This is a genomic window from Streptomyces sp. NPDC127177, from assembly GCF_042672475.1.
In the GTDB taxonomy this organism is placed as follows: Bacteria; Actinomycetota; Actinomycetes; order Streptomycetales; family Streptomycetaceae; genus Streptomyces.
The window spans coordinates 244,215-301,045 of record NZ_JBHXUW010000001.1 but is presented as its reverse complement, the minus strand read 5'-3'; the positions used below and the strand labels follow the sequence as shown (position 1 = coordinate 301,045).

The window sequence follows — 56,831 nt, the reverse complement described above, 5'->3', positions numbered from 1 at the left end:
CGTCGCGGCCCACCCTCATGTGTTCTTCCCAGAAAAAAATCTCTCGGCATATGAATGTGTAGGGCCGAGGGTGCAGGGCACGCGAACTTCCGAGAGCGCGTCACCGGATATTTCGGAGACGCCATCCGACTCCACTGTTCCGACGGTGGAGAGCGAGTTATTCAATGAGGGAGCAACTTATGAGTGACAACATCTGGGGCTACAAGCCGACCGCGGGTCACACGGCTGGTACCGATCTCATCGGCTACAAGGTCGAGGCCACCGACGGAAGCATCGGCAAGGTCGACAAGCACTCGGACGACGTCAACTCCGCGTACCTCGTGGTCGATACCGGTGTCTGGATCTTCGGCAAGCACGTCCTGCTGCCGGCCGGCACCGTACGGACCGTCGACCAGGCCGAGCGCAAGATCTTCGTCGACCTCACCAAGGACCAGATCAAGGACTCCCCCGAGTTCGACAAGGACAAGCATGTCGGCGATGCCGGATACCACGAGCAGGTCGGCGGCTACTACGACAGCTACCACCGCCCCTGATCCGCAGCCGCACCTCACCCTGGTGTGCATGGGCCGAAGTGTTTTATCGTGTGGCCCGTCGCTATCTCGGGTACCGAGGCCTATGGGCGGTGCAGCACCGATCCGCCCGCGTACTGCGCCGATGCGCCCAACTCCTCCTCGATCCTGATGAGCTGGTTGTACTTCGCCGTACGGTCGGACCGGGAGAGCGAGCCGGTCTTGATCTGGCCGCAGCCCGTCGCCACCGCCAGGTCCGCGATCGTGGTGTCCTCCGTCTCGCCGGAGCGGTGCGACATGACGGCCGTCCAGCCCGCGCGGTGCGCCGTGGTGACCGCGGCGAGGGCCTCGGTCAGGGTGCCGATCTGGTTCACCTTGACCAGGACCGAGTTGCCGACACCCGTGCGGATGCCCTCGCGCAGCAGTTCCTCGTTCGTGCAGAAGACGTCGTCGCCGGTGAGCTGGCAGCGGTCACCGACGCGGGCGGTCAGCGCCCGCCAGCCATCCAGGTCGTCCTCGGCCATCGGGTCCTCGATGGAGACGATCGGATACGAGTCGACCAGCTTGGCCAGGTAGTCGACCTGTTCGGCCGGGGTACGACGTACGCCTTCGCCCTCGTACACGTACGCACCGTCGTGGAAGAACTCCGATGTGGCCGGATCCATGATCAGGCCGATGTCCGCACCAGGCCGGTACCCGGCGCGTTCGATGGCTGCCGTGACGAAGTCGAGCGCCTCCTCCGCCGTGCGCAGCGCGGGTGCGAAGCCACCCTCGTCGCCGACGCCCGTGGAGTGGCCGGCGGCCAGCAGGTCACGGCGCAGCGTATGGAAGATCTCGGAGCCCATGCGGACGGCCTCCGCGAAGGTCTCCGCACCCACCGGCGCGATCATGAACTCCTGGAAGTCCAGCGGATTGTCCGCGTGGGCGCCGCCGTTGACGATGTTCATCATCGGCAGCGGGAGGAGGCGGGCGTCGGCACCGCCGAGGTAGCGGTACAGCGGCTGCCGGTGAGCCGCCGCGGCGGCCTTGGCGGCGGCGAGCGAGACACCGAGTAGCGCGTTGGCTCCGAGCCGGGACTTGTTGGAGGTGCCGTCGAGCGCGACGAGTGCGGCATCGAGGCCCGCCTGGTCATCGGCGTCCCGGCCCACGACCACCGAGGCGATCTCGCCGTTGACGTGGGCGACCGCGCGATCGACGCCCTTGCCGTGCCAGCGCCCGGGGTCGCCGTCGCGCAACTCCACGGCTTCCCGTGCACCGGTGGAGGCTCCGGAGGGAACCGCGGCCCGGCCGAGGGATCCGTCCCCCAGGAGGACATCGGCCTCGACGGTGGGGTTGCCCCGACTGTCGAGGACCCGGCGGGCGGCGACCGACTGGATGGCGGTGAGCTCAACTGACTTGGAAGCCATGGGAGATCCTTCCCGTTGCTGCACGCCGCGGCTCTGCTGCGACAACGCTGGCGCGTGCCGCGACAGCCGCAACTGTACAGCAATGCTGTTCAGATTTGCTGTACAGGTCCGCTGTACAGAACAGCTGCACAGTTCGGGTGCACAGGTCCTCCGTACAGGCTGTACAGGAGGGGTGCACTGTCGACTTGTCGCCGCGCGTTAAAGTGCCCTATGCACACCCCGGAACCTGCCGCCGTCGCCATCGAACTGCGTACCGCGATGGGCAAGCTCACACGGCGTGTGAAGCACGAGGATCGAATTCCGCACGGCCAGGTCTCCGCGCTCGGCGCGCTGGACCGCGACGGCGCCATGACCACCAGCGATCTCGCGGTGGATCAGCGCGTGCGACCCCAGTCGATGGCCCGCGCCGTCGGGCTGCTGATGGAACAGGGCCTCGTCACCCGACGGGCGCACCCCACGGACGGACGCAAGTCCCTGGTCGAGCTCTCCCCCGCGGGACGCGCCGCGCTCGATGCCGAACGCGGCCGCAGGGCCGGCTGGCTCGCCCAGGCCATCGAGGCCGAACTCACCGCCGAGGAGCGGGAGCTACTGGCGCGCAGTGCCACCCTGATGGAGCGGCTCGCCGCCCGCTGAGGGCTGTCCCGTTGGTCCCCGGCGGGCGCATGACGCCGACTACGGCGCCCCAACGTGTTGTCGGAACGCCCGAATACATCCAGTACGCGGACGCCCCTCCGCCCTGCGATGCACCGCGTCCGACGCCGCGCGCTGATCCACCAGGGACCACGGGACAGCCTTCAGGCCGCCGACCGGCACGGTCCGCCGGGCCGAGGGCTCCGGCACATCACGGGGCGAGTCCCGGGTAACGAACCCCGCGCGTCGCCTCCCCGCTCCCGCTCCGTCGGTGCGAGGGTGAGGACAACCGACCAGACCTCCCGCGGGGCCGTCCCGGTCGTCGGCGGACGCGGAACGTCCGGCACCGGCAGGGCCCGGCATCCCGTCAGCACCCCGGGACGGCGGGCGGCGGCCCGGGGACGCCGTCCCGGTACGCAGCACCGGTACGAAGCACCCACCCCGCCTCCCCGTCGAGAAGGGCATCAACTGTGCACATCGACCTGTCCGGACGAACGGCCCTCGTCACCGCGTCGACCCAGGGCATCGGCCACGCCATCGCGACGGGACTGGCCCGCGCCGGTGCGCGTGTCGCGGTCAACGGACGGGGCAGTGAACGCGTCGAGCGAACAGTCCGGCAACTCCGTTCCGAGACCGGCAACGACGACATCCTGGCCGCCCCCGGCGACCTCGCCGACGAGGCCGGCACCCGGGCCGTCCTCGACGTCCTCCCGCGGGTGGACATCCTGGTCAACAACCTCGGTATCTTCGGCCCGACACCGCCGCTGGAGATCGACGACGAGCAGTGGCGCCGCTACTTCGAGGTCAACGTCCTCGCCGCCGTACGCCTGATCCGCGCCTACCTGCCCGGCATGCAGGATCGGGGCTGGGGCCGCGTCCTCTCGCTCGCGAGCGACTCGGCGATCGTCGTCCCGGCCGAGATGATCCACTACGGCATGACCAAGACCTCACTGCTCGCGGTCAGTCGTGGTTTCGCGAAGGCGGCCGCCGGTACCGGCGTCACCGTCAACTCCGTGATCGCCGGTCCCACCCACACCGAAGGCGTGGAGGAGTTCGTCCGCGAGCTCGTCGGTGACGACCTTCCCTGGGACGAGGCCCAGCACCGGTTCATGGTCCGGCATCGCCCCCAGTCCCTCATCCAGCGCCTCATCGAACCCGAGGAAATCGCCAACATGGTGGTCTACCTCAGCTCCACCTATGCCTCCGCCACCACCGGCGGGGCGCTCCGGGTCGACGGCGGCTACGTCGACTCCATCCTGCCCTGACCCCACCCTGCCCCGATCGCGGTGCCGGTCGTCACCGGGAGGTGGGATGGGGCTCGACATGGGCACGTGCACGGACCAGTAGGGCGGCCGGGTCCGGGTCCGCCTGCAGGGACTTCAGTATCAGCAGCCACCACTGGTCGAGCCGCTCCCTCCAGCCCCGCCCGCCCGGCAGGTCGTCGGTCAGCACGCAGAGCCCGAAGAACGCGCACACGAGTGTCACGGCCGCCGCCGACGGCTCGACTTCCGCCGCGAGTTCTCCCCTCGCGCGGGCCTCGGCGAGAAGTCTGGTGGCGGCCGACGCCCAGGCGTCGAAGGGTGTGGGAACTGCGGCCTCGATGCCGTGGCGTTCCGCCCACAGCCGCACGCCCGCGCGCGCCACGACGTCCTCACTGAGGGAACGCGCGACACCGAAACTCAGCGCGACCAGCTTCTCGAGCGGGGGAATTCCGGGCGCGGCGTAGGCGGCTGCCAGTTCGGGCCAGGTGGCGAACTGTTCGCGGGCCACTGCCAGCGCAAGTTTCTCCTTGCTCGAGTAATGGAAATAGATGGCCCCGCTGGTCTTTCCCGAGTGATCACTTATGTCATTGACACTCGTTCCCACATATCCCCGTTCGACAAATAGATGTGCCGCCGACTCCAACAGCACTCTGCGGGTCGCACGCGCCCTTTCCTGCACTTCAGCTCCACCTTCGCTCACATGTACCAGCGCCACGACGGGAGGTTCCGGGCCCTCCCCCACGGAGGACGCAGTCGCATCGCGCGAAGATCTTATTATTCGTCGCACATGCGCGGGCGGGAGCATATTCACACAATCTGTGGCTCCGCTGAGCAGAATCGTTTCTCTAGAGCGCGGCCGCTCCGTCCACCGCATCCCGCGGCACCCCAAGGGCACCGCTCACCAGGCACGTTGACCGCATTTCGGGCGCCGCGGGTGCGCGCAGCGCCGCACTGACGGGCAGCGGTCACCCTCGATCGCGGGTGCCTCCATGCACTCGAATTGGTGATTGCGGAAATCGGCGGCGTCAAATTAACGTAACGGTCACGATGTTTTCGGCTGCGGCCGAAAGCCACGATGCACGTCCGCCGCGGAGTGCCCAGACACGGCCGGGCGGCCACAGCATCCGTGCGGCATCGCCCGTCCCCTCTCATTTCCGCGAGTGGGATCACCCATATCCCGGCACACGTGTGCCCGCCTGCGTCCACGCAATGCACCGGTCGGCGCAGCCTCCGAGAACGGCAATGACATGACAGCTCGAAACATCCTTTTATGGTCGCCGTCCGCCATCGTCTTCGACTGCGACGGAACCCTGATGGACACGGAACGACACTGGCAGGAGGCCCGGAACATCACCTTCCGGATGTTCGGTCTCAATCCGCCGGCCGGATTCGCCGACCGCGCCAAGGGGGTGCACTACAGCGAGTGCGGCGCGCTCATGGCCAACGAGACCGGAAAGCCGGACCTGGCGGACGATCTGGCCGGCACGCTCCTCACCACGTTCACCGCACTGGTGGACCAGGATCCGGTGACCATGCCGGGCGCCGCCGCGCTGGTCAGGCTGGCCGCTCGCCACCTCCCGATCGCGGTGGCGAGCAACTGCCCCCGGGAGATGGTGGAGTCGTGCCTCGACCGGGCCGGCCTCCTGAGCTCCTTCGGCCACGTGGTGGTCGCAGGCGCGGACGTACGGCCGAAGCCGGAGCCCGACGTCTACAGAGTGGCCGCCCGCCTCTGCGGCGTGCCGCCCGAAGAGGCCCTGGCCGTGGAGGACTCGATCACCGGCATGGAATCGGCCCACAGGGCGGGCCTTCGCGTCATCGGCATCGGAACGCCCCCACAGGGCTCGGATGCCGATCCGGCCGACCTGTGGGTCACCAGCCTCGCCGACCGCGAGCTGGTGCGGTGGGCCCGTAGCCGGATCGGCGCGTAGATCAGGCCTGGGTGGGCGAGCGCTCCGGGGGACAGGCGGTCACCCGGTCGCCAGGTGGGACGACAGTGCCTGCACAGCACCGGCTGCGGAGGCGAAGAACAGGGCGATGCCCACCGCTCCGGGGTCCGGGACGCCTGTCGCCCGTTCACCCAGGTAGCTCGCCCGGCCCATGCGCGCGGTCAGCGACGCAGTGTCCCGTACCCCCCGCCACGCACCGTCCGCGGCGTAGGCCAGAGCCGTTGGGGGCGGCGCGCCCCCCGCCGCCCGCAACGCGGCAGCGGCCGGAGTCAGTGCGTCGACCAGCGTCTTGTCCCCGGGCGAGGCGTCACCCACACGGCGTATGGCGGCGAGTCCCTGCTCCGTGCCGTGCGCGAGGGCGGCCGAGTTCAGCTCGGCCCCGTCCGCACCCGCTGCGGCCCGGCTCATGGCCTGGAACAGCAGACCGAACAGTGGGCCGCTCGTCCCACCGATCTCGTCGAGGAAGGCAGTGGCCATGGCCCCCAGGGCATCCGCGGGCCCGGCCGCCCCGTCCATCCGGTCGAGAAGCGGCCCGGCGGCCCGAACGCCGGCCGCGAGATTGGTCCCGAAGTCGCCGTCACCCGCCTGCTGGTCGAGCGATGTCAGCTCGGCTTCGGTGGCGTACACCGTTCCAGTGAAGCGAAGCATCCAGTCACGGGTCTGCGTGCCGTCGAAAGTGGCGGTTGTCATGGCGCCGTCCTCCTGCTTCCGCTTCCGCTCCTGTCACGGGCCGCCGGGGAACCGGCGAACCGGTCGCTCACCATCGCAGTGCCGGGGTGTGGACCGGCGCGTCGTAGAAGTCCAGCGTGTCCTGGTCGGCGACCATGAGCGTCAGGGAAAAGCCCCGCATGTCGAGCGCCGTGACGTAGTCGCCGACGAGGTGCCGTGCGAGACGCACCTTCCGGGCGTCGAGGACCCGGCCCAGCTCACCGAAGATGCCGTACAGCTCGAGCGAGGTGACGGACCCCAGACCATTGACCAGGGCGACGACCGGCTCATCGGGCCCGGGGCGCAGCTCGTCGAGGAGGGCACCCGCCATGTCGTCCACCAGTTCGCCCACCGGCCCCTGCGGCCGGGTGCGGTCGGCACGCTCGCCGTGGATCCCGACGCCGTACTCCAGTTCGCCGGGGCGCAGCCGGAACGCCGGCTCGCCGGTGACCGGTGCGTGGTGGGCGGCGGAAGCGACGGCCAGGGTCCGGCACCGACCGGCCACGGCGGCGCCGATCGCCACCAGTTCGTCGAGCCCCCGCCCCGCGTCCGCCGCACCACCGAGGACCTTCTCCACCAGTACCGCGGCGCCCGTGCCGCGGCGCCCGGCAGCGATCTCCTCCGAGTCGGATGCGAGGTCGTCGTCGACGAGAACCCGCGCGCAGGTGATCCCCGCATCGGCGAGCCGCTCGGCCGCGATACCGAAGTTGATCCGGTCCCCCGTGTAGTTCTTCACGATGTGCAGCACGCCTTGCGGCCCGGCCACCGCGCGGGACGCCCGGAAGATCTGCCGGTTGTGCGGCGAGGCGAAGACCCTCCCGGGGCAGGCGGCGTCGAGCATGCCCGCGCCGACAAACCCCGCGTGCAGCGGCTCGTGTCCCGATCCACCGCCCGAGAGCAGTCCCACGCGCCGGGTCGGCGCCGGGTTCCGGGCGGTGAAGAATCCGTCGGCGCCGTCATACGCCACGAGGTCCGCATGTGCCCGCGCGAAGCCGGACAGTGCGTCGGGGACGAGTTCACCGGCGGCGTTCTCGAAGTACCTGGGCATACGCGGCACCCTTCCGTCCCCGGTCGCGAGGCCGGACGGGTCGGCCTCCTGACGAGACCTCCATGGTGCGGCTGACTATGCGCATGCGGCAACTCGCGGAGCGTATCGATTTACGGCCGAACCGCGCCGACGCGCTCTTCCGGCCGGGCACGCCGGACTGCCGGGACTACCGGGGCTACTGGGGCTATTGGGGCGACCGGGCGGCAGAACTGCGGCGCGGCCTCTCATGGACGGCTTCACCGAGGTGGTCGGTCCGCTCCTCGACCGCACGGGACGGTCCTCGGTCACCCGCCCGGCCCCGCCCGCCGGGCGGGGCCCCGGCGATGCGAGTGCGTGGGCGCTGTCACCGCTTGTTCCCACATGCGGCCACGCGGCGGGCGTGGATACTGGCCCCCCACACCGGCACGGACGAGGAGCACGGCCAAGTGACCAGCGACAACCGCATAGGACCGCCCAGCATCGGCAGTGAACGTGAAATGCTGCGGGCGTTCCTCGACTACCACCGCGCGACCCTCGCCATGAAGTGCGAAGGGCTCACCGACGAGGAGCTGCGGCAGACGTCCATGCCTCCGTCCACGCTCTCGTTGCTCGGTCTGGTGCGGCATATGGCCGAGGTGGAGCGCACATGGTTCCGCCGGGTCTTCGAGGACAACGACGCTCCCATGGTCTGGTCCGACAAGATCGACTTCCAGGCGGCTTACGACGCCAGCGCCTCGACCAGGGCCGAGGCGTTCGGAGCGTGGGAGGCCGAGGTGGAGCGATCGCGCCGTATCGAGCAGGAGGCCGAGTCCCTGGACCGGACCGGGCGTCAGCCGAGGTGGGACGAGGACGTGTCACTGCGGATGGTGATGGTGCACGTCCTCCTGGAGTACGGCAGGCACAACGGACACGCGGACTTTCTGCGTGAGGGCGTCGACGGAACCGTGGGCGCCTGAATCCGCGCCTTCGGGACCATGAGCGCCTGAGCAGACATCGTCGGGGCCACGGGCGGCCGGGTCCGGCAGAGTGGCTGCGGTGGGATGCGCGCGGGCGCACGGCGGGGGCAGGGTTGGAGGCATGACGACAACACTCGGTGCCTTCGTACTCGGTACTCCCGATCCTCCGGCACTGGCCGACTTCTACCGGGCACTGCTCGGCTGGGAAGAGGTCGACCGGCAGCCGGAGTGGGTCCGCCTGCGGGCTCCGGAACAGGAACGCCCGGGCCTCAGCTTCCAGTTGGAGACCGATCACACTCCCCCGGCCTGGCCGCAGCGACCGGGCACTCAGCAGATGCAGGCGCACCTGGATCTGCAGGTGGACGACTTGGAGGCGGAGACCGGGCGGGCGTGCGCCCTGGGCGCGACGGTGGAGGACCACCAGCCCCAGGAGGGTGTGCGGGTCCTCCGCGACCCGCACGGCCATCCGTTCTGCCTCTTCCTTCCGGGCGCCTGAACGTCACCCGCTTGGCGCCGCGCGAGCGGCGGCCGAGGTGCGGTTCGCCTCCGTCATGGACAGCGCCTCGGCCGGGCTCGGCTCGCGGATGCGGCCGCCCGCCCGAGGCGCATGAATCCACGCCCGTCGGCTCCTGGCCGCCCTCCGCACGCCCGCCCAATGCCCCGCTCCACGTGCACACGCATCCGGGTCGCCGCCCTACACCAACTACCTTCCGTCGAGGGCGGGTTGAGATCGTGAAGGCCGGGCCCCCGGCACACGTACGACACACACGAGAGACGCCCCCCACGCAGGCCGGACGGTGACGGAGCAAGACCTTTCCGTACGTCAGGAAGAAGCGACGGGAAGGTACATGGCCGCACGGGAACCGAGCGGCCTCCTGATGACGCCGGGACCGATCGTCACTTATTGACACGCACCTGACCGATGACGCGGCGACCCGACCGGCCGCCACGAGGGCCCGAAACACGCCCACGTCACCCCGCTCACCCCTCCCGCCATGGCCCGCTATCGGCTACTCAGGGTACTTGTCATCCTTTTTCGGAGTGTTACGGCATATTTCTGCGGCAATCCATGCCATCTCTTAGGCGATCAATCGATCAGTACGACAATCATCCTGGTTTGAAGGAGCTCAGCATGCGTATTTCCGCTTCCGTCCGGTCCCGCAGCATCCGTGCGGGTGGCGCAGTGGCCGCCGCGGTCGCCATCGCCGGAGCGACGCTGGCCGGGGCATCCACCGCCTACGCCGCTCCCGGCGACAGCGGCGACATCGACGTCCGCTCGGTCGGCTGGAACTCGCACGGCGGCGACGGGGTCGAGGTCTGCAAGTTCGTCCTCTCCGCCAGCAACTTCGAGTCGTTCCCGGCCGTTCCCTGGACGATCACCGCGCAGCCGCCGACCGTCCCCCCGGGCGACACCCTCCAGAGCACACTGCCGCTCGTGAACGGCTCGGCGCGCAGCCAGGAGTACCTGCTCCCGGAGGGCACGTACCAGCTCGTGTGGATCGTCCCGGCGGGCCCGAAGCAGAAGAGCTTCCGGGTGGACTGCTCCAAGCCCACCAACGGTGGCCGCGCGGACAGCAACGGTGGCCGTGACTCGTCCGCGTCCGGTGCCGAGTCGAACTACGAGAAGCCGTCCGGTGGGGTGCCCGCCGGCGGCGGTGGCGTGCCGGACATGACGGACCTCAGCTCCGAGAGCGACTCGAACGTCGGGACGACGGCCGCGCTGGCCGTCGGGGCGGCCGGGGCCGCGGGGCTGATCCTGGTCCGCCGAGCCGCACGCCGCCGTGCCCGCAACGAGGCATAACGCCCGCAGTCGACGTCGACGGCGACGACGGGGGCCGACTCGGGCGTGCCGTCTCACGATGACACTGTGCGTGTTCTCCTCGCTGATGACCGGCATCGTCTGGGCGAGTTCCGGCTCGTCCGACGACCCGTCGGCCTCCGCCGCCCACGGCGCCGACTCCGCGGGCGGCGGCGACCTCCCGAAGCGAGGGGCTCCGCACGCACCCCTGTCGCCCTCAAGACCGGTGAAGATCACGGTGCCCGGCATCTTCATCGAGGCCTCTGTCGTGGGCCTCGGACTCGACGGCAAGGGACATCTCGGTGCCCCGCCGCTGAGCAAGCCGAAGGTGGTGGGCTGGTACCGGAACGGCCCGTCGCCCGGGGACGCGGGGACGTCCCTGATCGTCGGGCACCGAGACACCGAGACAGGGCCGGCGATCTTCCTCAACCTCAACGCGCTGCACCGGGGTGACACGGTGAAGGTCACCAGGGCCGACCGGCGCACCGCGGTGTTCACCATCGATGAGGTGAAGACCTACACGAAGGACAAGTTCCCGGACGACAAGGTGTACGGGACCACCAAACGTCCGGAGCTGAGACTCATGACGTGCGGTGGACGCTTCGACAAGAAGAGCGGATACGCGGCCAACGTTGTCGTGTTCGCCCACCTGACGTCCATGAAGAAACAGGCGGCCTGAAGCCCGTCAGCAGTGCGGGAGCGGCCGGTACCTCGGGGGCGAGGTACCGGCCGTCCGCGCGTTCCCGGACACGTACCCGACGACGTTCCGCACGTGCCCTTGCGCGCCCCTCCTCCCGACCACGCCACGACGCGTGAGCCCTCGCCGCCTCCGGCGCCGTCCGTACAAAAGTTCCGCCCGACCCCTTCTGCGTACCGACTGGTCGGTACTAGCCTCGCGCCCGGCGGGCACGCACCGCGGCGTGCCGCTGAACAGCACTGGGAGGCAAGGTGTCGATTTCGCCACCGGCGACGGAGCCGGGCACGGTCAGGAAGGCGCCGTCGGCACTGCGGGGCCTGGGCGCGCGACGACTGGACCACTACCCCGAACGCGGCGCACGGCACTGGTACCTGGTGATCGTCGTGCTCGTCACGATCGTCCTCTACTACCAGCTGTACATCCAGTACGCGGTCTCGACCGCCGTCATCAGCCAGTACCACATGACGTTCCTGTACTTCGTGTACATCTCGGTGGCCGCCAACGCGGTGGGAGCCTTCTCCTCGCTGGTGGCCGGTCTCGCGGACCGATGGGGCCGGGCCAACATCGTGGTCTACGGGCTCCTCGCGGTCGGCCTGCTCACCACGTTCGTGCTGCCCAACGCGCCGGGCAAGCTGAGCTATCTGATCGTCTACTGCGCCGTCGCACTCGTCGAGGGCATGATCCTGGTGGCCACCCCCGCTCTCATCCGGGACTTCTCGCCCCAGTTGGGCCGCGCCTCCGCCATGGGCTACTGGACCATGGGCCCGATCATCGGCAGCCTCGTCGTCACCGCCGTCACCTCGCGCACCTACGGTGGCGCCACCACCTGGCAGGACGAGATCCGCTTCGCCGGGATCAGCGGGCTTGTCCTGTTCGTCGTCGCCCTGTTCGGCCTGCGCGAACTCGCTCCGGCCCTGCGCGATCAGATCATGGTGAGTCTGCGGGACCGGGCACTGGTCGAGGCCCGTGCCAAGGGAATCGACACCGACTCCGCACTGCGCGGCCAGTGGAGCCAGATGCTGCGCCTCGACGTCGTCGGTTCGGCCGTCGCGATCAGCCTGTACCTGCTCCTCTACTACGCCGCCGTCGGCAACTTCGTGCTCTACTTCGCGACGACCTTCGGCTACTCGGCACAGCGCGCCAATGCCCTCCTGAACTGGTACTGGGGAGCGAACGCGGTCGCGCTCGTCGTGGCGGGTCTGGTCTCCGACCGGTTGCGTGTGCGCAAGCCGTTCATGCTCGCGGGCGGACTCGGGTCCATCGGCTTCACCTTGTGGTTCACCCTGCGCACCACGGAGGCCCACACCGGTTACTACACGTTCGCTCTGATCGTCGCGGGCATCGGCGTGACCAGCGGAATCGCCTACTCACCGTGGATGGCAGGCTTCACCGAGACGGTGGAACGGCACAACCCGGCCGCCACCGCGATGGGACTCGCCATCTGGGGCTGGACCGTCCGCATCACGGTGGCCCTGTCCGCCGCCTTCGTGCCGCTCGTGGTGAATACCGTGACCCCGCTCATCGAATACGGACCGGCCGTCGAACAGGCCTCGGTCCAGGCCGCCCCGGCGCTCGCGGTGACCGGGGCGCATCCCGAACTCTTCGCGGAACTCGACGCGTACGCACCGGGCAAGGTGCCCCCCTCGCTGCTCACCCGTGCGGAGAAGGAGGTCGGTGCGGAGCGGTTGCGTACAGTGCGGGAGGCGGCCCCGCAGCTGAAGATCCTGCGTGAGCACGGCAACGAGGTGAAGCAGGCCAGTGCCGACAACCCGGGCAAGTGGCAGACCTGGTGGTGGGTGTGTCTGGGCGGGCAGGTGCTGTTCCTGCCGTTCGTCTTCGTCATGTCCGGCCGGTGGCGGCCGCGTGATGCCCGGCGCGACCTCCGGGCCCACGAGGAGGCCGTCGCCCGGCAGGTCGCCGAGATGAAGTCCGCCGCCCAGGAAGGGAACACCGCGTGACCCCGACTCAGCCCCACGAACTCACCGCACTCGAACAGGCCGCCGCCGTACGGAAGGGCGAGTTGGGCCCACTGGACCTCGTGCGCCATCACCTCGCCCGGGTGGAACGGTACGACGAACGCTTCGGCGCCTTCCTGACACGGACGCCCGAGGCGGCACTCTCCGGTGCTGCCGCTCTCCAGGAGCAGCCTGCCGGGGACGCGTCGGCGCTGTTCGGGGTGCCTACCGCGGTCAAGGACCTCGTCGACACGGCCGGGATACCGACCACGTACGGGTCGAAGGCCTTCGCCGGTCATGTCCCCGACACCGACGCCCACAGTGTGACCCGGATGCGCGCGGCAGGCACCATCAGCCTCGGGAAGACGAACACCCCCGAATTCGGCTGCTGCTGCTACACGGACAACGATTTGGCGGGACCGGCCCGCAATCCCTGGGATCCGGCGCTCTCGGCCGGTGGGTCGAGCGGCGGGGCCGCGGTGGCCGTGGCGCTGGGACTGGTCCCCGTCGCGCATGCCAGTGACGGCGGCGGCTCGATCCGGATCCCCGCGAGCGTCTGCGGGCTGGTCGGCCTCAAGCCCTCGCGGGGCCGGGTCAGTTCGGGCCCGAACGGCGCCGAGGTCACCGGCCTCGCCGTGCAGGGCCCGCTGGCCCGGACGGTCCGTGACGCGGCGGCCCTGCTCGATGTACTGGCGGGGCCCGAACCGGGCGATCCGCACTGGGCGCCGCCGCTGCCGGACGGCGAGACGTTCCTGAGCCATGCCGACCGGTCTCCCGGACGGCTGCGCATCGGCCGGTACGCGACACCGGCCGCCGAGGGCGTCACCGTGGACCCGGCGTGCCTGGCCGCCTGGGAGCAGGCCTCCCACCTGCTGGAGAGCCTGGGACACATCGTGGAGGACATACCCACGCCGTTCGGACCCGAGATCTCGGGGCACTTCGTGACCGCATGGGGTGTGCAGGCCCTCGGGCGTCCGCCGGCGGCGGAACAGGAGGCCCTGCTCCGGCCGGTGACCCGCGCCTGGCGGGAGTACGGGCGCGGGGTGTCGGGCGAGCAGTTCGCCGCGGCGGTCACCGGGATGCAGGGTGCGGCGCGACGCGCGATCCGTGCGACACGGAGTTACGACATCGTGCTCACCCCGACTCTCGCGACGCTCCCGCAGCGCGTCGAGCACTTCGACGAGTCGGGCGACCCGATGGTGAACCTGCACCGGCAGAGTGCGTTCAGCGCGTTCACCAGTCCGTACAACATGACGGGGCAGCCGGCCGTCAGCCTTCCGCTGTTCTGGACCGACGGCGGCCGGATTCCCGTCGGCGTCCAGCTCGTCGGCCGCCCCGCCGACGAGGCCGTACTGATCGCGCTGAGCGCCCAGGTGGAGGAGGCGGCCCCCTGGCGGGACCGGTACGGACACCTGCTGACGCATCCGGACGTCGATGTCCGCCGACAGACCCGGGAGTGACTTTTTTCCGGCGCTTCCCCGCCCCTGTGGGGTGTTTCCCACCCCACGGGGGCGGACGTCGCGCAGAGTACTCGGTATGACGACACCCGCTGAGCTGCTCCGCTCCCTCGCCCGCACCCGCGCCTCGCTCGACGGCGAGGAGGTCACGTACTGGTGGTCGGGCGATGTGTACTCCTGGTCCCCCGACGAGCCCTACCAGCGCGTTTTCGGATTCGAGGGAATCAACGTCGCCCGCCTGGTCCAGGACACCGAGGCCGGTCCGGACGCCTACCAACTGCTCACCCGCGAGGCCGCCTTCTACCTGGACCCCGTCAGCCGCGAGATCCTGGAGACCTGGCAGGACCTGCCGGTGGTGCACGTCTGGAACGACCCGGCGAACCAGAAGTGGCGCCCCTTCCCGATCCCGACGACCGAGCTCGGCGGACAGGTCTGCTTCAGCCTGGAGATCCCGCTGGCCTATCCCTCGCCCCTGCCGGTGGCGCAGTACCCCCTTCATTCGGCGGGCGACACCTACAAGGCGCTGGAGCTCTTCCAGTTCTTCGCCGACCGCTCCGATCTGGCGGGCCCGGCGCCCAGCGTCCCTGCCACCATGTCGTGGACCCGGATGTCCCCGTGGCTCCCGTGGATGGCCCGTGGTCAGGCGCCAGGCGGTCTCACCTTCCACTGCCGGGGCCGCAAGCTCGGCTCGTACGCCGAGGTCCCGGAGCGCACCCGCGCCTATATCGCCGACCACCAGCCGGAGTTCGCCCACGCCCCGGAGACGTGGAGCGAGCCGAACGAGACGAGCTGGACGTACTTCCGCAGGCTCAACCCGCCGAAGTAGCCTCGGCCCTGCCGGGCGGTTCGCGACTCCCCCGGCGGCCGGGGACGGCGGGCACGGTCGTAGCAGGCGATACGCGATCCGCGGTGACGCACCCGTGGACGGGTGGGTACGGTGGTGGTCGGCAGCGGCAAGGAGGAGCGCTCATGCCTCCAGAGGATCCCGCCGACCCCACGGGACAGCACCGGCTCAGTGGTCCGAACGTCGTTGCGGATCGGGGTGGTTCCGCCGCGTCCGACAGCGGCGAGGACCGTGGCGTCCCGCCCACACAGGGCGATCCCGGCAGCCGCCGGGCCCGCAAGGAACGCAGGCCGACCATCGCCGACGTGGCCCGGCACGCACAGACGTCACGCGGAACCGTTTCGTTCGTGATCAACGGCAGGCCCGGCGTGGCACCGGCGACGCGACGGCGGGTCGAGGACGCGATGCGCGTCCTGGACTGGACCCCGAACCAACTCGCCCGGTCACTGTCCAGGGCCCGCGCCGACGCACTGGGGCTGGTCATCGCCCGCGATGCGGCGTCCTTGGGCTCCGACCCCTTCTTCGCCCCCTTCATCGCCGGTCTGGAGACCGGCATGGAGCCCTACGGCCAGTCCCTCCTGCTGCGTTTCGCCCCTGACCCGGTGGCCGAGGCCGCCGTGTACGGGGAACTGGCCGCCCAACGGAGGGTGGACGGTTTCGTCCTCACGGACCTGCGCGAGAACGACCCGCGAGCCGCCCGGATCGAAGCGCTCGGCATACCGGCGGTGACGCTCAACCCGCTGGACGTGCCCAGCCCCTTTCCTGCGGTGATCCGGCCGGACGAGCCCGGCGTGACCGCCGCGGTCGAGTTCCTGATCGGGCACGGTCACCGTCTCATCGCCCATGTCGGCGGACCTCCGTCCTATCTGCACGCCGCCCGGCGCCGGACGGCGTGGCAGGACACCATGGCGGCGCACGGACTGCCGCCCGGGCCCTTCATCGCCTCGGACTTCACAGCCGCGGGCGGTTCGTCCGCCACCGCCGCGCTGCTGGACCTGCCGCCCGGCCGGTGCCCCACCGCCATCGTGTACGCGAACGACCTGATGGCCGTCACGGGCATGGCGGTTGCTCACCAGCGCGGCCTGTGCATTCCGCACGACCTGTCGGTCGTCGGCTTCGACGACGGCGAGCTCTCGCAGTTCCTCAACCCGCCGTTGACGACTGTGAGCAACGAGGCGGCGGGCTGGGGAGTCGTCGCCGCTCAGGTCCTCAACGAGGTGATCGCCGGGCAGGAACCGCCGGACCGGTTCCTGCCCGCGGCCCGCCTCATGGTCCGGGACTCGGCAGGGCCCGTCCCGCCCGGCCCTGCGCCCGATCTCATCCCTTGAGCACGCCGAGCACGCCGAGCACGGCATACCGCTGGCTGAAGACGTGCCCGATCATGAGCGGTGCGGCGACACCGGCGCTCGGGCCTCCGGCCGGGCCCGGCGCCCGGGGCGGGACCGCTGGAGTTCCGGACGACCAGGGTGGCCGCAGGAACGGTGCGGTCGCCGGTGCTTCTGCCCTCGGCCAGGTCGAGGAGCAGCCGCGCGGCCTCCCTGCCGATGCGACTGGGAGCGGTCAGCGGCCCGTTGGACTTCCGGCACTCCAGGGAGCGGATGGATGCCTGGCGGTGCGTGCTGTGGCGCTCGGGGCTTTCGCCGAGCCCGCCGTTCGAGGGTGACTTCACCTACGACGGCGGACAGGTCGCTGCGGACCACCTGCTGGGACTCGACGAGCCGCCGACCGCCGTGCTCCGCGCCAACGACCTGACCGCGATAGCGCTGATGATCCGGGCTCAGGACCTCGGGGTGCGGGTACCTGATGACCTGTTGGTGGCGGGCTACCACGACGGCATCACCTTCGGCACGTACGTGCTCCACCGGATGGGCGACCAGGGCGGCCAACGGTGGACTTCGCCCCGGTGCGGGCGAGGCATGTGAGGCTCGGGCTGCCCTCGGCCGCCAGGCCCCTGCGGCTGGTGTAGCCGGCCGTCCACCGGGCGGACCTCGCCGTCGGCCGGCGGGCGGCGGCGAGCAGCACGCACAACGCCATCAACATCGTCTCCGACCTCACCGACGGCTCCCCGTCGGCCCGTTGGGAATCCACCACCGCCGACCCACGGTGGTTCACAGTCCGCCTCGGACGCACGACGGCTCTCGGCACGGCCATCGTGGTCCGGGAGACGGCAGCCGCCGCGGCCCACAGTCTCCAGGTCTCCACGGACGGCAGGGCTTGGAACACCGTCCACGCCAGCACCTCGGGTACGGCCGGGACCGCGGTCGTCCCCCTGCCGGACGGCGCCTCGGGCCGCTACCTGCGCGTCCACGCGACCGCACGGGCCACCCGGTACGCCTACTCGGCCTGCGCCGTCGAGCTGTACGCCCCGCCCGGCGTGACCCGCGCGAACGCTCCTGCCGGTCCCCGGGCGTGAGAAGGCTGCCCCGCGCCCCTGTTCGGCCGTTGCTCTTGACACCCTTAGCACCGACGGATTACCTGACAGCCGAAACGCTTCGTCATCCCCCGACCGGGAGAGACCATGCCCCCCACCGCCAGTCGCGTCGTCCACGCGGCCTTGCTCAGACGGGCGTTGGCACCTTCCTGCCTGATTCCCGGTCTGACGCCGGCTCTCGGTTCCGCGCCCGCGCACGCGGCCGTCCCGTCGGTCCGCGACACGTACCGCGACGCCCGCGACCCCGAGTACGCGACCGGCGACCGGGTCCCTGTCAGGGCGGCTGACGAGGGCGGGACCATTGCCCTCCTGCTGCCTGACAACGATGTCATGGGCTGGGCGTCCGTCGACGGCGGCCAAAGCGGCGACGAGGTGTGGCACGACCGTTCCTTCGACGGGGGTGTCTCCTGGACCGGCGGAAGCAAGCTCGGCGACACGAGGACCCCGTCAGGCCCCACCGGCCGGCGCACCCTCGCCCGGTACGGGCCGCGCCGGACCGGCGTGTACAAGGGCACCGGCAACGGCTGCCGGCACAGTGCGCTCGACCTGCTCGACGCGGCGCAGGCCCACTGAGCAGCGGGCAGCGAGCCCGGTTGCGGGTCTCGTGCGACCGGCACGACCGGCACGGCCGTCCCCGCCCGCCACGTCCTGAATCCGGCCGCCCGGCCGGGACTTGTTCCGTCCCCTGACCGATGAGAGAAGGAATCAGAGGAAGCATGAGTTCGCACACGAGGAGTAGACGCAAGGCCGCGGTGATCGCCGTATCGCTGCTGACCGTACTGACGGGTGTCCGGTCGGCCGGCGCCTCGGCGGTCGCCGACGACGCGCCGGCGCTCGGTGGCTACTGGTCCACGTCCTACGAGGCCGGAGCACCCCAGCCCGCCGGGTTTCCCGCCTACCGCCCCGCGACGGGGCTGCGAGGCGAGACGACCCGGGTCAGCACGACGGTGACGTCGGTGATCTCGAACCAGCCGAACGACGGGAGCACCACCGAACACGTCGCGAGCCTGGCGGACAACGACAGCTCCACCAAGTGGTACGCGAGCGGATCCGGACAGCCGACGGCCGACCACCCCCTCTACGCGATCTACACACTGGAATCGGCTGCCCCGGTGACCGGTTACTCCCTCACCTCCGGGAATGACGCGCCTCCGCGCGACCCGCGGGCCTGGACGGTGTTCGGCAGCAACCGCGCCTCCGCCGCCTCCGACGCCGACGACCCGTCATGGACGGCACTCGACAGCGAGAAGGACCAGGAGTTCGGCGCCCGCAACCAGACCGGCTTCTACCCGGTCGGCACACCCGGAAGCTACCGCTACTACCAGTTGCGGGTGACCGGCAACTGCGCCGAGCACTGCACGGGGTCGACGGCCGACCGCACGAAGTTCCAGCTCGCCGACTGGACGCTGCGCAGCGATGCCGGCACCCGGCCGTCCGCGCTGGGCCTGTCCGTGGAGGACGCCCAGTCCGTCGGGGCCGCGGCCGGCACGGGCGCGCTCCGGTACGCGGGGCGCCTGCTGAAGTCCGGTGCCGCCTCCTCGACCGTGGTCATGCGGTCCGGACTCGATGTCCCGCTGGGCCCGGACTCGGCGTTGAGCTACGCGATCCGCCCGACGGACGACGCCTCCGCACATGCCACCGTCGATGTGGTCTATACCGACGCCGACGGCCGTCACACCCGGCGGCTGCACGGCCGTCCCACGCTGCGTGACACGGCGGGGCGCGCCACCGGCACGGCTCCGGATTCCTCGTCACCGACGCCCGGTGTCTGGAACACCATGTCCGTGGAGCTCGGTTCCCTCGCCGGCAAGCGGGTCACGGACGTGCTGCTCAGCTATGACAACCCCGCGGCGAAGGCCGGCTCCACCGTCTCCGGGTGGGTCGACGCCGTCGAGCTCGGCAAGCGGACGCTCGACACCTCCACCAGCTGGAGCTACCTCGACACGCCGGACGTCGACCCCGCGGGCGGTGCGACCGACCGCACGGCGTGGACACAGCCGGGTTTCGACAGCGGCGAGGGCCCGTGGAAGACGGCGACCGGGGCATTCGGCGTCAAGGGAGAGGGCACCGACCTGGGGAAGGGCTTCCCGGTCGGCACCAAGCTGAACCTCAAGAAGGGCGGCTCCCCGGACACCGACATCGAGGCGTACTTCTTCCGTACGTCGTTCACGCTGGACCGGTCTGCCATCGACGCCATGACCGGCCTGGTCGGCAGCATCGTCTACGACGACACGGCGACGGTGTACCTCAACGGCAAGCGGGTGGCGGGCTGGAACGACAGTCACATCACGCGCAACCTCCAGTACGAGACCGAGGACGGCACCGACGGCGGCGGCGACCCGGCGGCCTCGACGTTCACGATCCCGGCGTCCTCCCTGCGGGCCGGCAGCAACACACTCGCGGTCGAGGTGCACCAGTGCAACGGCACCAGCTCCGACGCGTACTTCGGCCTGCCGTACCTGGAGCAGACCGACGCCTCGCTGCCCTTCACCGACAGCCGGCTGAACACCACGTACGCATCGGACGTGCTGCCCACCGCGCCGAACGGCGGTGACTACTTCACCGAGTTGCTGCACCCGTTCACGAAGGCCGCGAGCACGCCGGGCATCATGGGCGCCAACACCGTCCTGCCGGAGGGAACGACCTACGACCAGCTGACGGCGCTCAACGACAAGACGGTCGTGAGGATCAACAACGCCTACCCGGACCGCACCGACCCGCAGGTGCAAAAGGCACTCGTCGACGGTGCGAACAGCCCGTACCGGACGATGGCCGACGGTCTCGGCGAGGCGATCGGCCCGCTCTACACCCAAGCGCTCAGGAACGGTGAACTGCCCAAGACCAACGCGTTGTTGAGCGGTCGCGTGGAGCACACACCGACTTCATCGGCCGACTGGTACCAGACGGCCAAGAACAACTACCAGTACAAGCGGCCGTTCGTGCGCATGGGCTTCACGAACGACAGCGGTCTGATCGAGCAGTGGGACAGCCCGGGTGGCTATGCGGGGCTGGAGGGCGACGGGTCCTTCCCGAGCGGCCACACCAGCCACGCCTACGCACAGGGCATCGTGATGGCCACGCTGCTGCCGCAGCTTGCTCCACAGATCCTGGCCCGCACCTCGGAGTACGCCAACAACCGGATCGTGCTGGCCTTCCACTACCCGACCGACATCATGGGGGGCCGGATCGTCGGCGCGGACACCGCACAGATGCGCTGGTCGGACCCGCGTTTCCGCACCCTGCTGGAGCAGGCCGGAACCGAGTTGCGGAGCGTCCTCACCCAGAAGTGCCACGAGGCCGGACGGGCCGGCACCCTCGCGGAGTGCGCGGCGGGCGCAAGCCCGTACCTGAGTACGGACAAGGCGTTGAGCGTGTACCGGCAGCGCATGACCTACGGGTACCCGCAGGTCGGCACCACCGGCTTGGACCCGTCCGTTCCCCCGGGCGCGGAGAACCTGCTGATCACCGCCTTCCCCGGACTGTCCGCGGCCCAGCGCCGTACCGTGCTGGCCGCCACCGAGATCCCCTCGGGATATGTGATGGACCAGGAGGACGGCACCGGTAGCTGGCAGCGGCTGGACCTCGCGGCCGCGATGGCCGCGCGGGTCACCGTCGGACGGGGCGGGTCGCTCACCGTCAACGGCGTCGCCGTGGACGCCGACGGCCTGCCGCACCACCGCCCGGGTTCCGCGGGCGGTCAGTAGACGAGCACTGTCCGGGCACCGCCGCCGCGGTGCCCGGACCCGCGCAGGTGCGCCGGCGGCCGTACCTGTTGGTTACCAGGTGACGGGCAGGGCGTGGAGGCCGTAGATGAGGGCGTCGTACTTGAAGGGAATCGCGTCGAGGCCGTCGACGGTGCGCAGGGTGGGGATGCGGCGGAAGAGGGTTGGATAGAGGACTTGGAGTTCCATCCGGGCCAGGGGCTGGCCGACGCAATGGTGACTGCCGGCGCCGAAGGCCTGGTGCAGGCGGGCGTTGCGGGTGAGGTCGAGGCGGTCGGGCTCGGGGAATACCAGCGGGTCGCGGTTGGCGAGTTCACCGAGGAGGATGACGCCGTCTCCGGCGCGGATGGTGTGGCCGGCGATCTCGATGTCCTCCAGGGCGGTGCGGCGGCGGCCGAGGTGGACGATGGAGAGATAGCGCAGGAGTTCCTCGACGGCTTCGCGGATGACCGCGGGGTCGTCCGTGTCACGGATCAGGGCGAGCTGATCGGGGTGCTGCAACAGCAGGAGTGTGCCCAGGCTGATCATGTTCGCCGTGGTCTCGTGTCCGCCCAGGAGGAGGAGCACGCCCATGGCCGCGGCCTCGCGGCGGGTCAGTTCACCGCTGTCGATCTGGGCGCAGAGGCTGGAGAGGAGGTCGTCGCCCGGCTCGGTGAGTTTGCGGCCGACGAGCTCGTCGAGGTACCCGGCGAGGTTGGCGTGGGCCGTGCCCCGTTCCTGCGGGGAGGCGACGGCGGAGACGATGGTCTTGCTGTTGACCTGGAAGAACTCGTGGTCCTCGTAAGGGACTCCGAGCAGTTCCGAAATGACAAGGGAGGGGATCGGCAGGGCCAGCGACTGGACGAGGTCGGCCGGTTTGGGGCCTTCGAGCATGGCGTCGATGAAGTCGTCGGCCATCTCCTGCACGCGGGGGCGCATCGCCTCGATCCGCTTGATGGTGAAGGTGCCGCTGATCATGCGGCGCAGCCGGGCGTGCTCGGGGTCGTCCATGCCGACGAAGCTCAGGTCCGTGCCGCCGGCGTGGGCGTGGGCCGGGTCGACAGGGCTGGGGTAGCCCGGCCTGGAGAACTCCACGCTCAGCCGGGCGTCGGACAACAACGCCTTCTGCTCGGCGTGTCCGGTGACGGCCCAGGGGGTGCTTCCGCCCCATGAGGTGACCCGGGTGAGCGGTCCGTGCCCGGTCAGCGCCCGCATCTCGGGCGAGGGTGCGAACGGGCACTGCGACGAGCGCGGCGGAGGGAAGGCGGGGATGCCGGGGGCGCTTGTTTCGGGGATGGCGGGCGTGCTGGTCATGGTCTCCTCCGGTGGGGCGGCAGGTGCTGGCGGGCGGTCACCGCGGGACGGCGGCTCCGGGCCGGGGTGCGGGGGCGTACCGGTCGACGAGGTGCAGTCGGTGCTGGCGGGCCTGTTTGGGCATGTTCCAGCCGAGGACCGCGACAGGGCTGCCCTCGCCGTCGAGGTACTGCGCGACGAACCGGCCCTGCTCCATGTCGCCCTCGACGATGCGCAGGGTGGCGGCCGGGGTGGGCAGCCCGTACACCTGGATCCGGGCGCCGAACTGGTCGGTCCAGAAGAAGGGCACGGGGGTGTAGGGGCGGTCCCCGCCCAGGATGTTCGCCGCGACCAGCATGGCTTGCTCGGTGGCGTTCGTACGGTTCTCGAGGCGCAACGGCCGGTCGAGGCCCGCGTGGTGGAACCGGGCGACATCTCCGACGGCGTAGACCCCGGGGGCGGCCAGGCAGCGGGAGTCGCACACCACGCCGTCGTCCAGTGCCAGGCCGCTGCCTGCCAGCCAGTCGGTGGCAGGGGTGCTGCCGACCGCCGCGACGACCAGATCGGCGGGGATGGTTTCGCCGTCAGCCGGGCGGACCCCGGTGACGCGTCCGTCGGCCGTCTCCACCCCCTCCACCATGGTGCGCGGTCGCAGCCGCACCCCGCTGCCGGTGTGCAGCGCGGCGAGCAACTGCGCGATGTCGTGCCCCAACTGCGCCTGCATCGGCGCTGCTTGGGGTCCGGTAAGTGTCACGTCGGTGCCCATGAGGCGGGCGGTGGCGGCGATCTCGGCGCCGAGCACCCCGTCGCCGATGACCACGAGCCGTCCGGCTTCCAGCAGTTCGCCGCGCAGCTGTGCGGCGTCGTCGAGGGTCCGCAGGACGTGCACGCCCGCCGGGCCCGAAAGCGCGGGCATCCGGCGCGCGTGAAGCCCCGTGGCCAGCACCACGGTCTCCGCTCGCAGCTCCGCTCCGCTCGTGGTGCGCACGGTTCGCGTGGCGGCGTCGAGGGCGAGCGCGCCCTCGCCGAGAACCAGCTCCGCGTCGAGGGCCTCCAGTACGTCACGCGTACGCAAGTGGGTGCGCTCGGCCTGCCACGTCCCGGCCAGTACCTGCTTGGACAGGGGCGGACGGTCGTACGGTGTCTGCGACTCCTGGCCGAGCAGTGTGATCCGGCCGCGGTAGCCCTTGCGGCGCAGGCTCTCCACGACCGTGAGGCCCGCGGCGCCGGCCCCGACGACGAGTACGCCCGTCGGCGTGTTCACCCGTCCTCGCCGAGGTGGATGGCGGCGGCGGGGCAGACGCCGGCGGACTCGCGGACCTCCTCGTGCCGCCCGACCGGGGGTGCGGCGTCGAGGAGGATGACGATGCCGTCCTCGTCGCGCTGGTCGAACACCTCCGGTGCGATCAGCACGCACTGACCGGCACCGCAGCACTTCTCCTCGTCCACAGTGATCTTCATGGTCCCTCTCCTGGTGGTCCTTCAGTGACGGGTGGTGGGCGCGGCGAACAGCCCCACGAGGGCGTCCTCCAGCGCGTCGGCGGTGCGCTCCCAGGACGCGCCGGGCTCGGCCAGGCCTTCGGCGAGGGTGCGTTCGCGCTCCGCGCAGGTGTGGGTGATCAGGTGGCGGGCCATCTCGGCGCGTGCGGGGCGGATCTCGGGGGGCACGATGTCGTGGAGACACCGGCCCAGCCCCTGGAGGGTGAGGCACAGGCTGTCCCGGGTGAGGGACTCGTCCTCCACCAGTGTCCGCATCAGCGGGTCGGTCATCACCTGCACGGCGAACCGTGCGTGCCAGGACGGGACGCCCAGGGCGGCGTTGTGTTCGGTCACCGGGCGCAGCAGGCAGCGCACCCAGTCCCGCAGCTCGGTGCTCTGCCCGGCGGCCTTCACGTAGCGCATGCGGATGACGTCGACGTGCGTGCCGTGCCTGGCCATGATGGTGCGTACGAGCGTGGCCCGGCTGCCGAAGTGGTAGCTGACGGCGGTGTTGTTCCCCTGGCCCGCCGCTTCGCTGATCTGGCGGTTGGAGACGTTCGACAGACCGTGTTCCGCGTAGAGGCGTTCGGCGGCCGTCATGATGGCCTCGCGTGTGTCGGCGCCGCGGCCGGTGCGGGGCTGAGCTCTGTTCACCATGTCACCGGCACTTCGCGCAGCGGGCTGGTGAGCATGCCCTCGTGACGTTGCAGGTCGTCGGCGTCCACCGCGAGCCTGAGCTGCGGAAGGCGGCGCAGCAGTACGCCGAGCACGGCCTGCAGTTCGGTGCGGGCCAGCGGCTGGCCCAGGCACGAGTGGGGCCCCGCACCGAATGTGAGATGCGGGTTGGGACTGCGCCCGACGTCCATCACGTCGGCCTTCTCCCAGGCGCGTTCGTCCCGGTTGGCCGCCGCCATGCTGCACACGACCGTCGCACCGCGCGGCACGGTGCCGCCGGAGAGCTCGATGTCCTCGTGGGCGTAGCGCAGCATCCCGAAGCCGCTGCCGTTCGGGTCGAAGCGCAGCAGCTCCTCCACGGCCGAGCGGATCAGCGATCGGTCCTCGACCAGGCGCTCCCAGCGGCTGCGGTCGGACAGCAGATGGGCCGTCATCATGGCGATGAACCCGGCCGTGGTCTCGTGGCCCGCCAGCAACAGCGCCTGCCCGGTGGCCACCAGACCCGCCTCGGACATCGGATCGCCCTCGGCGTCCTGCGCGTCCATCAGCCGGCTGAGGAGATCGTCTCCGGGCGCGTCGCGCTTATCGGCGATGAGGGCCGACATGTAGGCGGCGAAGTCCCGGTGTGCGGCGTCGGTCTCCTCCCGCGTGTACTTCGTCATGTTGAGGAAGGTGTCGGACCACGCCTTGAAGCGTTCCCTGTCGCTCTCCGGCACACCGAGCATCGTGCAGATGACGTAGACCGGCAGGGGGAGGGCCAGATGGCTGACCACGTCCGCGGGACCGCCGTGCTCGATCATGGTGTCGACGAGCCGGTCGGCCATCTCCTCCATCTGCGGTTTCAGCGCGGCCATCCGTTTCGCGGTGAACCACCTGCCCACCATCCGGCGCCAGCGTGCATGGCCCTCGTCGTTCAGGGTCCGTGCCATCGGGCTGCTGAAGATGCCTTCGGCGTCACCGGCCGTGATGCGCGCGGCGTCGGGCCTGGCCAGGCCTTCGCGGCTGAGCCGTGGGTCTGCCAGCGCGGCGCGTACGTCCTGGTAACGCGTGAGCAGCACCGCCGTGTCACCGCTCGGAAAGGCCACGTCTGCCACCGGGCACTTCGACCGGAGTTCCGCCCACCTCGCGGGCGGCTCCAGGGCTGCCGGAGAGACGAACGGGTAGTCCGGCGGACCTGAATCCTGGATCTCGCTCATGCCAGCCTCCTTGGGTCCGGGTTCTCGATCACTAGACACCAGACCCCGATCTAAATCAATCGACTGACTTAATCGGAGTGGCCGGGTGGCTGGAATCGCATGGGCGGAGCCCGGTGGGTGGCGTCGCGCAGCACGACAGCTCGCGCGGCGCGTCCTGTTCCGGAGCCGCGAGCGGCCCTCGCTACAGCCGCATGTCGTGGCCGATTCGGCCGCTCTCCCCCGTCGGCGGCACGGGCAGGAGTTCCGCGTGCGGGGCGTGGTCCGCCGCCGACACGATGAGCGTGTGGGCGCCCGGCCGCAGCCCGTCGACGCGGTAGCGGCCCGACCGCACGGGTCCTGCTGCGACCCGCCTTCCGCCCCCGTCGATCACGGTGATCCAGCCTGCGCAGCCCGCGGGGTGCCGGTCGCAACTGACACTGCCGGTGACTGCGACCCCGGCGGAGGAACCGGCCGCGCCGGCCGATGGGGCAGGCGCCGCGGGCCCCGGTGAGGCGGCTTCTGTCCGGGATGCGGCGGTGACCACGGCCGTGCGGCCGGAGTCGCCGTCGGCGGCGGTCTCCCGGGGCGGCGGCCATGTGGTGGCCCACTCGGCCACGAGTGTCCGGGTGCGGCGTTCCATCGGGGAGATCGCTGCTTCCTTCACGCAGGCGCTGCGCACGGTGAGCCCGCACCGCTCCGCGTACCCGGCGAGCGATTCGTCGAGCGCGGCCAGCTCCCGCAGCGCCGAACGGATGCGCGCGGCTCGGGGTCCCGGCGGGGCCACGTCCAGCTCCGCCTTCAGTTCCCGTACCAGCGGGCCCACCCGCTGCCAGGATTCCTGGGGCTCGCCGGTGGCGAGCGAGCGGTCCAGGGCCTGCAGCGAACCGGTCAGGACCGCGGTGATGCGCGCGAACCGTTCGGCCTGCCGGGGCGCCAGGTCGATGTCGATGTCGGCCGCTGCCGCGAGGGCGCGGGCGTGGCCGGTGGCCGTGGTGAGCAGGGCGGTGCGGTTGTCCGCGTCCTTCCCCCGTACCCCGAGTGGCATCCTGACCAGTGGCCGGACCAGGCTCACCACCTGGAAGAGGGCCGAGTCCACCGCGCGGGCCGCTCCTCGCAGCCGGACCGGGGCATCGGGGTCCGCCCAGCGCAGGGCGAGCTGTGAGACGAGTTCGTCGACGGCGGACACGTAGCCGCGCTCGGCCTCGCGTGTGATCCTCCGGCCGGAGAGCGGAAAGATCAGCGCCGCGCACGCGGTTGCCACGAGTATGCCGAGACCGTTGTCCAGCAGCCGCTCACCGAGCAGGTGGTCCATGCCGCCGTAGGGCGTCGTCAGTCCGTACAACTGAACCAGCGCGACGACGAGCCCGACGACCCAGAGGGCGTACGCGCGCTGCATCCCCCAGGCGCCGAGCGTGAGACCCGCCACGATGATCGCGAGCATGACGTAGACGTGACCGTGGCCCACCAGGTGGAGCAGCGCGATTCCGATCACGGCGCCGACCACGGTTCCCGCCATGCGGTGGCCGAACTTGCGCAGCCGCTCATGGGTCGTGTTCGTACCGAAGAGGGTGATCATCACGCCGACCAGCCCCCAGTAGAAGCGGTGCGGATCGATGGCGTCGGTGATCGGGCAGACGATGGCGGCGGCGATCCCGGCATGCAGCGGTGCGCGTACGAAGGGGACGGCACGTCGCCAGCTCGACTCCGTGCGGGCCGCGAGCACGCGCTGGGTCGCCTCCCCGGATCCGGCGGGACGGTTGCGCTCCAGGGCCACGGTCGGCTGGAAGGGGACCTTCCCAGGGGACTGGGGCGAGTTCCAGCCCAGCGCGAGCCAGTGGGAGAGCGAGCCGGCCAGCGAGTCGAGGAGCTGGGCCACGCGGTGGGCCGGTTCGGCGGACTCCGCCCGCCGGCTCCCCGTGCCGGCGCCGGGAAGCACCTGACCGGCCCGCTCCCGGATGATCTCCGCCGCGGGGTGCAGCCCCCGGGCACTGCCGAGGGGTGTGTCCCGCGCGATGACCAGGCCCACCACCAGGGCCTCGCGCAGCCTCGGCGGCACGTCGAGTCCCACGAGGTCCTGCACGGCCCGGCCTATTCCGCGAAGAGCCAGCTCGGCGTCGAAGAGATGGCGGTGGAGGAGCTCAGCCATGACGGGGTCGGCCGCGACCTCCGGCTGGGCGAGCCGTCCGTCGATGGTGACGGTGGTGACGTTGAGACGGCGCAGTGAGCGCGCCATGCGGCGCACCGCCCGCTCCTGGTCGGCGTCGGGGTCCAGCGCCTCGATGGCCGCGTCCGCCACCCGGCGGGCTTCCACGACGAAGGCGCGCTGGGTACGCAGCAGATCCTCGCGCGGCATCGGGTAGCAGAGCAGCAGCCGGGTCACGAGCACCGCGACTGCGGAGACCAGGGCCACGAGGAGGGCCTTGCCCGCCATGCCCGCCGGGATGTTCGCCATCATGCCGACCATCAGGCCGTTGAAGAGCATCATGCCGGTGAGCAGGGCGAGTTGTCCGAACCGGGCGAGGAAGAAGGTCAGTGCCAGCGCGCCGACCATCAGGCCGATCTCCAGGCGGCGGTCGTCGTGCAGCTCGGCGGCCAGCCAGAGGACGGCGGCGTAGGGGAACGGCATCCATACGATGGCCCGGGTGAGCCGCTGCCAGGTGTTCTCGGCCACGGCGAAGGCACTCATCAGGCCCATCATCCCGCCGACCATCATGCCGGTCATGGCCGGGATGCCGAGGCCCCGCGCCATGCCGTAGCCCACCGCGAGGGCGGTCACCATGGCGACGAAGGTGCGCCATCCCGCCTGCAACTGACCGAGGCCGGGATCCGCCGCGAGCACCCAGTCCCAGCGCCGCCGGGGCCCGCCCACTCGACGCGGTGCGACGGCCCGCGGAACGTCCGCCGCGGATACGGGGGTGCACTGAACGCCCCCCGCGGGGGCGGCGGTGCGCGGAGCGCCTGCCCCGGGTGCCGGGGTGCCGGTGGGCGGTGCGGACGGTCCTCGGTCCGGTGCGGTGTCCGACGGCGCGGTGCCTGGGCTGATCAACTGGTCTCCGGTTCCATCGCGTTCAGCAAGGTGTTGAGGGCGTCGCGGGCGGCCCCCACCGCGCGCTCGGAGTCGTCCACGCCGGCGTCGAGGCCCCGCAGGAGCGCTGCGGCCATCCGTCGGCGTCCCTCTTCGAGCAGGTTCCGGCCGGCCGCCGTCAGGGTCGCCTCCACGACACGCCGGTCGGGTGCGCGGCGTTCACGCGAGGCCAGGCCGCGCTCTTCGAGGCTCTGGAGGACCACCGTCACGCGCGGCTGCGCCATTCCGGTGCAGGCGGCGAGCGCGGTCACCCGCCGGGGGCCGTCCTCCAGGGCGTCCAGTACGGCCGCCTGGCTGCGGGTGAGCCCGAAGGCGCCGCTGCGAAAAAGCGTCTGCGACAGTCGCCCGATTCCCCTGAGGAGGCCCCTGGCAGCGCTCTCGATGCGCTGCTCGTCGGTGGGACCCGACGAGGACAACGATTGATGCATATAGCAATTATATATATGTCAAGAGAGGCACCGGAACCATGCGCGGGCAAAATGCCCGGCCGCGCCGGAGCGGTCCGCCCGTGAGGGCGAGGACTCCGCCATGCTCAGGACCGCGACGCCCCCGGTCGCGTCAGCCGGTGCAGCGCCCGCACGAGCGCCTCGACGCCCGACTCCGCCTTGGACCGGGGACAACCGGCATTGAGCCGGACGCGCCCCGGGGAGCCGTACGCGGCTCCCGGCATGATGGCCACCTTCTCCACCTCGACGAGCTCGCGCTGCAGCGCTTCGTCGTCGACCCCGAGGGGCCGCAGATCGATCCAGGCGAGATACCCGGCCTGCGGGGGTTCCCAGCCGAGCTCCGGGAACTCCGCGCGCAGCCGGTCGGCGACCATCGCGAGGTTGCCCGCGAGATAGCTGAGCAAGGCGTCCAGCCAGGGCGCCCCTTCCCGGTACGCGGCGATGTGCCCGACCAGTGACAGCACGGCCGGAGAGGAGAGGCCGTCCGCGTCCTTGAGCCGGCTCAGATAGGCGTCACGCGATCCGGGGTCGCCAATGATCCCGTAACTACCGGTCAACGCAGGAATGTTGAATGATTTCGAGGCCGATGTGACCACGGCCCACCGTCCGTCGCCGCCGTGAGCGGCCCAGGGACGGTGGACGTGCGGGGTGTGGGCGAGGTCGGAGTGGATCTCGTCGCTGATCACGGCCACCTCGTGCCGTTCGCACAGCCGCGCCATCCGGTCCAGCTCGTCCGCGGACCAGACCCTGCCCGTCGGATTGTGCGGCGAGCACAGCAGCAGCACGGAGGTGTCGGGAAGCGCCAGGAGCCGCTCCAGCTCCGCCCAGTCGTCCAGCGGGCACTCCCGGAGCTGCCGCCCGTGGGCCGCGACGGCCCTGGGGAAGGCGTCGTACATGGGCGTGTGCGCGACCACTCCGTCGCCCGGCTCCGACCACAGGCGCAGCAGTTGGGAGATCTGGTAGAGGACGGAGGGCGCGTAGACGATCGACTCCGGATCGACGGTCGTCGCGTGCCGTGACGCGTACCAGTGGACGATGGCGGAGAGGAAGTCGCTCTGCCGCCATCGCGAGTAGCCGAGCACACCGTGGCCGAGTCGGTCGCGGAGCGCGGCAAGGATCTCCGGTGCGGTCTCGAAGTCCATGTCGGAGATGGTGAACGGCAACAGGTCCGGCACTCCGAAACGGTCCTCGACGTAGTCCCACTGCGTGCACCAGGTGCCGTGCCGGTCCACGGGGGTGTCGAAACCGTACGGCGCCGGCACGGGCTCGCCGGCCGGACCGCAGGGGGCGGGAGGGGGGAAGGTCATGGTCAGCCCACCGGGACCATGGTCGCGATGGCGTCCTTCACCGACTGGACCTGCGGCCCGATGATGACCTGCACGTTGTGGCCGTCGAGCTTGATGACCCCCACGGCGCCGAGCTTCTTCAACCGCGCCTCGTCGACCCGCGCCGCGTCCTGAACCGTCATGCGCAGGCGGGTGATGCAGTTGTCCAGGGACTGTATGTTGTCGGCGCCACCGATCGCGTCCAGGATGGCGACGGCGTCGTACTTCCCCGCGACCAGCACGCGTGCGGGCTCCGTCTCCCCGTCCGAGGCGGCGGGTCCGCCGTCGTCGTCCGGCTCCGTCTCCTCCTCGCGGCCGGGGGTCTTCAGGTCGAAGCGCGTGATCGCCCAGCGGAAGAGGAAGTAGTAGACGGCGAACCACACCGCCGCGATCACGGGTATCAGGTACCACTTGGTCGTCGAGCCCTGGAGGACTCCGAAGACCAGCCAGTCGATGACATTGCCGTCGGTGTTCCCGATGAAGACGCCGAGCACGGCGGCCGTGAGGAAGCCGAGTCCCACGAGGACCGCGTGGATGGCGTACAGCCACGGTGCGACGAACAGGAACAGGAACTCCAGCGGCTCGGTGATGCCGCCGACCACGCAGGCCACCACGCCGGACACGAGAAGGGCCTTGATCTCCGGGCGCATCTTCCTGTTCGCGCAGTGGTACATCGCGAGCGCGGCGCCCGGGAGTCCGCCCAGGTAGGACGCCATCTTGCCCTGGGAGAGGAAGTGGGTCGCGTCGGTGACGGCGGCGTCCGGCGCGGCGGAGCAGTCCAGGTGCGCGTAGAACATGTTCAGGGCGCCGGAGACGTTGTCCCCGCACACCGTTCCCGAACCGCCGACGTCCGTGAACCGGAACATGGCCACGAGGATGTGGTGCAGTCCGATCGGCCGCAGCAGCACCTCCCCCATGCCGAAGAAGAACGGCCCGAAGACACCTGTGTGCCCGATGCCGCGGCCCACCGCGGTGATCCAGCCGTTGAAGGTCGGCCAGACCAGCGGGATGAGCAGACCCAGCACGCTCAGTACGAGTGCCGAGACGATCGGGACGAAGCGCAGGCCACCGAAGAAGGCCAGCGCGTCAGGCATCCGCTGCGCGCGAAAGCGCTGGTGGAGGAGGCTGACAACGATGCCAACGACCACGGCTCCGAGCAGTCCGGTATCGATGGACTGCACGCCGAGGACATCGGCTATGCCGTAGTGCCTGATCGCTTTCTCGTCCTCGAAATCGACGCCCTTGGCCGTCAGGTAGAAGTTCACCGCCAGATTCATGGCGGCGAAGCCGACGAAGCCGGAGAAGGCCGCTACTCCCTTGTCCTCGCGGGCGAGACCGAGCGGGATCGCCATCGCGAAGAGGACGGGCAGGAAGGTGAAGGCGACCAGACCGGTGTTGGCCATCCAGGTGAAGACGAGATGGAAGCCCTCCGCCTTGAGGAAGGGGAGGTTGTCGGTGACGGCCTCGCTGGAGAGTGAGGAGCCGATGCCCAGGATGATGCCGCAGAAAGCGAGCAGGGCCACCGGGAGCATGAACGTCTTGCCGAGCCCCTGGAGGAATTCCCAGAGTGCGGCCTTGGTCTTCTGCATGTGTAGGGAACCTTCGAACCTGGGGGGACTGCCCCGGCGCTCACCGTGGCACTGTGGGGGCCCACGGACGATCGAGCGACGGAGGACATGACGAGGGGTTCCGGCCGTCCTCGCACGATGCACCTGGGGATCGCCCGGTGAACAGCGCCAGGCAGGGCCGTTCCGCGCAGGGATCACATCACAGCAGGTCGGCGGCTGTCCATGGAGGCCTTGGCGCACAGCTCCGGCGCCGGATGTGACGGACCCGGCATGCGGAGGGGAAGATACCGTCGCATCCCGTGGCCCCTGCCACTCGTACTCCCGCGCACCGGGTGTTTGGCGGCGCGTCGGCGGGTAAGGGCTCTGTGGTCGCCGGAGACAATCCGGTGGATAGTTCGGATATGGATAGAAAGAGGAGGGTTCGATGTCATCGAAGCGACGTCGTAAGAAGAAGGCCCGCCGCAAGAACGGCGCGAACCACGGCAGCCGTCCGCAGACCTGAGGGCGCGCCGATTCATCGGGGGGTGGCGGATGCCACCCCCCGAACGCGTTGGGGGCGAGCGCGTGCCGGACCGACCGGCGCACGGGCCCATGACGCTCGCCGTGTTCAGCCGCGCACGGGCCCATGACGCTCGCCGTGTTCAGCCGCGCACGACCGAGAGCCGGACCTCTTCCAGTCGCTCCGGGCGCAGCAGCACCGGGCCGAGCAGGCCGGACGGCTGGGGGTCGCCGTGCTCGTTGGCGCCGGTGTTGGTGACGCGCACCCGCACCACGTTCTCCCCCTGGTGCAGCGAGGCGGTGACATCGAGCCGGTACGGCGACCACAGCAGGGAGGGCAGCTCCACACCGTTCACGGTGACCTGGGCGACATCGCGTACCTCTCCGAGGTCGAGCGTCCAGAGCCGGTCGGCCAGGTCTTGGACGTCGAGGTTGAACCGGCGTTCGTAGAGAGCCGAACCGGAGTAGGACGCGTTCAGGCCCGTCCAGGATCCGAGCGGGCGGTCCGTGGCCCGCGTGCCGTCGGCTTCGAAGCGGAAGCTCCAGTCGCCGTCGAGTGGCAGCGCGGCCAGCGCATCGGTGACGGCGAGGCTGCCGGTGAACCTGCGGTTGCCGCCCTGTGCGACGACCCGTGCGGTTCCCGGCGCGGACACCCGCACAGTGGCGGTGCCGCGATTCCCCTTGACCGTCAGGTGCTGCACCGGTGCGTTCGACTCCACCGCGTGCGCGGGCACCCCGTGGGACGCACGCCGGAACACCACCAGGACGGCGGCCTTCGCCTCCAGCCGCAGCGCGACCGCGGTGCCCGCGTCCGGCCTGCTAGCGAACGTCGCCGTGCGCCACACTTGCGCCGGTACGGTCTTCCCGGTGTCCGGGTCGCACAGGTGCGGCACGCCGACGGCAGGGAAGGTCGCGGTGACCTCGACCCCTTCGGCATGCTCGTTGTTGAGCAGGAAGGACTGCTCGCCGTCGCGGTCCAGTCGCAGCGCCCTCAGCTCGGGAGCGGGCGGCGAGAGCATGACTGCGGCGCCTCCCGCCGCCACGACCTGGGCGGCTGCCCCGGCCACGTCCTTCACCCGGTGCGTGCGAGGAGCGCGTGCACCGGCGAAGAGTGAGGCCAGCGCGTTCGCCAACTCCTCGGCACGGCCGGCCGGTTCCTGGCGCGGCAGCTCGCCGACCGCCACCAGCACGCCGCCGCCGTCCACGAACCGGGTGAGCGCCACGGCCGCGCCGAGCGAGAGCATCGGCGTCGTGGGCAGCACGAGGATGCCGTACCGCTGCCGTCCGACGACCAGGTCCCCGCCGTGCGAGCGCGCGTGCTCGATCAGCGCCGGGTCGGCCGTGAGCGCGCCCTCGTCGACGAAGTCGAAGTCGATCTGGCTGTCCTCCAGTGCGTGCACAGCGCCGGTGAACGCACTGTCGATCGTGGTCTGCTCGGGGAGGCCCTGGAAGGACTCCGCGGCTCGTTGCGGCTGGAGCAGCGCTGTGCGGGCCGCGGGCGTGGCCCGTGCGGCCTCCACCAGCCGCCCGATCCATTCGTTCAGCGGCGACGAGAAGTCCCACCACGGGTTGACCGGCTGGAACGGTGGTGCGAAGACGATGTTGTCCGAGTCCGAGAAACGGGCATGCAGCAGCACCTTGTTGATGCCGCGGACGACGAACGCCCCGATCACCTCGCGGGTGAACGCAGGAGTGACCTGCCAGCCCGCGGCTCCCATGGCCTCCAGGTAGACGCGCTCGTGCCCGACCTGGTGTGCGGCGCTGGCCGGCCAGCGAGGCAGGGTGCGGTGGTAGCCCTTCTGATAATGGTCGGCGATGAGGTCGGTGCCGGGAACCTGGGCCCACTGATGTGCCGTGTTGAGGTTTCCGGTGCTCATGATCTGCTCCGCCGGGCCGTACTCGTCCCACAGCGGGTTGGAGATCAACTGCAGGCCGTGGTCACCCGCCCAGGTGCTGATGCCCTTGTAGTAGGCCGACGAGAAGCGGTTCGAGACCGCGCGCCAGAAGACACCGCGCAAGGCGCGTCCCTGCTCGCCGAGGTCGTCGTGGACCGCGGAGAGCACGATGCCAAGACCTGCCCGCCCGCCGAGCCGCCGTACCTCGTCGGCCAGACTCGGTGACCACGGCACCTGGGCCCATTCGGCGTCGGCGGACACCACGAAGGGTTCGTCGTCGGCGAAGCCGAGCAGCACCTGGCCGACGGCCCAGGGGAATCTGCGGACGTACTCGCCCGGGACGATGTCCATGAACAGGCCAACGGCCTCGTCATCCAGCAGGTCGAGGTAGTTACGGCGGCTGCCGTCGGTGTCCGCAAGCGGCCGGGTGGTGAAGACGTCCACCTGCCACTGCCCGGCCGGGGCTGTCCACGTCCCGCCGCCGCGCGCGGTGTCCGTGAGATCGATCATCCGCGGGACGACGGGGCCGCCGGTGCCGATCGGACGCGCCGAGGCCGCGAAGGTGTCCCCGAGGTCCTCGGGCGTCAGGAAACGGTCCACCGCCGAATCGGTTTCGAAGGTGTCGGCGAACAACTGACCGCCGTCCGCCCCGACGACGGTCAGGCTGTCCCACGAGGAGCGCTGCGCCGCGGTGGCGCGCAGACCGACCGTGCCGGTGGCGAAAGCGGAGTCGGAGACCGGCGCGGACTCGGTGCCGTCGAGCGAGGTGACGATGGACCGTCCCCGTACGGCGACTTGGAGGTGGTGATCGTCGCCGGCGTCGAAGCCGGCGACGGCGGTGCCCGACCTCAGCAGGGTGAAGTCGCCGTCCGTCTGACGCCACACGTCCACGCCTCCGTCGTTCCGCAGGTCGGCGAGGTAGCCGTTCCTGGCGTCGGAGCAGCGCACCGACAGCCCGGCGGTACCGGAGTCGATACGGACGGTGCCGCTGACGGTGTAGTCCCTCCATCCGGCGCCCTCCTTCAGGATGCGCACACCGTCGAAGGCGGCGGCGTCCACCACCAACCGGCCGTCCGCCACGCCCAGTGCCCGGCCAGCCAGCGGGACGGTGTCACCTGCGGCGGCCCGCGTGCTGCTGCGCCGCACGCCCTTGGCCCGCAGGTGGGGCCGAGGCGGGTAGGTGCGGTCGCCGACCGCGCCACCGTTCACCACGAACCCGCCGGCCCGGCCGCTGGGGAAGAAGTCGTCGTTGAACAGCCATATACGCATGTGGTGGCGGCCGGCCTCGCGGAGCGTGTGCTCGACGATGTCGAACCACTCCTCGGTGAAGAAGGCCGGCCGCAGGGCGGTGGTGTCGAACGGGAAGACCAGCACCTCGCTCACACCCTTGGCACGCATGTCCGCGAGGGTGCTGTCCACCAGGTCCGTGGTGACGGTGCCGTTCCAGAACCAGAGGATCAGCGGCATGCTGTCGGCGGCCGGGCGCGCGAACCGTGCGGCGGAGAAGGTCCCGTGGCCCGTCGGTTCGGCGGCGTGGGCGGACTGCCAGAAGCTGGTGGTCGCACCGGCCGCCGCTGCGGCAGCGGCGATCTGGAGCACCCGTCGGCGCGAGAGGGGAAGGTCGCGGCCGCTCCGACGGCTGACCGGCACCTGCGCTTCCGCGGGAAGGGCGGCGCCGTCGGTGGTCGGGTGGACACCGTCGTTCATCGGAACTCCCTCGCAGAGTGGATGCGACGCCGGCAGACAGGCGGGGCGCGGCCGCCGTCGGGGCGGCACGGGCCGCCCCGACCAGAGGATGAATTGATTCAATCGAGCCGTGCGGACGCTACGACAGCCGATCGGCGAGCGTCAATGCCTCCGCCGCGATCCGCCGCAACCTTTGAGAGAATGCCAGCTCAGGCTTCTGGCGCGGCGAGTGACGAGGCGTCACCAGATCCGCAAATCCCGGGACATGCATGGTTGAACGATTCAATTCGCGAGGTCGGCGACGGGCAGGGTAGGCGCACCCTCTCCCCTGCCCGCGCTCCGCGCTATCGCCGGATGACCGAGTGGATCCAGTCGAGCTGCCCGGAGATCTCCCCCGCCCCGGCCACGCGTTCCCGGTCGGAGGCGGCGAAGACGCCCAGCAGGACTTCCTCGCCCTGTGGGGCGATGCTCATCACCGGGCCGCCGGAGTCACCGCCCGCGGGAATGCCCGACACCCGTTCCATGCAGAAGTCCGGGCCACCCGGCACGGCGAAGCCCTCGCATCGCGAGGCGCCGGGCCGTACGACCCTCAGGTCGGAACGCCTGAGCACCGCGGACTGGCAGGAGTTCTCGTCCCCCGCGCAGGTGGCGCCCCATCCGTACTGCCGCACGACCTGCCCGGCGCGGACACCGGTCGTGGCCGGGCGCGCCGGGCGGACCTTCATCGGCGGGACCTTGATGAGCATCATGTCGGCCCGAGCGCTTCCCACACGTTTGCCGGGCACCGGCCGCACGGTGGTGCCCTTCCGCATGTCGAGACTGCCGACCCTGAAGGAGATCCGCTTGTCCGCGACCGGCTCCGCCTGCTCGTAGAAACAGTGCGAGGCACTGATGATCCACTGGCGCGTGACCGCCGTGCCGGTACACACCGGCTTGCCGTCGATGAGCATGCGCACCGCCCACGGGCCGTACGTACTCTTCGATCCGCCGATGACGGCCGTGGCCGGCGCGGAGGACATCACCGCGCCCGTCATCAGCACCAAGGCCGTCAGCAGCAGCGCTCGCATTCGACACACCATCCGGAAAGCTCCTCTCGTCGGGGCACGGTCCGTACCGGGAGGTGAGACAACCCTTCGGGACGAGGGGTTCCTGATGCGGCGCGGGTTCATCCGATGGAGCCGGAGTCGGACCGGCGCGTAGAGTGCCCCGATGATCCAGGTACCGGAGGCGTTCGCGCGGAGCACCGTCGAGCGGGAGGGCGAGCCGGGTGCGGCGTGGCTCGCCCAACTGCCCGGGATCGTGGAGGACCTTCTGGGGCGTTGGGGATGCCGGCCGGACGGCGGGGTCATGCACGGCGGTGTCGGGGTCGTCGTCCCGGTGCGCCGGGCGGACGGGACGGCTGCCGTGGTGAAGGTGTCCTTTCCGCACCCCGGCAACGTGCATGAGCCGGACGCGTTCGTCGCCTGGGGCGGTCGCGGGGCAGTCCTGCTCCACGAGCGCGACGACGGGCGTTTCGCGATGCTCCTCGAACGCGTGCGGACATCGACCCTGGCCGAGGTCGAAGGAAACGACGAGGTGGTGAGGGTCGCGGGGCTGATCAATCGGCGCCTGGCCGTCCCCGCACCGCCCGGCCTCCCCCGGCTGCGGGAACAGGCCGGCGCCTGGGAGGAGCAGTTGCGCGAGGACGCCGGAGAGCTGCCCCACACCTTGTCGCCCCGTGTGGTGGACGCCGCCGTGGCGACCGCCCGCGAACTGGGCCGTGTTCAGCCGGACATCGTGATCCACGGCGATCTGCACGCGCGGAACATCCTGCGCGCCGACCGGGAGCCCTGGCTGGCCGTCGACCCCAAGGGGTACGCGGGGGATCCCGCATACGACGGCGGCACGCTGCTCAAGTCGCGTGCGGTGACGCTGCTGGGGGCGGACGATGTGCGCAGGGCCGTCCACCGGATCCTGGACGGATTCGCCGAGGCCGCGGAAGTCGATCGCGAACGGGCCCGGCGCTGGGCGCAGTTCCATGCCGTGCAGACGGCGTTCTGGGGACGCCGCCACGGTTTCCGGGTGGCCCGTGGTGGAGCACGGCTGGATCTACTCACCCAACTGGTGGAACATCTCGCCGAGTTGCTCACGGAACACACTCAGGGACGGCACGGCGGACCGACGCCCCGCACCTGAGTCGCGCCGGCTACGCGGACGAGTCGGCGCGCCGAGCACCCCGCTGATCCATCGCCAGCCACACACGGTCCCGGGTCACGGGCATCTCGGTGAAGCGGATCCCCGTGGCGTCGTACAGCGCGTTGGCGAAGGCGGGGGCGACGGGGTTGAAGGGGCTCTCGCTCATCGACTTGGCTCCGAGCGGGCCGATCGCGTCCGTCGTCTCCATGAAGTGGACCTCGGTACGCGGCACGTCGGCGTACTGCGGAAGGCGATAGCGGCGGAAGGCCGCAGTGGTGACCTTGCCGCGCTCGTCGAGCCTCACGGTCTCGAAGAGTGTGGCGCCGAGCGCCTGCGCGACCCCGCCCTCGATCTGTCCACGGCACTGCAGCGGGTTCATCACCTTGCCGGCGTCGGCGGCGTGGACACTGCGGAGGATCCTCATCTCGCCCGTGTCCGGGTCGACGGCGATCCGGAACCACTGGGCGTTGAAGGCCACCGAGCGTGGACTGCCGCCCCAGTGCCCCTCCGCCGTGATCTCGTGCTGCGCACCCGCCGCGTGGGCGGCCTCGTGGAGCTCCTTCAGCGTGACGGTCCGGCCGGCGCAGTCGATCGCGTCCGTGCCGAGGGTGCACAGGTGGCGGGCCACTCCGGTGTGCCGGGCCGCGAAGGTCTTGAGGCGCCCGGCCAGGGACTCCGCGGCGAGCAGGACCGCTTTGCCCGCCACGACCGTACCGGCCGAGCCGAAGGCGCCGGTGTCGTGGCGGACGACGTCGGTGTCGGACTGCCGGATGGCGATCCGGTCGACGGTGGTGTTGAGGGCCCCCGCGGTGATCTGCTTGTGGACGGTGGTGGTGCCGTTGCCGAACTCCGCCGTGCCCACGGCGATGTCGTAGGTTCCGTCGGTGAGGAGAGTGACGGTCGCGTCGGCGTAGTGACCGCCGGGCGGCCCGGTGGCGATCATCGCCATGGCGGTGCCCTGGCCGGTCAGCCATCCCGCCGGAACGTCCTCGGTGCTGCGGTCCTCCGCCATGGCGTCGCGGACGATCGACAGGCACTGGGCGAGGCCGTACGAGGCGATGTGCAGGTCCTCCTCCTCCCCGATCGGACTGGCCATGTGGTCGCCCGGGCCGATGATGTTCTTCTCCCGGAACGCGAGCGGGTCCATGCCCAGGCGCCGGGCCATCTCGTCCATGGCTGATTCGACGGCGAAGGTGACCTGGCCGAGTCCGTAGCCCCGGAAGGCGCCCGCGGGAACGCCGTTGGTGTAGACGGAGAAGGCGTCGACCTTCTTGTGCGGGGCGCGGTAGACGGCGAAGGACTCGCCGACACTGTGGAACATGACGGCGGGGCCGTGGTTGCCGTACGCGCCGGTGTTGGAGACCACCCGCATCTGGATCGCGCTCAGCGTGCCGTCCGCGCGGGCACCCAGCTTGATGCGGATCGTGAAGGGGTGGCGGGTGGTGGCGCCGTAGAACTGCTCGGCGCGGGTGTACTCGAGCTTGACCGGACGGTGCAGTCTGAGTGCGGCCAGTACGACGATGTCCTCGGTGAGCATCTCCTGCTTGCCGCCGAATCCGCCGCCCACCCTGCCCGCGACGACCCGGACCTCGTCCTCGGGGAGGCCGTAGAGGGCGCACAGCGCGCGCCGGGTCAGGAACGGGGTCTGGGTGCTGGAGCGCACGGTGAGGCGCTCGCCGTCGCCTTCCTCCTTCGGCTCGAAGTAGGCGACGCAGCCGTGCGTCTCCAGGCTGGCGTGCTGGACCCGCTGGGTGCGGAAGGTCTCCTCGTACACGACCGCAGCTTCGGCGAACCCCTCGTCGACGGAGCCGATCTCGCCGTGCACCTCACCGGCCACGTTGTTCTCGACGCGGGCGATCCGCACCTCGGGTCCCTTGCCCGCGTGGATGACGGGCGCGCCGGTGCGCATGGCCTCTTCCGGGTCGGTGACGTAGGGGAGTTCCTCGTAGGTCACCTCGATCCGCCGGCAGCCCTCCTCGGCCGCCTGCTCGCTCTCGGCGACGACGGCGGCGACGCGCTGGCCGACGTAGCGGACGGTGTCGTCCAGGACGCGGGTGTCGTCGGGGTCCTCGGTGGGGTGTTCGTGCCTGGCGCTGGAGTACAGGGTGTCGGGGGCGTCCTCGTGGGTGAGGACGGCGTGGACGCCGGGGACCCGGAGGGCCGCCGCGGTGTCGATCGCGAGGATGCGGGCGTGCGGGTGCGGGGAGCGCAGCAGCTTCATATGGAGGAGGCCGGGGACCTCGGTGTCGAAGGTGTACCGGGCGGTACCCGTCACGACCTGTGGTCCGGCCGGGGCCCCGAGACTCTTGCCCACCGCCTGCCCGGCGCAGGGGCGTTCGGTGTGCTTGACGCCGTGGACGGCGTCCTCGATGGCGCGGTATCCCGTGCAGCGGCAGATGTTGCCCTTGAACGCGCGGGGCAGGTCGTCCAGTTTGCCGTCGTCGTGGGGGCCGCCCTTCTCCTGTTCGAGGGCGGCCGTGGTCATCAGGAAGCCCGCGGTGCAGAACCCGCACTGGAAGCCCTGGGCGTCCAGGAACTTCTGCTGTACGGGGTGGAGTTCGCCGTCCTTGCGGGCCAGGCCCTCCACGGTGGTGACGGACCGGCCCTCGGCTCGTACGGCGGGGTAGAGGCAGCTGTGCACCGGCTCACCGTCCACATGGACCGTGCAGGCGCCGCAGTCCCCCGCGTCGCAGCCCTTCTTCACCCCGAACCAGCCGCGCTCGCGCAGATAGGTGCGCAGACACTGCCCGGCGCGGGGCTCGGAGTCGAAGGGCTGGTCGTTGACCTGGATGCTGAAGTTCATCGCACACCGTCCTGGGTGAGAACGCGCCGGACCTGCTCGGCGAGGTGGAAGGCCATGTGGCGCCGCCATTCGGGCAGGCCGTGGATGTCGTCGAACCAGTCGGAGTCGCCCACGGCGGACTCGATCTCCCCGCGCAACGCGGACCGGCCGGGCGGCAGGGCCGACCAGAGGCGGAAGGGACGCCGGGTCGCGGCCGTGATGGTCACGGCCAGTGAACCGTCCAGCGGGTCCAGCGTCCCGATCACGAGGGCGCCCGAGCGACCGAGGCCGTAGAGCGACGCCTGCCGGAAGGCCGTACGGCACCTCAGTGAGCGGGCCGGGATCGTCACCGAACGCAGCAGTTCACCCTCGGCGAGGTCCTTGACGCCTGCTCCGGTGACGAAGTCCGCCGCCTTGACCCGCCGGAGCGAGCCGTCCTGGGCCTGGAGCAGGCAGTCGGCGTCCAGGGCCGCGGTGAGGGAGATCATCGGGCCGGCGGGCAGGCCGTTGCAGAGGTTCCCGCCGACGGTCGCCATGTTCCAGATCTTGAACGAGGCGAGGAAGGCCCGGCAGCACTGCTCGAAGAGCGGGGCCGCCGCCGCGTCGAGTGCCCGCCCGAACCGGGACAGCTGCGCGATCGTGCACGTGGCCGCGATCTCCACGGAGCCGTCGGGCAGGGTGCGGATCGGCTCCCAGCCCATCCGGCTCAGATCGACCAGCCGCCGCAGATGGGGCTGGGGCTCGGAGAACAGGTACGTTCCGCCGCCGAGCCAGGCGTCGCCCGGGCGCCAGGGCTCGTGGCGGCGGGCGTCGCGCACGTCGAGAACCGTGTTCAGATCCATGTCTCCCCCGTCTTCAGCCGCTGCTTCCCCGCCAGTGAAGCCGGGCCGGAGGCCGAAAACGACTGGTGCCCCGCACGGAAAACGACCGGCCCGAGCCACCCTGCCCTGGTGAATCAACCATCTGCGGGCCGCCGGGGCGGTCCCGGGTGCGAGCCCCTGAGCGGGCGGCACGAGTTCGGGCGAAGCGGGTGACCGCGGCAGCCGCCGGGGCTGCCTGCCGCACGCGTTCACCTCGTGTGGAGGAGCCGCACCGCGTGTACGGCGGCGGCACCCGGGCACCTGGCGGATATTGGATTCTCAGCGGTCCCGCAGTGTGCGCCCGCCCGGATCAGGAGGTAGCGCCGTGACAACCCGCGCCGCATCGGACGAACCCGGAGACGAGGAACAGGGTCCGGGTGGAGGCGGTGGCACCGGGCCGGACGGCGGCCGGAGCGGGCGCGGGGGCCGCGAGGCGGGCCCTGCCGGCGAGGCCGCGGCGCCGGGTGATTCCGGGCTCGGCGTCATCACTACGGCGGTGCCGGCCCGGCTGGACCGGCTTCCCTGGTCGCGCTGGCACTGGATGATCGTCATCGGCCTCGGCACGGTGTGGATCCTGGACGGCCTCGAAGTGACGACGGTCGGCAACATCGCGGGCCGGCTGTCGGAGGAGGGCTCGGGGCTGGCCATCACGTCCGCGCAGGTCACCGGTCTTGCCGCGGCCCTCTACGTGGCCGGAGCCTGCTCGGGCGCACTGTTCTTCGGCTGGCTCACCGACCGCTTCGGCCGCAAGAAGCTGTTCATGGTGACGCTCGCGGTCTACCTCGCCGCGACCGCCATGACCGCGCTCTCGTTCAGCGCCTGGTGGTTCTTCCTCTTCCGCTTCCTGACCGGTTTCGGGATCGGCGGGGAGTACGCGGCCATCAACTCCGCGATCGACGAGCTGATCCCCTCGAAGTACCGGGGCCGGGTCGACCTCATCATCAACGGCAGCTACTGGCTGGGCGCCGTCGGCGGGGCGCTGCTCTCCATCGTCATGCTGAACACGGACTACTTCCCCAAGGACCTCGGCTGGCGGCTCACCTTCGCCCTCGGTGTCGTCCTGGGACTCGTCATCCTGCTCGTACGGCGACACGTACCGGAGAGCCCGCGATGGCAGTTCATCCACGGGCACGGGGAGGACGCGGACAAGCTCGTCGGCTCGGTGGAGCGGGAGGTGGAGGAGGAGAAGCACGAGAAGCTGCCGGCCCCGGCCGGTGAGATCACCATCCACGAACGCAAGAGCATCGGCTTCGGCCTCATCGCGAAGACCGTCTTCCGCAGCTACCCCAAGCGCGCCGTGCTCGGTCTGTCGCTCTTCATCGGCCAGGCCTTCCTCTACAACGCGATCACCTTCGGCTTCGGCGCGATCCTCACCACCTTCTACGACGTCCGGACCGGCCACACCGGCTACTACTTCGCGGTGATCGCGGCCGGCAACTTCGTAGGACCGCTCGTGCTCGGCAAGCTCTTCGACACGATCGGCCGGCGCGTCATGATCGCGGGTACGTACATCCTGCCGGGCATCCTGCTGTTCATCACGGCCTGGCTCTTCGACCGGGGCTCGCTCACGGCCAACACCCTCACCGCCTGCTGGTGCGTCGTGCTGTTCTTCGCATCGGCAGGGGCGAGCAGCGCCTATCTGACGGTCTCCGAGGTCTTCCCGATGGAGACCAGGGCCATGGCCATCGCCTTCTTCTACGCGGTCGGCACGGCGGTCGGCGGGATCAGCGGCCCGCTCATCTTCGCCGACCTCACCGAATCGGGCGTCGTCGGCGACACGGCCCTCGCCTTCTGCATCGGGGCGGGCCTGATGTGCGCGGCAGGCATCGTCGCGGCCTTCCTCGCGGTCAACGCCGAGCAGCGCTCCCTGGAGGACATCGCGAGGCCCCTCTCCCAGACGGAGAGCGGCGGCGGCCCGGCGCCCGTGGGTGGCACGGCGGGCTGAGGGGCCGGCCGGCCGCCGCCCGACGACTCCGGCGGGAGCGCGCACGCTCCGGGGTGTGCACCGGTGCGCCCTGTCTTGCCGACAGCGCGTCGATATCTACTCGCTGCATGAGCGTGACCACGAGACCACGAGTACCGCCACCGCCCCTCGGGAGCGCCGGCCCGAGCCGGGCCCGCCAGGGCGTTTGCGAGCCGTACGCCCGTCCGGCACTCGCCACCCACCCGGAGGACTCCCGTGGATGACCGCCCTTACTTCCGCCCGGCCGCCCTCGACAGCATCCTGATCGACGCCGCCGAACTCGGCTTCGCCATGGCGTGCGAGGACCGGACCGGCTCGCTGCTCGCCACGCTCGCCGCGTCCAAGCCCGGCGGCCACATCGTCGAACTCGGCACCGGCGTCGGCGCCGGTGCGGCCTGGCTGCTGCACGGCATGCGTCACGACGCCCGTCTGACCAGTGTCGAGACGGACTCCGTTCGCCAGACCGTGGCCGCCGAACACCTCGGACACGATCCGCGCGTCACCTTCGAGACCTCGGACGCCGATACGTGGCTCGACTCCTACGCGGGTCCTCCGCTCGCCCTCGCCTACGTCGACTGCCGCCCCGGGAAGTTCGGCCGCCTGGACGACCTCCTGGACATACTGGAGCCGGGGGGCCTGTTCGTCGTCGATGACCTGCTGCCCCAACCCACATGGCCCAGTGGCCATCAGCCGGACGTGGACAGCTTCCTCGCACAACTGCCCGATCGCGCCAACTTACTCGGCACGGCGGCGACATGGGCCTCAGGGCTACTGGTCGGAGCACGTACCTGACGGTCTATCGTGGACCGTATGGCCGCTGACCTCATTCGCATCGTGTCCCGTGACTCGCCCATGGCGCTCGCCCAGGTGGAGCGTGTCCGCACCGAGCTGACCGCGCTCCACCCCGGCATCCGTACCGAGGTCGTCCCGGTCAAGACGACCGGCGACAAGTGGATGGGCGATCTCAGCGCGGTCGAGGGCAAGGGCGCGTTCACGAAGGAGGTCGACGCCGCGCTCCTCGCCGGCGACGCGGATCTCGCCGTGCACTGCGTCAAGGACGTGCCCGCCGACCGGCCCCTGCCCGCGGGCACCACGTTCGCCGCGTTCCTCAAGCGCGACGACATCCGCGACGCCCTCATCCACCCCGCCGGACTCCACCTCGACCAGCTCCCGCCCGGAACCCGGATCGGCACCTCGTCCGTACGGCGCATCGCGCAGCTGGCCGCCTCGCATCCGCACCTCGACTGCGTACCGATGCGCGGGAACGCGAACCGGCGCCTGGAGAAGCTCGCCGCCGGGGAGGCCGACGCGCTGCTCCTGGCCCTCTCCGGTCTGGAGCGCATCGGCCGCACCGATGTGATCACGCAGGTGCTTTCCCCGGAGGTGATGTGCCCGCCCATCGGGGCCGGCGTCCTCGCCCTCCAGTGCCGCGAGGGCGACACGGAACTCATCGACCTGGTGAGCGCACTCGGTGACCCCGCCACCCACCGCGAGACGACGGCCGAGCGCATGTTCCTGCACGTCCTCCAGGGCCACTGCAACAGTCCGATCGCCGGATACGCCCGGGTCGAGGGAAATGACGAACTCGCCCTGCGGGCCAAGGTCTTCACGCCGGACGGCAAGACCGTCCTGAACGCGCACGAGTGGGCGGGGCGTCTCGACCCGGCAACGCTCGGCACCTCCGTCGCCGTCGCTCTCCTGCGACAGGGTGCGCGCGAGCTGATCGACGGCATTGCGCACTGAGCCGGCGCAGCCCTCCTCGCGCCTCTCAACTCAGCTCCGCGAAGGGGCTGTCGTCCAGCCGGTCGAGGAGGTCGGACGGGTCCCGGTAGACCGCCCGCGCACCGGCCGACTCGAGGTCGGCGCGCGGGATGCCGCCCGACAGCAACGCGACGGGGGTCACTCCGTCCCGCACGGCAGCCATCATGTCCCAGACCGTGTCACCGACGAATACCGCCCGCTCCGCCGGAACACCGGCCAGCCTCCTGGCCTGTTCCACGGGTCCCGGGGCGGGTTTGCCTTCGGTGACGTCCTCCGCACGGGCGGCCCCGAGGATGACGTCGTCCGCGTCGATGGCCCGTCGCAGCGCGGTGAGTTCCCCGCCGCCCGCCGAGGTGGCCAGCACGATCCCCCAGCCGAGCCCGGACAGTGTGCGCAGCAGATCGCCCGCCCGGTCGTACGCCGGGAGCCGTTCGAAGTAGGCACCGTAGAGCGCGTGGTGGGCCGCGCTCAGCCCGTCGTCCTGGTCGTGGTCACGGTCCGGACCGAGGACATGCTCGATCAGGTCGCCCCCTCTCAGGCCCACGGCTCGGTGGATCCGCCGCATGGGGACGCGGTGCCCCGCCTGCCTGAACGCCTCCCACCAGGTCACCACGTGGAGGTGGTTCGTATCGACGAGAGTGCCGTCTACGTCGAAGATCGCGGCGCGGTTCGTCGTCATCGTGGGCAGCCTCGCGCTCTCACAGTTCCCGCAGCGCCGGTAGCAGCTTCTGCTCCGCCCACTCAAGATACGGTTCCTGGTGGTCTCCGCCGATCTGGACGAGGGCGACCTCGGTGAACCCCGCCTCGACATAGGGCCGTACGGCCTCGACGACCGCTTCGACGTCCTCGCCACAGGGGATGGACTCCGCGACGTCCTCGGGCCGTACGAACTGCGTGGCGTCCGCGAACGCCGGCGGGCCCGGCAGTTCGGAGTTGACGGGCCAGCCTCCGCCGAACCAGCGGAACTGGTCGTGGGCTCGGGCGATCGCCGCGTCGCGGTCGGTGTCGAAGCAGATGGGCAGCTGGCCGACCTTCGGTTTGCCTCCCCCGCCGTGTCGCTCGAAGTCCGAGATCAGCTCCTGCTTGGGTTCGGTCGCGATCATCAGGTCCGCGTGCGTTCCGGCGACTTCGCAGGAGCGGTCACCCGATACGGCCACGCCGATGGGCGGGGGCGAGTCGGGAAGGTCCCACAGTTTGGCGTTCTCGACGTCGAAGTGGGTTCCGTGGTGGTTCACACGCTCCCCCGACAGAAGTGCCCGGATGATCTCCACGGCCTCTTCCAGCATCTCCAGACGGACGTGGGCGGCGGGCCAGCCCCCGCCCACCACATGTTCGTTGAGGTTCTCCCCCGAGCCGAGCCCGAGGCGGAAACGCCCCTGTGAGAGAAGCTGCATCGTGGCGGCCTTCTGCGCGACGACCGCCGGGTGATAACGCGTGGTGGGACAGGTCACATACGTCATCAGCGGGATGCGCTCGGTGGCCTGCGCGGCGGCCCCGAGCACACTCCAGGCGTACGAGGCGTGCCCCTGCGATTCCAGCCACGGGAAGTAGTGGTCGGATGTGACGGAGAAGTCGAAGCCGGCACGTTCCGCGCCGACCACATGCCCGACGAGCTCACGCGGTCCGGCCTGCTCGGTCATCATCGTGTAGCCGATCTGCACCATGTCGCTCTTCTCCTCCGTTTTCCGCTGTGTGGGGCGGCGGCCGGTCCGAACTCCCGACATCGGTCACGGACGTCCCTCCCAGCTTGACCTGCCCCGGCCGCCACGTCGCGCGGAGCGCCCCCACCGCACCGTTGCCCGGCAAGCGGACCGTCACGCGTCCGCGTACCCCTTCAGCCGAATGCCGCGTCGGACTGGCGCCCGCCGCCATCGGCACGGTTGGCTGGTCGAGCGCAGAAGGGCAGCAGGGCAGGAGAGAGGTGTCGGCGCCGTCGGCGAACGCAGGCCGGCCGGAGAGGTGACCTCCTTGAGTACATCTGCCGCAGAAGACGGTGAGCATCTCCTGCACGAGTTCCTGGCCGAAGTGCATGCCACCTCCCCGACAGATCTGCTGCCCCTGGTCAACCGGTACGCCGGCCTGCTGGGCCTGCGCGAGGTCGACATCTACCTCGTGGACCTTCAGCAGCAGCGGCTGACCTCGCTCTCCGGTGAGGACCAGCTCGCGGTGGACGCGTCCTTGGCCGGCTGGGCCTTCCGCGCACTGGCCCTGCGGATGGAGAGTACCGAGAGCGGCACCCTGGTCATCTGGCTCCCGCTCGTGGACGGGGTGGAGCGCCTCGGAGTCGTCCGCATCCAGGCGGACTCGCTGGACAGCACGAGGCTGGAGCGTTGCAGAACGCTCACGTCGATCCTCGCGATGGCCATCACTTCGAAGCGCGCCTTCAGCGATCGCTTCGTGCAGCAGGCCCGCACCGAAGCGATGACACTGCCGGCGGAGCTGGTGCGGGCCCTGCTTCCGCCCCGGACGGTCGGCGAAGCGCGGGCCCTGTCCACCGCCGTCCTCGAGCCGGCCTACGAACTCGGCGGAGACGCGTTCGACCACTCGCTGACGGAGTCGACGCTGCACGCCGTGATCCTCGACGCGATGGGCCACAATCTCGCGTCCGGGATGACCACCGCGATCGCGATGGCCGGATGCCGAAGCACTCGCCGCAAGGGGGCCGGGCTGCGCGAACTGATCGCAACCGTCGACGACACCCTCGCCACATGGCTTCCGGATCAGTTCTGCACCGGGATCGCCCTGCAACTGGACCTGGCAGGCGGAGTCATGACCTGGATCAACTGCGGCCATCCCCCGCCCCTGCTCATCCGAGACCAGCAGGTGCTGGAAAACGCCCTGGACCGGGCCGGCGAGCCTCCGATGGGCACACCCGCAAGCCTTGTTCCCTCATCGCGCGTGGTGCACGAGGTCGCCCTGGAGCATGGGGACCGGGTCCTCCTCTACACGGACGGCGTGACCGAAGCCCGCCTGGCGGGCGGATCCGAATTCGGTCTGAAGGGGTTCACGGCCTCCATCATCCGCGCCACCGCGGCGGGAGAGCCTGCCTCCGAGGCACTCCGCCAGCTGATCCACTCGATTCGGGAAAGCCAGAAGGACAGACTCAACGACGATGCCACCATCCTCATGATCGAGTGGCACTGACCTCCGTCGAGATCGGTCAGCCGTGGAAGCGGTCCGGGTCGGGCCCCGTGCGCTCGTCACGGTTCAGCGCGGAGATCTCACCGATGTCGCCTTCGCCGAGCTCGAAGTCGAAGAGGTCGAAGTTCTCCTCGACACGCTTGCGGGTCACCGACTTGGGAAAGATCACGTCCCCGCGCTGGAGGTGCCAGCGAAGGGTCACCTGAGCGGGCGTCCTGCCCACCCGCTCGGCGATGCGATTGATCGTCGGATCATCCAGCACCTTGCCCTGCGCGATGGGTGACCAGGCCTCGGTGACGATCTCGTGCTCCGCTCCGAACGCCCTGACATCGTCCTGGGTGAGGTAGGGGTGCACCTCGATCTGGTTGACCGCGGGCACCACCTCGCCGGCTTCCAGCAGGCGGCGCAGGTGGTGGGGCTGGAAGTTGGAGACCCCGATGGCCTTGGCACGGCCGGAGCGGTAGATCTCCTCCAGGGCCTTCCAGGTATCCACGAAGTCGCCCTTGCCGGGCAGCGGCCAGTGGATGAGGAAGAGATCCAGGTAGTCGGAGCCGATCTCGTCCATGGTGCGGTCGAACGCCTGGAGGGCGTCATCGTGCTCGTGGGCGCCGTTGTCGAGCTTGCTCGTCACGAAGATGTCGGCACGGTCGAGGCCGGAGTCGCGGACCGCCTGACCGACCTCCTTCTCGTTGCCGTACATCTGCGCCGTGTCGATGTGCCGGTATCCGGTCTCCAGCGCGGCGAGGGTCGCCTCGCGGGTGTCCTCCGGCGGGATCTGGAAGGTGCCGAAGCCGAGTTGGGGGATCCGCACCGCGTTGTTGAGGGTGATGGCGGGAACTGCTGTCACGGTCACTCCTTGTGTCGTCGGTGTGCGTACGTGCCGTCGGCGTACGTGCCGTCGGCGCAGGTACGGGGCGTCGGGGCGTACGTACGGGGCGTCGCAGGTCGTTCAGCCTGCGATGCCGCGCAGTTCCGCGTCGGGAGGCAGGATCCGGACCAGTTTCCGGTTGACGAACTCCTGCATGCCGAGCTTCGAGAGCTCCCGCCCGTAGCCGGAGCGCTTGATGCCGCCGAACGGCAGGTCCGGCTGGGTCGATGTCGGGTGGTTCACCCAGACCATGCCGGTCTCCACGCGCTCCGCCACTCGTCGCCCCCGTTCCACGTCCGCGCAGAACACCGATCCGCCGAGGCCGTACTGGCTGTCGTTGGCGAGGGCGACGGCCTCGTCCTCGTCGGCGACCCGGTAAACGACAGCGGCCGGCCCGAAGAGTTCCTCGGCGTAGGCCCGCATGCCCGGCTTGACGCCGGTGATGACCGTCGGTTCGACGAAGGCGCCCGGACGGTCGATGCGATGGCCGCCGGTGACCAGTTCCGCCCCTTGGTCCACCGTCTCGCGGATCTGGTCGGCCAGGTCCGAGGCGGCCTGCTCCGATGAGAGCGGCCCCAGCGTGGTCGCCTCGTCCGCGGGGTCGCCCGGCCTCAGGGCCTCGAACGCGCGGCGCATTCCGTCCACGAAGTCGTCGTAGGCGTCAGCCAGGACGATGAACCGTTTGGAGGCCACACAGCTCTGGCCGGTGTTCGCCATCCGGCCCGCCACCGCGGCCCCGATGGTGCGCTCCAGCCCCTCACGGTCGAGGACGACGAACACGTCGCTGCCGCCGAGCTCCAGCAGGGTGGGCTTCATGTTCCGCCCGGCCCGTTCCGCGACGCGGGCCCCGGCACCCTCGCTACCGGTGAGGGAGGCTCCGCGGACGACCGGGCTGTCGATGATGCGCGAGATCTCCTCGTGGCTCACGAACAGGTTCGTGTAGACGCCCTCGGGTGCCTCCGCGTCGCGGAACAGCGACTCCAGGGCGAGAGCGGACTGCGGGCAGATGCCGGCGTGCTTGACCAGCACGGTGTTACCGAGCACCAGGTTCGGCCCCGCGAAGCGGACCACCTGGTAGAGCGGGAAGTTCCACGGCATGACGCCCAGCAGCACACCGAGGGGCTCGTTGACGAGGTATGCCTCGCCCTCTTCCACATCGAGGGGCTCGGCGGCGGCGAAATCCGGCCCGTGCCGCGCGTAGTACTCCAGAATCGACGCGGCGAGATCCACCTCTCCGCGCGCCTCGGAGATGAGCTTTCCCATCTCCTGGGTGATGACCTGGGCCAGTTGCTCTTTTCGTTCCTTCATCAGCCCGGCCGCTCGGCCCACTACGGCGGCACGTTCCGCGATCGGCCGCTTCCGCCACGCATCGAACGCGTGGCCTGCGGTTTCGATCGTGGAGTCGACCTTCTCGCCTTCGATGGACGGGAACTCCGCGAGGGTCTCACCGGTGTATGGATTCACGGTCGCAAAAGAACTCTTGTGCTGGCCTGACATGGAATCTCCAGGACGCCGAGGGGTCGCGCGGGTCGCAACAGCGCAGAGCGGAGCTTCACGTTCCGCCCTTCCTCCGGGGTACCCGCCATCAGGGTGAGCAAACAGCACTTAAGCCTCAAATGGGTCCAGTGTTCACGACGGAACCCAGGGCGCGGCCCGGCGGAACCTCGGCCTCACCGCCCGGGGCCGTCCCCGCTGAAGTCGGGCGCCTCGGTGGCCAGCAGGTGTTCGGCGCCGCCTTCGAGGACTCCGGCCATCTCGGCCGAGCGGGGAAGCATGGTCTTTTCGTAGACGTGGACGGCGTCGTCGACGGTGGCGGCATTCGCGAGAGCGAGCGCGAGTTCACAGGCGTCGAGCATGGCCAGGTTGACGCCGACACCCAGCGGGGGCATGAGGTGGGCCGCGTCACCGAGGAGCGTCACCGTGGGGTTGTGCACCCAGGTGTGCGGGACGGGAAGGGCAAGAATCGGGCGGTCGACGTAGGGGCCGTCGTTGTCGGTGATCATCCGACGCATGCGGGGCGACCAGTGGGCGTAGCGCTTCAGGAGCAGGGCGCGGATCCCGTCCGTGTCGCCCGGCTCCAGGCCGCCCTCCTCGATCCAGCCGGCCGGGGCGCGCTGGATGACGTACACGCGGATGCGGTTGCCGCTGTTGCGCTGCGCGAACATGCCGCGCTCACCGTCGGCCGCGTGGGCACCACCCTGGCCGACCAGCTCGGCGATGTCGGGGTGGCGGTTGTCGACGTCGGAGAACCAGGCCTCCAGGAAGCTCACCCCCGAGTATTCGGGCACTGCGGCCGAGACGGCCCGGCGCACCCGGGAGAAGGCGCCGTCGGCGCCGATGACCAGATCGGCCTCGACGGTGGTGCCGTCGGCGAAGTGCAGCTGACGCGGCCCCCGCACGGGCCCCTCGACACGGTCGAGGGCCGCACCCCAGCGCACGGTGCCGGGCCGCAGCGAGTGGAGCAGGAGGTCGCGGAGCTGACCTCGGTCTATTTCCGGCTTGAAGAGCTCGTCGGGCCCAGGGACCTCATGGGACGTGATCGTGCCCGCAGGGTCCATCTGCCGCATCTCCTGCCCTTCGGGGCGGGCCAGCTCGAAGAACTCGTCGAGGAGGCCCGCCGCACGGAGTGCGATCTGCCCGTTGTCGGCGTGCAGGTCCAGGGTGCCGCCCTGATCGCGTGCGTCGGGGCCCGGATCACGGTCATGGACGGTGACGGCGATGCCGTGCAGTTGGAGGATGCGGGCGCAGGTCAGCCCACCGGGACCGGCTCCGATGATGCTGATCCGGGCGTGCGCGGGGTGCGGAGAAGTCATGACAGTTCCTTCCGTCGACGAAATCGGGGATGCGGGTGAGCGGGGCGAAGAGGGCGGCTCCGCCTCCGGGCGTGCCACAGGCCGGCAGCGAACGCGGGCTCCCCGACTCACAAAAAGTAGACTATGGAAAAAAGTGGAATCTGACAACTTAAATTCACATGCCACTATCGGGTAGGCTCGGGGCATGACCGAGCCCCCCGTCGGCCGCCGCGAACGCAAGAAGGCGGCCACCCGGCAAGCGATCAGTGACTCCGCGCTCCAGCTCTTCCTGGAGCGCGGCTACGACCACGTGAGCATCCGGGACATCGCCGAAGCCGCAGACGTGTCGACCACGACCGTGTTCAAACACTTCACCGGCAAAGAGGCCCTCGTCTTCGACCGGGAGGACAGCAACGACGCACAGCTGATCTCCGCCGTGCGAGAGCGACCACCCGGCCAGAGCGTGCCCGATGCCCTGTGCGGACACGTGCTCGACACCTGGCTGCCGATCGCAGAACACCCCCAACGGGAGGATTTCAACCAACTGGTCGACTCCACACCGGCGTTGCGCGCGTACGCGGAACGCATGTGGGCCCGGCACACCGACACCCTGAGCGCGGCCATCGCCGACGATTTCGGTGTCGACCACGACAACCTCGCCTGCGCCACGCTCGCCCGGTTCGTCCTCGAAGTCCCCGTCCTCGCACAAGGACAGCGGGACCGACGGGCCGCCGTAGAGGAGATCTTCGGCTTTCTCACCAACGGCTGGCGGCCCCCGGGCAGCTAGGGCGTCCCCGGATCACGGCCGCCCGGGCAAGGCCCCGACGGGCCGGGCGAGTTGTGCACCGCCGGGGATGCATGGCTGGTCACAGGAGGTACCGTGTCCGGACTTGAGTGCGAGTCGGCTGCCGCGGCCGCAGAGGGGACGAAACGATGAACGACCACACACTGTCCGCACCGCCTCCCGCGAACGCGCACCCGGCCCGCGTGTACAACGTATGGCTGGGCGGCAAGGACCACTATCCGGTCGACCAGGAGGCAGCCGAGCTCGCCGCCACGGCGAACCCGACGATCGTGCCTTCCGTCCGGGCCAACCGGGCCTTCCTCGGCCGCGCCGTACGCCACCTCACGGAGGTCGGGGTACGCCAGTTCCTGGACATCGGTACGGGCATTCCCGCCGCGGCGAACACCCATGAGGTGGCTCAGCAGGCCGCCCCCGATTCCCGTGTCGTCTACGTCGACAACGACCCCATCGTGCTCTCCCACGCGCGGGCGCTCCTGGTCAGCGGCCCCGAGGGGCAGACGGACTACGTGCAGGCCGATGTGCGGAACGTGGAAACGATCCTCGAAGCGGCTTCCCGCAACCTGGACCTGAACCGGCCCGTCGGCCTCATGCTCGTGGCGATCCTCCAGTACATCAAGGACACCGAGGACCCTTGGGACATCACCCGTCGGCTGCTGGGACGTCTCGCCCCCGGAAGCCACCTCGTGCTGTCCCATCCGGCCGCCGACGTCACGGCCCCCGAGGTCGCCGAGTCCATGCGGATCTACAACGAGCGCGCCGCCAGCCACGCTTCGGCCACTCCGCGCACCCGGGAAGAGGTGCGGCGCTTCTTCGACGGCCTGGAGGTCCTGGAACCGGGGGTCGTCACCCTGACACGCTGGCGCCCCGGGCCGTCCGATGCCCCGGACGACACTCTCCCGATGTGGTGCGCGGTCGCCCGTAAGGCGTGACCCACGGGCTCGACAACTCGTCTGTCACAGCACACCGACGCGGCACCGGTGGCGGACAGGCGCGCTCTTCGTGGGCGGGGGCCGTGACCGCCTCGGTGGGTGAGTCCGTGGAGGCGCCCCGGGCCGGAACGGCACTGGAGTCCCCCGTGACGCGTCACGGGCTCACCGCGACGGGCGCCTTCTCGTGCCTGCTGTCCCCCGCCCGGCGGTCAGGGCTTCGTCACCCGCGCGTAAACACCGGAGTGTACTGACGGCTGCGGCGGCGCGTACTCTGATGTCAGCTCATTCAGCTGTTCGGGATGGGTGGTGTGCCGGGAAGCCTGGTCGGCGACGTAATTCGTCGCGCCCGGAAGGCTTGCTGTGCCGTTCTCTCCACCTCCCCGCCCTCGTTCTTGCGCCGCCGTCCGGCTGAGCGCGGAGTTGGCCCCCGCCGGGGCGCCACGTATCCGAAGGGGACGGCTCGGGGCCCTCGCCCGCGCCCCGGCGTCATGCGGGCGGCTCCCAGCGGGGTCGTCCATCTCGCCGCGGAGGCCGGTGCGCCGCTCGCGGCCCCCGCGGCAACGGCCCGCCGGTCCGGACACACCCTTCCCCCACGCACGACTGCCTCCGCATCCCGCGTGCTGTCCGGAAGCCGGGTTCACAGCGCCTGATGGACGCGCCGCTTCTCCCCGATCCGTAATTCTGCGACGAGACAAGAGTCTGGCGATGTCATCCCGAAACGACCCCCTCTCTCCGCCCCCTCCGACTCCGGAGGAGCTCGCGATCCAGGAGGTCATCAACTGCTTCGACGCGTATGCCCGCATCCTCGGTGCACGTCACAGCGTCCTGGCCGCCTCCCGCAACGGACCGCGGGAGGAAGAACGCGCGTTCAGCGATCTGCAGCAAGCCGTCGCACGGCTCCGCACCGTTTCCTGGCCGAGGCCGTCGTAGGTCCGACCGGCACAGAACCAGGAGGCGGGCCCTCCCCCGAGGGCCGGTCCGACTCCTCGATAGCCTGCGTCACCATGATGCGTGCCTGGAAACTGCCGACACTTTTCGTTCTCTGCGGCGCAGTCGTCGCGACCGGCCTGGTCCTCTCGGGAATCACCGGGCAGGCGGTGGCGACCCTGTTGGTGTTCGTACTGCTGGCGGCCATGCACTCGCCCCTCGTCTTTCCCCGATCGATCAGTGCGGCGGAGGCACAACGCCGCAGCGCGGTCGACGGTCGGCCGGTCGTCTACTGGCGGGCGGGCTGCAAGTACTGTCTCCGGCTGCGCGTCCGAATGGGCCGTGGCGCCCGCCGGCTGCACTGGGTCGACATCTGGCGTGACCCGGCGGGCGCCGCGGTGGTGCGATCGGCCAACGACGGCAACGAGACCGTGCCGACCGTCGTCGTGGCGGGCCGGCCCCATGTCAACCCGGACCCCGGCTGGGTACGCGGTCAGCTTCCGCCGTCCAGGTGACCTGAAGCGCCGCCCCTACGACGAGGTCTCCAGAACACCGATCAGCAACTCCGCTTCGGTCGAGGACACTTGGGTCATGGCGGGGCCGCGGACGCCCGCCCGGCCGGCTCGTTCAGGCCCCGGTGCGGCTCCCGCCCCCGCTGCGGCTCCCACCGTCGAAGGCCCAGGCATCGATGTCCCGGTAGCGGACAGGTCCACCGCCGCGGCCCGCGTTGCTGCCGACCAGGTGCAGACGTTGCGCAGGCCACCGGCGGCCGCTGAACCCGGCGAGTCCCTCGGCGATCTCCGCTGTCGAGGACTGGTCCCCCCGGCGGGCGCGGGCGAGCGTCAGATGGGGGCGCAGCGGCCGGTCCTCCAGGGCGACACCGCACCTCTTGACCGTGGTCCGCACATCGGCGGCGAGCGTGTGCAGCGCGTCGAGGTCTCCGTCGACTCCGCTCCACAGCACTCGGTCGTCGAAGGTCCCGCTGCCGCGCAGCGCCAGACCGGGTGGCCGGTGGGCCGCGGCGAGGCCGGCGAGCGGCGGGCGCAGCAGCGGGACCGTCTCCGTCGGCAGCTCCCCCAGGAACGCGAGGGTGATGTGCCAGTCCTCGATGCGATTCCACCGCATCTGCGGGTGCGTGTCGTAGGCGGGGCGCAGCCGGTCGGCCAGTTCGTCTTTCGCGTGGTCGGGCGGGGCGAGGGCGATGAACACGCGAACGGTCGCGGGCGGGGTCTGTTCGTTCACACCGGACTTCCTACCGCACCCGTGCGCGGACGTGGTGGCCGGGCCCGGATGGTGGTGCGGGGACAGCCCCTGGGGCGTGTTGCGGTAGTGCCCCCCGTCCCCCCGGCGGGCGGCGCCCCGAGCGGCACACGCCC

At 70.5% G+C, this 56,831-nt stretch carries 48 protein-coding genes and 1 pseudogene; 26 read left to right on the top strand and 23 right to left on the bottom strand.

All coding sequences use genetic code 11. The features are described 5' to 3' along the window. The first annotated feature begins 179 nt into the window (after window positions 1–179). Entirely contained in the window at window positions 180–533 is a 354-nt protein-coding gene (locus ACFVJX_RS01305; RefSeq protein WP_384123411.1) for a PRC-barrel domain-containing protein, read from the top strand. Window positions 534–613: 80 nt separating this feature from the next. Here ACFVJX_RS01305 and eno read toward each other — a convergent pair whose 3' ends face one another. Next, window positions 614–1,915, bottom strand: coding sequence for a phosphopyruvate hydratase (gene eno / locus ACFVJX_RS01300; RefSeq protein ID WP_384123413.1), 1,302 nt, complete (start codon window positions 1,913–1,915; stop codon window positions 614–616). A gap of 210 nt (window positions 1,916–2,125) precedes the next feature. Here eno and ACFVJX_RS01295 point away from each other — a divergent pair, with 210 nt between their 5' ends. Continuing rightward, window positions 2,126–2,548 carry a MarR family winged helix-turn-helix transcriptional regulator gene (locus tag ACFVJX_RS01295; protein WP_384123415.1) on the top strand — a complete coding sequence of 141 codons (423 nt, stop codon included), beginning with the start codon at window positions 2,126–2,128 and terminating at the stop codon, window positions 2,546–2,548. A 467-nt stretch (window positions 2,549–3,015) separates the two neighbouring features. Further along, complete coding sequence (locus ACFVJX_RS01290) at window positions 3,016–3,810, top strand: SDR family NAD(P)-dependent oxidoreductase (protein ID WP_384123417.1); 795 nt, start codon at window positions 3,016–3,018, stop codon at window positions 3,808–3,810. 31 nt (window positions 3,811–3,841) lie between these two features. Here ACFVJX_RS01290 and ACFVJX_RS01285 read toward each other — a convergent pair whose 3' ends face one another. Then, complete coding sequence (locus ACFVJX_RS01285; RefSeq protein WP_384123730.1) at window positions 3,842–4,486, bottom strand: ScbR family autoregulator-binding transcription factor; 645 nt, start codon at window positions 4,484–4,486, stop codon at window positions 3,842–3,844. A 568-nt stretch (window positions 4,487–5,054) separates the two neighbouring features. Between ACFVJX_RS01285 and ACFVJX_RS01280 the strand changes: the two genes are divergently transcribed. Then, the gene (locus ACFVJX_RS01280; protein ID WP_384123419.1) at window positions 5,055–5,735 is read left to right on the top strand and encodes an HAD family hydrolase; all 681 of its coding nucleotides are present in this window, start codon (window positions 5,055–5,057) and stop codon (window positions 5,733–5,735) included. Window positions 5,736–5,774: 39 nt separating this feature from the next. Here the strand turns inward: ACFVJX_RS01280 and dhaL are convergent, their stop codons facing one another. Then, window positions 5,775–6,443 carry a dihydroxyacetone kinase subunit DhaL gene (gene dhaL, locus ACFVJX_RS01275; RefSeq protein WP_385743393.1) on the bottom strand — a complete coding sequence of 223 codons (669 nt, stop codon included), beginning with the start codon at window positions 6,441–6,443 and terminating at the stop codon, window positions 5,775–5,777. A 67-nt stretch (window positions 6,444–6,510) separates the two neighbouring features. Continuing rightward, window positions 6,511–7,509, bottom strand: a complete 999-nt coding sequence (locus ACFVJX_RS01270; RefSeq protein WP_384123423.1) for a dihydroxyacetone kinase subunit DhaK — start codon at window positions 7,507–7,509, stop codon at window positions 6,511–6,513. Window positions 7,510–7,934: 425 nt separating this feature from the next. On the opposite strand from ACFVJX_RS01270, the gene ACFVJX_RS01265 reads away from it, so the two are divergent. The 12 genes and pseudogenes from ACFVJX_RS01265 to ACFVJX_RS01210 all read left to right on the top strand — a co-directional run bounded on the left by ACFVJX_RS01265 (window position 7,935) and on the right by ACFVJX_RS01210 (window position 21,330). Continuing rightward, window positions 7,935–8,444 (top strand): DinB family protein, encoded by a 510-nt coding sequence (locus ACFVJX_RS01265; RefSeq protein WP_384123425.1) that lies wholly within the window; start codon window positions 7,935–7,937, stop codon window positions 8,442–8,444. 121 nt (window positions 8,445–8,565) lie between these two features. Next, window positions 8,566–8,940 (top strand): VOC family protein, encoded by a 375-nt coding sequence (locus ACFVJX_RS01260; protein ID WP_384123427.1) that lies wholly within the window; start codon window positions 8,566–8,568, stop codon window positions 8,938–8,940. A 636-nt stretch (window positions 8,941–9,576) separates the two neighbouring features. Further along, window positions 9,577–10,245, top strand: coding sequence for a hypothetical protein (locus ACFVJX_RS01255; protein ID WP_384123429.1), 669 nt, complete (start codon window positions 9,577–9,579; stop codon window positions 10,243–10,245). 58 nt (window positions 10,246–10,303) lie between these two features. Beyond that, window positions 10,304–10,921 (top strand): class F sortase, encoded by a 618-nt coding sequence (locus ACFVJX_RS01250; RefSeq protein ID WP_384123431.1) that lies wholly within the window; start codon window positions 10,304–10,306, stop codon window positions 10,919–10,921. A gap of 269 nt (window positions 10,922–11,190) precedes the next feature. Continuing rightward, complete coding sequence (locus ACFVJX_RS01245; RefSeq protein ID WP_384123433.1) at window positions 11,191–12,897, top strand: MFS transporter; 1,707 nt, start codon at window positions 11,191–11,193, stop codon at window positions 12,895–12,897. Continuing rightward, window positions 12,894–14,354 carry an amidase gene (locus ACFVJX_RS01240; RefSeq protein WP_384123435.1) on the top strand — a complete coding sequence of 487 codons (1,461 nt, stop codon included), beginning with the start codon at window positions 12,894–12,896 and terminating at the stop codon, window positions 14,352–14,354. Before ACFVJX_RS01245 ends, ACFVJX_RS01240 begins: the two co-directional genes overlap by 4 nt. Before the next feature lie 76 nt (window positions 14,355–14,430). After that, a complete protein-coding gene (locus ACFVJX_RS01235; RefSeq protein WP_384123437.1) occupies window positions 14,431–15,177 on the top strand; it encodes a DUF1838 family protein in 747 nt (248 codons plus the stop codon). Window positions 15,178–15,320: 143 nt separating this feature from the next. After that, window positions 15,321–16,523, top strand: coding sequence for a LacI family DNA-binding transcriptional regulator (locus tag ACFVJX_RS01230; RefSeq protein WP_384123439.1), 1,203 nt, complete (start codon window positions 15,321–15,323; stop codon window positions 16,521–16,523). A 165-nt stretch (window positions 16,524–16,688) separates the two neighbouring features. After that, on the top strand, window positions 16,689–17,117 hold the full coding sequence (locus ACFVJX_RS01225) for a substrate-binding domain-containing protein (protein ID WP_384123441.1): 429 nt from the start codon (window positions 16,689–16,691) through the stop codon (window positions 17,115–17,117). A gap of 98 nt (window positions 17,118–17,215) precedes the next feature. Continuing rightward, a pseudogene (locus ACFVJX_RS01220) lies at window positions 17,216–17,608 on the top strand (discoidin domain-containing protein); the annotation flags it as partial. Between the two features lie 105 nt (window positions 17,609–17,713). Next, a complete protein-coding gene (locus ACFVJX_RS01215; RefSeq protein ID WP_384123443.1) occupies window positions 17,714–18,199 on the top strand; it encodes a hypothetical protein in 486 nt (161 codons plus the stop codon). Window positions 18,200–18,342: 143 nt separating this feature from the next. Continuing rightward, window positions 18,343–21,330 carry a phosphatase PAP2 family protein gene (locus tag ACFVJX_RS01210; protein WP_384123445.1) on the top strand — a complete coding sequence of 996 codons (2,988 nt, stop codon included), beginning with the start codon at window positions 18,343–18,345 and terminating at the stop codon, window positions 21,328–21,330. 72 nt (window positions 21,331–21,402) lie between these two features. Here the strand turns inward: ACFVJX_RS01210 and ACFVJX_RS01205 are convergent, their stop codons facing one another. The 9 genes from ACFVJX_RS01205 to malX all read right to left on the bottom strand — a co-directional run bounded on the left by ACFVJX_RS01205 (window position 21,403) and on the right by malX (window position 32,394). Beyond that, entirely contained in the window at window positions 21,403–22,641 is a 1,239-nt protein-coding gene (locus tag ACFVJX_RS01205; protein WP_384123447.1) for a cytochrome P450, read from the bottom strand. Window positions 22,642–22,678: 37 nt separating this feature from the next. Further along, window positions 22,679–23,884 (bottom strand): NAD(P)/FAD-dependent oxidoreductase, encoded by a 1,206-nt coding sequence (locus ACFVJX_RS01200; protein ID WP_384123449.1) that lies wholly within the window; start codon window positions 23,882–23,884, stop codon window positions 22,679–22,681. After that, window positions 23,881–24,081, bottom strand: a complete 201-nt coding sequence (locus ACFVJX_RS01195) for a ferredoxin (RefSeq protein ID WP_384123451.1) — start codon at window positions 24,079–24,081, stop codon at window positions 23,881–23,883. Before ACFVJX_RS01195 ends, ACFVJX_RS01200 begins: the two co-directional genes overlap by 4 nt. Before the next feature lie 21 nt (window positions 24,082–24,102). Continuing rightward, window positions 24,103–24,756 carry a TetR/AcrR family transcriptional regulator gene (locus tag ACFVJX_RS01190; RefSeq protein ID WP_384123453.1) on the bottom strand — a complete coding sequence of 218 codons (654 nt, stop codon included), beginning with the start codon at window positions 24,754–24,756 and terminating at the stop codon, window positions 24,103–24,105. Further along, a complete protein-coding gene (locus tag ACFVJX_RS01185; protein WP_384123455.1) occupies window positions 24,750–25,970 on the bottom strand; it encodes a cytochrome P450 in 1,221 nt (406 codons plus the stop codon). The genes ACFVJX_RS01190 and ACFVJX_RS01185 overlap by 7 nt, the downstream gene beginning before the upstream one ends. A 181-nt stretch (window positions 25,971–26,151) precedes the next feature. Next, a complete protein-coding gene (locus tag ACFVJX_RS01180) occupies window positions 26,152–28,818 on the bottom strand; it encodes an FUSC family protein (RefSeq protein ID WP_384123456.1) in 2,667 nt (888 codons plus the stop codon). Between the two features lie 173 nt (window positions 28,819–28,991). Continuing rightward, window positions 28,992–29,462, bottom strand: coding sequence for a MarR family winged helix-turn-helix transcriptional regulator (locus tag ACFVJX_RS01175; RefSeq protein ID WP_384123458.1), 471 nt, complete (start codon window positions 29,460–29,462; stop codon window positions 28,992–28,994). 104 nt (window positions 29,463–29,566) lie between these two features. Then, window positions 29,567–30,787, bottom strand: a complete 1,221-nt coding sequence (locus ACFVJX_RS01170; RefSeq protein ID WP_384123460.1) for a MalY/PatB family protein — start codon at window positions 30,785–30,787, stop codon at window positions 29,567–29,569. Between the two features lie 2 nt (window positions 30,788–30,789). Continuing rightward, the gene (gene malX, locus ACFVJX_RS01165) at window positions 30,790–32,394 is read right to left on the bottom strand and encodes a maltose/glucose-specific PTS transporter subunit IIBC (protein ID WP_384123462.1); all 1,605 of its coding nucleotides are present in this window, start codon (window positions 32,392–32,394) and stop codon (window positions 30,790–30,792) included. Between the two features lie 403 nt (window positions 32,395–32,797). Between malX and ACFVJX_RS01160 the strand changes: the two genes are divergently transcribed. Continuing rightward, window positions 32,798–32,875, top strand: coding sequence for a 50S ribosomal protein bL37 (locus ACFVJX_RS01160; RefSeq protein ID WP_371604899.1), 78 nt, complete (start codon window positions 32,798–32,800; stop codon window positions 32,873–32,875). 139 nt (window positions 32,876–33,014) lie between these two features. On the opposite strand, the gene ACFVJX_RS01155 is transcribed toward ACFVJX_RS01160, so the two are convergent. Beyond that, entirely contained in the window at window positions 33,015–36,473 is a 3,459-nt protein-coding gene (locus ACFVJX_RS01155) for a glycosyl hydrolase (RefSeq protein WP_384123464.1), read from the bottom strand. Between the two features lie 323 nt (window positions 36,474–36,796). Continuing rightward, window positions 36,797–37,531 (bottom strand): S1 family peptidase, encoded by a 735-nt coding sequence (locus tag ACFVJX_RS01150; protein ID WP_384123466.1) that lies wholly within the window; start codon window positions 37,529–37,531, stop codon window positions 36,797–36,799. Window positions 37,532–37,661: 130 nt separating this feature from the next. Here ACFVJX_RS01150 and ACFVJX_RS01145 point away from each other — a divergent pair, with 130 nt between their 5' ends. Continuing rightward, window positions 37,662–38,627 (top strand): aminoglycoside phosphotransferase family protein, encoded by a 966-nt coding sequence (locus tag ACFVJX_RS01145; protein ID WP_384123468.1) that lies wholly within the window; start codon window positions 37,662–37,664, stop codon window positions 38,625–38,627. A gap of 10 nt (window positions 38,628–38,637) precedes the next feature. On the opposite strand, the gene ACFVJX_RS01140 is transcribed toward ACFVJX_RS01145, so the two are convergent. Together ACFVJX_RS01140 and ACFVJX_RS01135 are read right to left on the bottom strand one after the other, a co-directional pair. After that, window positions 38,638–41,430, bottom strand: coding sequence for a molybdopterin-dependent oxidoreductase (locus tag ACFVJX_RS01140; RefSeq protein ID WP_384123470.1), 2,793 nt, complete (start codon window positions 41,428–41,430; stop codon window positions 38,638–38,640). Further along, a complete protein-coding gene (locus tag ACFVJX_RS01135) occupies window positions 41,427–42,251 on the bottom strand; it encodes an FAD binding domain-containing protein (RefSeq protein WP_384123472.1) in 825 nt (274 codons plus the stop codon). Before ACFVJX_RS01135 ends, ACFVJX_RS01140 begins: the two co-directional genes overlap by 4 nt. 343 nt (window positions 42,252–42,594) lie before the next feature. Here ACFVJX_RS01135 and ACFVJX_RS01130 point away from each other — a divergent pair, with 343 nt between their 5' ends. From ACFVJX_RS01130 to hemC, 3 genes are all read left to right on the top strand, one after another. Beyond that, on the top strand, window positions 42,595–44,214 hold the full coding sequence (locus ACFVJX_RS01130) for an MFS transporter (protein WP_384123474.1): 1,620 nt from the start codon (window positions 42,595–42,597) through the stop codon (window positions 44,212–44,214). A 234-nt stretch (window positions 44,215–44,448) separates the two neighbouring features. Beyond that, on the top strand, window positions 44,449–45,024 hold the full coding sequence (locus ACFVJX_RS01125; protein WP_384123476.1) for an O-methyltransferase: 576 nt from the start codon (window positions 44,449–44,451) through the stop codon (window positions 45,022–45,024). 18 nt (window positions 45,025–45,042) lie between these two features. Continuing rightward, window positions 45,043–45,975: a hydroxymethylbilane synthase gene (gene hemC / locus ACFVJX_RS01120; RefSeq protein ID WP_384123478.1), complete on the top strand. Its 933-nt coding sequence runs from the start codon at window positions 45,043–45,045 to the stop codon at window positions 45,973–45,975. 25 nt (window positions 45,976–46,000) lie between these two features. Here the strand turns inward: hemC and ACFVJX_RS01115 are convergent, their stop codons facing one another. Both ACFVJX_RS01115 and ACFVJX_RS01110 read right to left on the bottom strand, forming a co-directional pair. Beyond that, window positions 46,001–46,672, bottom strand: a complete 672-nt coding sequence (locus ACFVJX_RS01115; RefSeq protein WP_384123480.1) for an HAD family hydrolase — start codon at window positions 46,670–46,672, stop codon at window positions 46,001–46,003. 19 nt (window positions 46,673–46,691) lie between these two features. Continuing rightward, a complete protein-coding gene (locus ACFVJX_RS01110; protein WP_384123482.1) occupies window positions 46,692–47,657 on the bottom strand; it encodes an LLM class F420-dependent oxidoreductase in 966 nt (321 codons plus the stop codon). Between the two features lie 304 nt (window positions 47,658–47,961). Between ACFVJX_RS01110 and ACFVJX_RS01105 the strand changes: the two genes are divergently transcribed. Continuing rightward, on the top strand, window positions 47,962–49,137 hold the full coding sequence (locus ACFVJX_RS01105) for a PP2C family protein-serine/threonine phosphatase (RefSeq protein WP_384123483.1): 1,176 nt from the start codon (window positions 47,962–47,964) through the stop codon (window positions 49,135–49,137). A 16-nt stretch (window positions 49,138–49,153) separates the two neighbouring features. Here ACFVJX_RS01105 and ACFVJX_RS01100 read toward each other — a convergent pair whose 3' ends face one another. The 3 genes from ACFVJX_RS01100 to ACFVJX_RS01090 form a co-directional block, all read right to left on the bottom strand. Beyond that, window positions 49,154–49,981 (bottom strand): aldo/keto reductase, encoded by an 828-nt coding sequence (locus ACFVJX_RS01100; RefSeq protein ID WP_384123485.1) that lies wholly within the window; start codon window positions 49,979–49,981, stop codon window positions 49,154–49,156. Between the two features lie 102 nt (window positions 49,982–50,083). After that, entirely contained in the window at window positions 50,084–51,499 is a 1,416-nt protein-coding gene (locus tag ACFVJX_RS01095) for an NAD-dependent succinate-semialdehyde dehydrogenase (RefSeq protein ID WP_384123487.1), read from the bottom strand. Window positions 51,500–51,672: 173 nt separating this feature from the next. Further along, window positions 51,673–52,815: an FAD-dependent oxidoreductase gene (locus ACFVJX_RS01090; protein WP_384123489.1), complete on the bottom strand. Its 1,143-nt coding sequence runs from the start codon at window positions 52,813–52,815 to the stop codon at window positions 51,673–51,675. Window positions 52,816–52,999: 184 nt separating this feature from the next. Here ACFVJX_RS01090 and ACFVJX_RS01085 point away from each other — a divergent pair, with 184 nt between their 5' ends. The 4 genes from ACFVJX_RS01085 to ACFVJX_RS01070 all read left to right on the top strand — a co-directional run bounded on the left by ACFVJX_RS01085 (window position 53,000) and on the right by ACFVJX_RS01070 (window position 55,970). Beyond that, window positions 53,000–53,581, top strand: coding sequence for a TetR/AcrR family transcriptional regulator (locus ACFVJX_RS01085; RefSeq protein WP_384123491.1), 582 nt, complete (start codon window positions 53,000–53,002; stop codon window positions 53,579–53,581). A gap of 146 nt (window positions 53,582–53,727) precedes the next feature. Beyond that, on the top strand, window positions 53,728–54,528 hold the full coding sequence (locus ACFVJX_RS01080) for an SAM-dependent methyltransferase (protein ID WP_384123493.1): 801 nt from the start codon (window positions 53,728–53,730) through the stop codon (window positions 54,526–54,528). A gap of 705 nt (window positions 54,529–55,233) precedes the next feature. Then, window positions 55,234–55,458 carry a hypothetical protein gene (locus ACFVJX_RS01075; RefSeq protein ID WP_384123495.1) on the top strand — a complete coding sequence of 75 codons (225 nt, stop codon included), beginning with the start codon at window positions 55,234–55,236 and terminating at the stop codon, window positions 55,456–55,458. Between the two features lie 74 nt (window positions 55,459–55,532). Further along, on the top strand, window positions 55,533–55,970 hold the full coding sequence (locus ACFVJX_RS01070) for a hypothetical protein (RefSeq protein WP_384123497.1): 438 nt from the start codon (window positions 55,533–55,535) through the stop codon (window positions 55,968–55,970). Between the two features lie 112 nt (window positions 55,971–56,082). Here the strand turns inward: ACFVJX_RS01070 and thpR are convergent, their stop codons facing one another. Continuing rightward, on the bottom strand, window positions 56,083–56,697 hold the full coding sequence (thpR, locus tag ACFVJX_RS01065) for an RNA 2',3'-cyclic phosphodiesterase (protein ID WP_384123499.1): 615 nt from the start codon (window positions 56,695–56,697) through the stop codon (window positions 56,083–56,085). Between the last annotated feature and the right edge of the window lie 134 nt (window positions 56,698–56,831).

Excerpts from the sequence above, each read along its gene's own strand:
- ACFVJX_RS01305 (WP_384123411.1), top strand. The coding sequence starts at position 180 with ATGAGTGACAACATCTGGGGCTACAAGCCGACCGCGGGTCACACGGCT.
- eno (WP_384123413.1), bottom strand. The coding sequence starts at position 1,915 with ATGGCTTCCAAGTCAGTTGAGCTCACCGCCATCCAGTCGGTCGCCGCC.
- ACFVJX_RS01295 (WP_384123415.1), top strand. The coding sequence starts at position 2,126 with ATGCACACCCCGGAACCTGCCGCCGTCGCCATCGAACTGCGTACCGCG.
- ACFVJX_RS01280 (WP_384123419.1), top strand. The coding sequence starts at position 5,055 with ATGACAGCTCGAAACATCCTTTTATGGTCGCCGTCCGCCATCGTCTTC.
- dhaL (WP_385743393.1), bottom strand. The coding sequence starts at position 6,443 with ATGACAACCGCCACTTTCGACGGCACGCAGACCCGTGACTGGATGCTT.
- ACFVJX_RS01270 (WP_384123423.1), bottom strand. The coding sequence starts at position 7,509 with ATGCCCAGGTACTTCGAGAACGCCGCCGGTGAACTCGTCCCCGACGCA.
- ACFVJX_RS01260 (WP_384123427.1), top strand. The coding sequence starts at position 8,566 with ATGACGACAACACTCGGTGCCTTCGTACTCGGTACTCCCGATCCTCCG.
- ACFVJX_RS01255 (WP_384123429.1), top strand. The coding sequence starts at position 9,577 with ATGCGTATTTCCGCTTCCGTCCGGTCCCGCAGCATCCGTGCGGGTGGC.
- ACFVJX_RS01250 (WP_384123431.1), top strand. The coding sequence starts at position 10,304 with ATGACACTGTGCGTGTTCTCCTCGCTGATGACCGGCATCGTCTGGGCG.
- ACFVJX_RS01235 (WP_384123437.1), top strand. The coding sequence starts at position 14,431 with ATGACGACACCCGCTGAGCTGCTCCGCTCCCTCGCCCGCACCCGCGCC.
- ACFVJX_RS01230 (WP_384123439.1), top strand. The coding sequence starts at position 15,321 with ATGCCTCCAGAGGATCCCGCCGACCCCACGGGACAGCACCGGCTCAGT.
- ACFVJX_RS01215 (WP_384123443.1), top strand. The coding sequence starts at position 17,714 with ATGCCCCCCACCGCCAGTCGCGTCGTCCACGCGGCCTTGCTCAGACGG.
- ACFVJX_RS01210 (WP_384123445.1), top strand. The coding sequence starts at position 18,343 with ATGAGTTCGCACACGAGGAGTAGACGCAAGGCCGCGGTGATCGCCGTA.
- ACFVJX_RS01205 (WP_384123447.1), bottom strand. The coding sequence starts at position 22,641 with ATGACCAGCACGCCCGCCATCCCCGAAACAAGCGCCCCCGGCATCCCC.
- ACFVJX_RS01195 (WP_384123451.1), bottom strand. The coding sequence starts at position 24,081 with ATGAAGATCACTGTGGACGAGGAGAAGTGCTGCGGTGCCGGTCAGTGC.
- ACFVJX_RS01190 (WP_384123453.1), bottom strand. The coding sequence starts at position 24,756 with ATGGTGAACAGAGCTCAGCCCCGCACCGGCCGCGGCGCCGACACACGC.
- ACFVJX_RS01185 (WP_384123455.1), bottom strand. The coding sequence starts at position 25,970 with ATGAGCGAGATCCAGGATTCAGGTCCGCCGGACTACCCGTTCGTCTCT.
- ACFVJX_RS01175 (WP_384123458.1), bottom strand. The coding sequence starts at position 29,462 with ATGCATCAATCGTTGTCCTCGTCGGGTCCCACCGACGAGCAGCGCATC.
- ACFVJX_RS01170 (WP_384123460.1), bottom strand. The coding sequence starts at position 30,787 with ATGACCTTCCCCCCTCCCGCCCCCTGCGGTCCGGCCGGCGAGCCCGTG.
- malX (WP_384123462.1), bottom strand. The coding sequence starts at position 32,394 with ATGCAGAAGACCAAGGCCGCACTCTGGGAATTCCTCCAGGGGCTCGGC.
- ACFVJX_RS01160 (WP_371604899.1), top strand. The coding sequence starts at position 32,798 with ATGTCATCGAAGCGACGTCGTAAGAAGAAGGCCCGCCGCAAGAACGGC.
- ACFVJX_RS01155 (WP_384123464.1), bottom strand. The coding sequence starts at position 36,473 with ATGAACGACGGTGTCCACCCGACCACCGACGGCGCCGCCCTTCCCGCG.
- ACFVJX_RS01150 (WP_384123466.1), bottom strand. The coding sequence starts at position 37,531 with ATGGTGTGTCGAATGCGAGCGCTGCTGCTGACGGCCTTGGTGCTGATG.
- ACFVJX_RS01145 (WP_384123468.1), top strand. The coding sequence starts at position 37,662 with ATGATCCAGGTACCGGAGGCGTTCGCGCGGAGCACCGTCGAGCGGGAG.
- ACFVJX_RS01140 (WP_384123470.1), bottom strand. The coding sequence starts at position 41,430 with ATGAACTTCAGCATCCAGGTCAACGACCAGCCCTTCGACTCCGAGCCC.
- ACFVJX_RS01135 (WP_384123472.1), bottom strand. The coding sequence starts at position 42,251 with ATGGATCTGAACACGGTTCTCGACGTGCGCGACGCCCGCCGCCACGAG.
- hemC (WP_384123478.1), top strand. The coding sequence starts at position 45,043 with ATGGCCGCTGACCTCATTCGCATCGTGTCCCGTGACTCGCCCATGGCG.
- ACFVJX_RS01115 (WP_384123480.1), bottom strand. The coding sequence starts at position 46,672 with ATGACGACGAACCGCGCCGCGATCTTCGACGTAGACGGCACTCTCGTC.
- ACFVJX_RS01110 (WP_384123482.1), bottom strand. The coding sequence starts at position 47,657 with ATGGTGCAGATCGGCTACACGATGATGACCGAGCAGGCCGGACCGCGT.
- ACFVJX_RS01095 (WP_384123487.1), bottom strand. The coding sequence starts at position 51,499 with ATGTCAGGCCAGCACAAGAGTTCTTTTGCGACCGTGAATCCATACACC.
- ACFVJX_RS01090 (WP_384123489.1), bottom strand. The coding sequence starts at position 52,815 with ATGACTTCTCCGCACCCCGCGCACGCCCGGATCAGCATCATCGGAGCC.
- ACFVJX_RS01085 (WP_384123491.1), top strand. The coding sequence starts at position 53,000 with ATGACCGAGCCCCCCGTCGGCCGCCGCGAACGCAAGAAGGCGGCCACC.
- ACFVJX_RS01080 (WP_384123493.1), top strand. The coding sequence starts at position 53,728 with ATGAACGACCACACACTGTCCGCACCGCCTCCCGCGAACGCGCACCCG.
- ACFVJX_RS01075 (WP_384123495.1), top strand. The coding sequence starts at position 55,234 with ATGTCATCCCGAAACGACCCCCTCTCTCCGCCCCCTCCGACTCCGGAG.
- ACFVJX_RS01070 (WP_384123497.1), top strand. The coding sequence starts at position 55,533 with ATGATGCGTGCCTGGAAACTGCCGACACTTTTCGTTCTCTGCGGCGCA.